Annotated in this window: 43 protein-coding genes; 9 read left to right on the top strand and 34 right to left on the bottom strand. The window is 35.3% G+C overall.

Going from position 1 to position 46,934, the window contains the following annotated elements:
• On the bottom strand, positions 1-317 hold a 317-nt coding region (locus tag ABZC13_RS11365), incomplete at its 3' end, for an iron-containing alcohol dehydrogenase (protein WP_373003758.1).
• A gap of 130 nt (positions 318-447) precedes the next feature.
• On the opposite strand from ABZC13_RS11365, the gene ABZC13_RS11360 reads away from it, so the two are divergent.
• Both ABZC13_RS11360 and ABZC13_RS11355 read left to right on the top strand, forming a co-directional pair.
• Positions 448-822, top strand: coding sequence for a winged helix-turn-helix transcriptional regulator (locus ABZC13_RS11360; protein ID WP_373003755.1), 375 nt, complete (start codon positions 448-450; stop codon positions 820-822).
• Positions 822-1,721 carry an AEC family transporter gene (locus tag ABZC13_RS11355; RefSeq protein ID WP_373003752.1) on the top strand — a complete coding sequence of 300 codons (900 nt, stop codon included), beginning with the start codon at positions 822-824 and terminating at the stop codon, positions 1,719-1,721. The genes ABZC13_RS11360 and ABZC13_RS11355 overlap by 1 nt, the downstream gene beginning before the upstream one ends.
• 10 nt (positions 1,722-1,731) lie before the next feature.
• Here the strand turns inward: ABZC13_RS11355 and uvrA are convergent, their stop codons facing one another.
• The gene (gene uvrA, locus ABZC13_RS11350; protein ID WP_373003749.1) at positions 1,732-4,563 is read right to left on the bottom strand and encodes an excinuclease ABC subunit UvrA; all 2,832 of its coding nucleotides are present in this window, start codon (positions 4,561-4,563) and stop codon (positions 1,732-1,734) included.
• Between the two features lie 9 nt (positions 4,564-4,572).
• A complete protein-coding gene (locus ABZC13_RS11345) occupies positions 4,573-5,304 on the bottom strand; it encodes a sulfite exporter TauE/SafE family protein (RefSeq protein WP_373003746.1) in 732 nt (243 codons plus the stop codon).
• Between the two features lie 124 nt (positions 5,305-5,428).
• On the opposite strand from ABZC13_RS11345, the gene ABZC13_RS11340 reads away from it, so the two are divergent.
• From ABZC13_RS11340 to ABZC13_RS11330, 3 genes are read left to right on the top strand one after another with little or no spacing between them, the layout of a single operon-like run.
• On the top strand, positions 5,429-5,851 hold the full coding sequence (locus ABZC13_RS11340; protein ID WP_373003743.1) for a chemotaxis protein CheX: 423 nt from the start codon (positions 5,429-5,431) through the stop codon (positions 5,849-5,851).
• Positions 5,852-6,193, top strand: a complete 342-nt coding sequence (fliN, locus tag ABZC13_RS11335; RefSeq protein ID WP_373003740.1) for a flagellar motor switch protein FliN — start codon at positions 5,852-5,854, stop codon at positions 6,191-6,193.
• Positions 6,190-7,050: a hypothetical protein gene (locus ABZC13_RS11330; RefSeq protein ID WP_373003737.1), complete on the top strand. Its 861-nt coding sequence runs from the start codon at positions 6,190-6,192 to the stop codon at positions 7,048-7,050. The genes fliN and ABZC13_RS11330 overlap by 4 nt, the downstream gene beginning before the upstream one ends.
• Here ABZC13_RS11330 and ABZC13_RS11325 read toward each other — a convergent pair.
• The 20 genes from ABZC13_RS11325 to gspG are packed head-to-tail and all read right to left on the bottom strand — an operon-like array spanning position 7,047 to position 23,200.
• Positions 7,047-8,192 carry a hypothetical protein gene (locus tag ABZC13_RS11325; RefSeq protein WP_373003734.1) on the bottom strand — a complete coding sequence of 382 codons (1,146 nt, stop codon included), beginning with the start codon at positions 8,190-8,192 and terminating at the stop codon, positions 7,047-7,049. The genes ABZC13_RS11330 and ABZC13_RS11325 overlap by 4 nt on opposite strands.
• A gap of 10 nt (positions 8,193-8,202) precedes the next feature.
• The gene (dusB, locus tag ABZC13_RS11320) at positions 8,203-9,156 is read right to left on the bottom strand and encodes a tRNA dihydrouridine synthase DusB (RefSeq protein WP_373003732.1); all 954 of its coding nucleotides are present in this window, start codon (positions 9,154-9,156) and stop codon (positions 8,203-8,205) included.
• Entirely contained in the window at positions 9,156-10,172 is a 1,017-nt protein-coding gene (locus ABZC13_RS11315; RefSeq protein ID WP_373003729.1) for a hypothetical protein, read from the bottom strand. Before ABZC13_RS11315 ends, dusB begins: the two co-directional genes overlap by 1 nt.
• A gap of 16 nt (positions 10,173-10,188) precedes the next feature.
• A complete protein-coding gene (dksA, locus tag ABZC13_RS11310) occupies positions 10,189-10,539 on the bottom strand; it encodes an RNA polymerase-binding protein DksA (protein WP_373003727.1) in 351 nt (116 codons plus the stop codon).
• Between the two features lie 9 nt (positions 10,540-10,548).
• A complete protein-coding gene (locus ABZC13_RS11305; RefSeq protein ID WP_373003725.1) occupies positions 10,549-11,007 on the bottom strand; it encodes a 23S rRNA (pseudouridine(1915)-N(3))-methyltransferase RlmH in 459 nt (152 codons plus the stop codon).
• Positions 11,004-11,567 (bottom strand): thiamine phosphate synthase, encoded by a 564-nt coding sequence (locus ABZC13_RS11300; RefSeq protein WP_373003723.1) that lies wholly within the window; start codon positions 11,565-11,567, stop codon positions 11,004-11,006. Before ABZC13_RS11300 ends, ABZC13_RS11305 begins: the two co-directional genes overlap by 4 nt.
• Positions 11,567-12,415 (bottom strand): acetyl-CoA carboxylase, carboxyltransferase subunit beta, encoded by an 849-nt coding sequence (gene accD, locus ABZC13_RS11295; protein ID WP_373003720.1) that lies wholly within the window; start codon positions 12,413-12,415, stop codon positions 11,567-11,569. The genes ABZC13_RS11300 and accD overlap by 1 nt, the downstream gene beginning before the upstream one ends.
• A 52-nt stretch (positions 12,416-12,467) precedes the next feature.
• Positions 12,468-13,283: a hypothetical protein gene (locus tag ABZC13_RS11290; protein ID WP_373003717.1), complete on the bottom strand. Its 816-nt coding sequence runs from the start codon at positions 13,281-13,283 to the stop codon at positions 12,468-12,470.
• A 26-nt stretch (positions 13,284-13,309) separates the two neighbouring features.
• Entirely contained in the window at positions 13,310-13,822 is a 513-nt protein-coding gene (locus tag ABZC13_RS11285) for a type II secretion system protein (protein WP_373003714.1), read from the bottom strand.
• Positions 13,819-14,232 carry a prepilin-type N-terminal cleavage/methylation domain-containing protein gene (locus ABZC13_RS11280; RefSeq protein WP_373003711.1) on the bottom strand — a complete coding sequence of 138 codons (414 nt, stop codon included), beginning with the start codon at positions 14,230-14,232 and terminating at the stop codon, positions 13,819-13,821. Before ABZC13_RS11280 ends, ABZC13_RS11285 begins: the two co-directional genes overlap by 4 nt.
• A complete protein-coding gene (locus tag ABZC13_RS11275; protein WP_373003708.1) occupies positions 14,225-15,742 on the bottom strand; it encodes a GspE/PulE family protein in 1,518 nt (505 codons plus the stop codon). The genes ABZC13_RS11280 and ABZC13_RS11275 overlap by 8 nt, the downstream gene beginning before the upstream one ends.
• A 1-nt stretch (position 15,743) precedes the next feature.
• Entirely contained in the window at positions 15,744-17,627 is a 1,884-nt protein-coding gene (gspD, locus tag ABZC13_RS11270; RefSeq protein ID WP_373003705.1) for a type II secretion system secretin GspD, read from the bottom strand.
• Entirely contained in the window at positions 17,614-18,411 is a 798-nt protein-coding gene (locus ABZC13_RS11265) for a PDZ domain-containing protein (RefSeq protein ID WP_373003701.1), read from the bottom strand. Before ABZC13_RS11265 ends, gspD begins: the two co-directional genes overlap by 14 nt.
• The gene (locus ABZC13_RS11260) at positions 18,395-18,928 is read right to left on the bottom strand and encodes a hypothetical protein (protein WP_373003698.1); all 534 of its coding nucleotides are present in this window, start codon (positions 18,926-18,928) and stop codon (positions 18,395-18,397) included. Before ABZC13_RS11260 ends, ABZC13_RS11265 begins: the two co-directional genes overlap by 17 nt.
• A complete protein-coding gene (locus ABZC13_RS11255) occupies positions 18,922-19,299 on the bottom strand; it encodes a hypothetical protein (RefSeq protein WP_373003694.1) in 378 nt (125 codons plus the stop codon). Before ABZC13_RS11255 ends, ABZC13_RS11260 begins: the two co-directional genes overlap by 7 nt.
• Complete coding sequence (locus ABZC13_RS11250; protein WP_373003691.1) at positions 19,296-20,228, bottom strand: hypothetical protein; 933 nt, start codon at positions 20,226-20,228, stop codon at positions 19,296-19,298. The genes ABZC13_RS11255 and ABZC13_RS11250 overlap by 4 nt, the downstream gene beginning before the upstream one ends.
• Entirely contained in the window at positions 20,218-21,108 is an 891-nt protein-coding gene (locus ABZC13_RS11245; protein ID WP_373003688.1) for a hypothetical protein, read from the bottom strand. The genes ABZC13_RS11250 and ABZC13_RS11245 overlap by 11 nt, the downstream gene beginning before the upstream one ends.
• Positions 21,109-21,111: 3 nt before the next feature.
• Positions 21,112-22,326: a type II secretion system F family protein gene (locus tag ABZC13_RS11240; RefSeq protein ID WP_373003685.1), complete on the bottom strand. Its 1,215-nt coding sequence runs from the start codon at positions 22,324-22,326 to the stop codon at positions 21,112-21,114.
• Positions 22,323-22,811, bottom strand: coding sequence for a prepilin-type N-terminal cleavage/methylation domain-containing protein (locus ABZC13_RS11235; protein ID WP_373003682.1), 489 nt, complete (start codon positions 22,809-22,811; stop codon positions 22,323-22,325). The genes ABZC13_RS11240 and ABZC13_RS11235 overlap by 4 nt, the downstream gene beginning before the upstream one ends.
• Before the next feature lie 2 nt (positions 22,812-22,813).
• Complete coding sequence (gene gspG, locus ABZC13_RS11230; RefSeq protein ID WP_373003679.1) at positions 22,814-23,200, bottom strand: type II secretion system major pseudopilin GspG; 387 nt, start codon at positions 23,198-23,200, stop codon at positions 22,814-22,816.
• A gap of 141 nt (positions 23,201-23,341) precedes the next feature.
• Between gspG and ABZC13_RS11225 the strand changes: the two genes are divergently transcribed.
• The 3 genes from ABZC13_RS11225 (at position 23,342) to ABZC13_RS11215 (ending at position 27,530) form a co-directional block, all read left to right on the top strand.
• On the top strand, positions 23,342-26,284 hold the full coding sequence (locus ABZC13_RS11225; protein WP_373003676.1) for a cadherin domain-containing protein: 2,943 nt from the start codon (positions 23,342-23,344) through the stop codon (positions 26,282-26,284).
• A 9-nt stretch (positions 26,285-26,293) separates the two neighbouring features.
• Complete coding sequence (locus ABZC13_RS11220; RefSeq protein WP_373003673.1) at positions 26,294-26,674, top strand: hypothetical protein; 381 nt, start codon at positions 26,294-26,296, stop codon at positions 26,672-26,674.
• Positions 26,675-26,864: 190 nt separating this feature from the next.
• A complete protein-coding gene (locus ABZC13_RS11215) occupies positions 26,865-27,530 on the top strand; it encodes a DUF302 domain-containing protein (protein ID WP_373003670.1) in 666 nt (221 codons plus the stop codon).
• Between the two features lie 208 nt (positions 27,531-27,738).
• On the opposite strand, the gene ABZC13_RS11210 is transcribed toward ABZC13_RS11215, so the two are convergent.
• From ABZC13_RS11210 to gltB, 9 genes are all read right to left on the bottom strand, one after another.
• Positions 27,739-28,077, bottom strand: coding sequence for a transposase (locus ABZC13_RS11210; protein WP_373003667.1), 339 nt, complete (start codon positions 28,075-28,077; stop codon positions 27,739-27,741).
• A gap of 191 nt (positions 28,078-28,268) precedes the next feature.
• A complete protein-coding gene (locus tag ABZC13_RS11205; protein WP_373003664.1) occupies positions 28,269-28,529 on the bottom strand; it encodes a hypothetical protein in 261 nt (86 codons plus the stop codon).
• Between the two features lie 2 nt (positions 28,530-28,531).
• Positions 28,532-28,903 carry a hypothetical protein gene (locus ABZC13_RS11200; protein WP_373003660.1) on the bottom strand — a complete coding sequence of 124 codons (372 nt, stop codon included), beginning with the start codon at positions 28,901-28,903 and terminating at the stop codon, positions 28,532-28,534.
• A gap of 65 nt (positions 28,904-28,968) precedes the next feature.
• Entirely contained in the window at positions 28,969-29,751 is a 783-nt protein-coding gene (locus tag ABZC13_RS11195) for a transposase (RefSeq protein ID WP_373003657.1), read from the bottom strand.
• A 575-nt stretch (positions 29,752-30,326) separates the two neighbouring features.
• Positions 30,327-30,449 (bottom strand): hypothetical protein, encoded by a 123-nt coding sequence (locus tag ABZC13_RS11190; protein WP_373003654.1) that lies wholly within the window; start codon positions 30,447-30,449, stop codon positions 30,327-30,329.
• A gap of 12 nt (positions 30,450-30,461) precedes the next feature.
• Positions 30,462-37,214: an RHS repeat domain-containing protein gene (locus tag ABZC13_RS11185; RefSeq protein WP_373003651.1), complete on the bottom strand. Its 6,753-nt coding sequence runs from the start codon at positions 37,212-37,214 to the stop codon at positions 30,462-30,464.
• Between the two features lie 9 nt (positions 37,215-37,223).
• The gene (locus ABZC13_RS11180) at positions 37,224-37,922 is read right to left on the bottom strand and encodes a hypothetical protein (protein ID WP_373003648.1); all 699 of its coding nucleotides are present in this window, start codon (positions 37,920-37,922) and stop codon (positions 37,224-37,226) included.
• Between the two features lie 243 nt (positions 37,923-38,165).
• The gene (locus ABZC13_RS11175) at positions 38,166-39,551 is read right to left on the bottom strand and encodes a glutamate synthase subunit beta (RefSeq protein ID WP_373003645.1); all 1,386 of its coding nucleotides are present in this window, start codon (positions 39,549-39,551) and stop codon (positions 38,166-38,168) included.
• 2 nt (positions 39,552-39,553) lie between these two features.
• On the bottom strand, positions 39,554-43,993 hold the full coding sequence (gene gltB / locus ABZC13_RS11170; RefSeq protein WP_373003642.1) for a glutamate synthase large subunit: 4,440 nt from the start codon (positions 43,991-43,993) through the stop codon (positions 39,554-39,556).
• A 179-nt stretch (positions 43,994-44,172) separates the two neighbouring features.
• On the opposite strand from gltB, the gene recO reads away from it, so the two are divergent.
• Positions 44,173-44,793, top strand: a complete 621-nt coding sequence (recO, locus tag ABZC13_RS11165) for a recombination protein RecO (RefSeq protein ID WP_373003639.1) — start codon at positions 44,173-44,175, stop codon at positions 44,791-44,793.
• On the opposite strand, the gene ABZC13_RS11160 is transcribed toward recO, so the two are convergent.
• Positions 44,788-45,351: a class I SAM-dependent methyltransferase gene (locus tag ABZC13_RS11160; RefSeq protein ID WP_373003636.1), complete on the bottom strand. Its 564-nt coding sequence runs from the start codon at positions 45,349-45,351 to the stop codon at positions 44,788-44,790. The genes recO and ABZC13_RS11160 overlap by 6 nt on opposite strands.
• The coding region (locus ABZC13_RS11155) for a putative bifunctional diguanylate cyclase/phosphodiesterase (protein WP_373003634.1) at positions 45,351-46,934 on the bottom strand (1,584 nt) is incomplete at its 5' end. The genes ABZC13_RS11155 and ABZC13_RS11160, both read right to left, overlap by 1 nt.

Raw genomic sequence — 46,934 nt, 5'->3', positions numbered from 1 at the left:
TTAGCAGAGTCTGCGACAGAACCGCCGCCAACACCGAGAACAGCTTGAATATTTTTGTCTTTTACTATTTTGATACCATCATTTACTCTGCTTAAAAGTGGATTACTAACAACACCGTCTAGCTCTTCATAAGAGATGCCATTATTTTTTAGAGATGCTATAACCCTCTCATATAGTCCATTTTTTTTGATACTTCCTGTTCCATATACCAGCAATACACTCTCGATATTTGCTTCTTTAATATATTGACCTATATTATTCTCTTTTGCCCTACCAAATTCTATTTTAGTAGGATTGTGATACATAAAATCATTCATCTTGGAGTGTCCTTATTTTATTAACTTTTGAAAATTATATAGCTTATGAACTTAATTGTTGCTTACGATACTTTAGGTAAGTAATGGAGTTAAATTTACTTTATGATATAATTACAGAACAAGGAATATTATGTACTATGTAAATGACAAAGAGTTTAAGTGCTCTGTGGGAGTAACTCTAGATATTTTTAACGATAAATGGAAGATGAGCATTATATGGCATCTACTTGAGAATGATAAAAGATTTAAAGACCTACACGAAGAGATATCTGAGATAACTCAAAAAACTTTAACAGTAAAACTAAAAGAACTAGAAAGTAAAAAGATAATCCATAGAGAAGTTTTTCCGGAAGTTCCACCTAAAGTAGTCTATTCTCTTACTCCTATCGGCAAAAAACTAAGACCTGTTTTAGAGAGTATGTTTAACTGGGGGATAGATTATGTTCAAGAGCATGGTACTATCTCCGGTGACAACACATGTGAAGTGAAACTATTTAAAAGATAATGGAAAATTTTGCTCTCATATTTGTAGCGCTCTTTATCGGCTATATCATCAATAAACGGGATATCTTCCCTAGAGACACTCCTATTATACTAAATCAATTTATTTTGTACATCTCACTACCGGCAATGGCTCTGCTGCAGATACCAAAACTAAGTTTTTCTTTTGAAGTTCTTATACCTATTATCATAGCATGGATAGTCATGGGTGTGAGTGCTGTTGTAATATATTATATATCTAAGGTTTTTAAGTTTTCTAAAGAAGTCACAGGAGCTTTGATGCTTGTTGGGGTTTTAGGAAACACTTCATTTGTAGGTATTCCAGTTATTCAAGCATACTTTGGAGATTCAGCACTGCCTTATGTCTTGATGTACGATCAACTAGGTTCATTTATCATGCTTTCAACATATGGTACTTTTATTTCTGTATATTATTCGAACACAGAAGATGTTAATGTCAAAGCCATAGCTATTAAAATTATTACTTTTCCACCATTCTTATCTCTACTTGTAGCACTATTTTTTATAGGAACTACATTTCATCCTGTCATAACTAGTGTTTTATCTTCACTGGCAAGTACTATAGTTCCTTTGGCTCTTGTTGCGGTAGGCTTACAGTTAAGATTTAAACTGCCAAAAGAGGATATAAAACCTTTTTTTAGTGCACTTAGTGTAAAACTTATTTTAGCTCCAGCAGTAGCTATTTTTATATCTATGATTTTTTCATGGGAAGGTTTAGCTTCAAGTGTTTCTATTATGGAAGCTGGAATGGGACCTATGATTACGGCAGGAGCAGTAGCATCTATGGCAGGTTTAGCTCCGAGGCTAAGCTCTGCAATAGTTGGGTATGGCGTTCTTCTTTCGTTTTTAACAACATGGATATTGTTTAAAATAATAGCGTAAAACAGAGCGTTTAGTCACTATGTAGGGCTAGCTCTTTTTCTAAATATGCACCTGTATAACTGCCATTATCTTTATGAGAAATAGCCAAGTCTTCAGGTGAACCCTCTGCGATAATAAGACCACCGCCTGAGCCACCTTCTGGACCCATATCTATAACCCAGTCAGCATTTTTAATCATGTCTAAGTTATGCTCAATAATGAGTACAGAATTTCCGAGCTCTACAAAGTGATGAAGGACTTTTGTCAGTCTGTCCACATCTGCAAAGTGAAGCCCTGTTGTAGGTTCATCTAGTATATATAGAGTTTTCCCTGTATCTTTACGGCTTAACTCTTTGCTTAGTTTGATTCTTTGTGCCTCACCACCTGATAGTGTTACGGCATTTTGACCAAGAGAGATATAACCCAGACCTACATCAACAAGAGTTTTCATCTTTTGGTGTATCTTTGGAATCGGCTTAAAAAATTCAAAGGCTTCATCTACGCTCATATTAAGAACATCAGAAATCGTTTTACCTTTGTAAAAAACTTCTAAAGTCTGCTGATTATATCTAGTACCAAGACAAGTGTCACAATTAACCATAATATCCGGCAGGAAGTGCATCTCTATCTTTATTTCACCCTCACCCTGACACTTCTCACATCTACCGCCTTTAACATTAAAGCTAAATCTTGAAGTAGTGTATCCGCGAATCTGAGACTCTTTTGTTTGAGAAAAAAGATTTCTTATCTCATCCATTACGCCGGTATAAGTTGCAGGATTAGATCTTGGTGTTCTTCCTATCGGGCTTTGATCGAGATAGATAACTTTATCTACATTTTCTAGTCCAGTAATCTCTACACCTGCAACTTTATTTACTTTTCTTGCATGGTTAAGTAGCTCTCTTGCTGTAGGAAGAAGAGTTTGAAGCATCAAAGAACTCTTTCCACTTCCGCTTACTCCTGTAATACAAACAAAGTTATTCAGAGGTATTTTTGCACTTAAATTTTCTATATTGTTTATAGTTACATTTTTTATCTCTATATATTTATCTTGTGAACGTCTGTAAAAGTACTCTATCTTCTTTCTTCCATATAAGTAATCAGCAGTCAGTGTTTTAGCTTTTTTCAACTTGTCCAATGTTCCGCTAAAAACAACATCGCCACCAAACTTACCTGCACCAGCACCAATGTCCACTATAAAGTCAGCATTTTCTATAGTCTCTTTGTCATGCTCAACAACGATAACACTGTTACCTTTTTCTTGAAGACTTCTAAGAGTACGAATAAGCTTTAGAGTATCTCTTTCGTGAAGACCGATACTTGGCTCATCAAGAACATACAACACACCTGTAAGACCACTGCCGATCTGAGATGCTATACGAATTCTTTGAGCCTCACCGCCACTTATACTTCTTGCATCTCGACCTAGAGTTATATAACCAAGTCCCACGTCAAACAAGAAGTATAGTCTCTCTCTGATCTCATTTAAAATAGGTAGTGCTACCTGCGTATCTTGTGCATCTAGGTATGAAAAATTATCTTCTTGTGCAAACCACTCGTAAGTTTTTCCTATTGGCATCTCTAAAAGTTCGGCTATGCCTTTTTGACCTACTCTAACTGCTAAAGATTCTAGTTTTAGTCTATTTGAATTACAAACATTACATACTTTCTCACTCATGTAATCAGCTAATTCTTTTTCATCTTTGAACATATCGTATGCTATTTTTACTATCCCTGGCCACATTCTTTTTACTTCATGATTTTTCCAAAGAAAACTCACTTCTTCTATACCACCATGTAAAATAGCTTTTTTCTGATGTTCAGGGAGGTCTGAATAAGGAACTGTGATGTCAATATCATTGTGAGCACAGAAACCCTTTAAAAATGTAAAATAATAACCTTTGTTAAAGCCGTAAACAATCTTAACAGCACCCTTCTCCACAGACAAGTCTATATCTATAATTTTATCTTGGTCAAGCGCATATCTTAAACCTAGACCATCACACTCACTACAAGCACCCTTAGGTGAGTTAAATGAGAAAGAAAGAGGTTCAAGCGGATCAAAGCTTATCTTACAGTCAAAACAAGCGTTATGCTCACTATAATGCATCTGGGATACACTCAAACCAAGTTCTTTATGATTTAAGATATCTATCTCTAACTCACCATAACTCTCTTTTAAAGCTTTCTCAACATCCGCTGCTATACGCTCTTTGTTTTCGGGTTTTACTACAACTCTATCTATTACAACTTTGATAGTATGTTTTTTAGTCTTACTCAGTTCGATTTCATCGTCAAGTCGAACCATAACACCGTCTATCATAGCTCTTACATAACCCTTATGAACGAGAGATTCCAGCATATCTGCATATGAGCCTTTCTTTTCACGAACAAGAGGAGCTAAAAGTACTAGTTTAGCGCCCTCAGGAAGCTTTGCAACTTCACCGATGATATCAGATGCTGACATCTGTGAGATTACTTTTTTACATTTATGACAATGCTGAACACCAACACGAGCATATAGTAGTCTAAAGTAGTCATATATCTCTGTAATAGTACCTACAGTAGAACGTGGATTTTTAGAAGTTGTTTTTTGATCAATAGCGATGGCTGGAGTAAGTCCCTCTATTTTGTCTACATCAGGCTTTCCTACACGATCAAGGAACTGTCTGGCATAAGATGATAGAGACTCCATATATCGTCTCTGTCCTTCTGCGTATAGTGTATCAAATGCAAGTGTTGATTTACCGCTTCCACTGATACCAGTCATTACAACTAGCTCATTTTTTGGAATTGTTAAACTTATATTTTTTAAATTATTTTCTCTTGCGCCTGTTATTATTATGCTATCTTTTTTCTTCACTTAAAACCTTTAAATAAATATTCTTTGAACTAAATATACAACTACTAAAAAGTAAAAACTGATCAGCAATCTTCTTTGTAACACTGTATTGACTATATCTTTTAAATGGATACCAAAATAGACTCCAACTAAAGAAGCCAATCCAATAATAACTCCACTCTCAAAATCTATATGCCCTAATCTTGCATGAGATATAAAACCTGCTATTGATGAGAACACCACAAAAAACAGACCTGCTGAAATAGCTTTTTTTAACGGCACATGTAAAAAACCGACTAAAATAGGAACCAGAACAATACTTCCACCAACACCGATAGTCATACTAAGAGAACCCAAGAAAAACCCTATAATGAAAAGTGCTACTTTGTTTACCTCTTTTTGTTCTCTTTCTTCTTTTGTCTTAAAAAAGAGTCTTAACAATGCAAAAACTGCAAAAGCTAAAAAGACCATTTCTAGGGTATTATCACTAAAACTAGAAGCTATGTTACCGCTAAGCAGTGCTCCAATAAAACCACCAATTCCGATACTACTTATCATAGCAACATCTAAGGTGCCTTTTTTGTTGTTTAGATAGCTTCCAAAAACAGAGCTAAAAACCATCTGCACAATGGCTATACCTATTGCTATTTTCGTATCGTATCCTAGCAGTAAAAGAAGAGGAACTAATATTGTCCCTCCTCCAATACCAAAGAAGCCAGAAACTATACCAACAGTTACACCAAGAAATATCAATTCAATCATTAAGTACCATTAAAAACTTTTAGCGAATTATACCCCTACTAGGCTTTATAGTTGATTTATTATTTATACTTTAATTTTGCTTTGAGATTGAATGAAGTATAATCAAGCTAAATAAAGGGTATAAATGTTAAAAACTATAATTCAAGCCTCAGAAAATTTTTGTATACATCAAATCCGAGAACCACATGTTATCCATGATGGTATCAATGAAAAGAGAACACTAATTGCTTATATAGATATAGATGCTCAAGACGGTAAAAAACATAGAGTTTATATAGCTTCAGATGAAAATTTTATGCAGAGAATTTCAAAGCTTTTTCTAGAAGAAGATGAGAGTGATGAGGAGACTTTAATAGATATGACATTAGAGACTACAAACCTCATAGTTGGCAGTGCTAAAGTAATCGCTGAAGAAGCCGATGAAAACCCGTATACCATCAACATACCTCACTTTGAAAAGATAGACAACTTTGACTTTGCATACGATGAGGCAAAAATCGTTAAAATTGAAAATGATGAAATGATAATAGCGATCAAGGAACTATAATTGGCTAAGAGAAGAAAGCATAGCTACGGTGAAAAAGAAATCCCATTTAATGAGGATAAAGAACTGTCATGGATGAACTATAGCGGTCTCTTGGACATGGAAGTGGAATTTGTATCTGACCTTGGTGAAACAGAGTTAACTATAGCTGAGATACTACAACTTGAAAAAGGTTCTATAATAGACCTTAAAAAACCAGCCGGTGAAAGTGTTGAGTCTTATGTAAATGGTCGAATACTCGGTAAAGGCGAAGTTATGGTTTATGAGAAAAACCTTGCTATTCGTATTAATGAGGTACTAGACTCTAGTGCTGTTTTATACCATCTTTCAAAAGAGAGACTATGATTAGACTTTTACTTATTTTTCTTCTTCCTCTAGCCCTAAATGCCTCAAAGATTCTAAGTTATAATATTTATGACAGAACAGATAGAGCGGATGTAATGATCACTTTTGATACTCCTTATGAGGGAGTTATAAAACAAAGTATTTCGCAATCTAAAATAATCATTAAACTTACAGATGCTAAGATAGAGTCTGCAAAACTTAAAAAAGTATCTTCTAAATTTTTACACTCTATTAACATAACTCCAATGTCCGGATATACACAAATAGTTGCATCTGTTGCAAATGATGTAACACTAAAAGCTTCTAAGACCTCTGACGCTTATGGACTAAGATTGAGATTTAGCTCAAAAATTCCTACACAAGTAAAAAAACCTGCTTCTGACAGTAGTAACATACTTGCATCATTACCCACTAAAAAAGATGGTGAGATGACCCAAAGTTACTATATCGTGATTGCTATACTAATCGTTGGAATCATCCTTTTACTTATGATAAAAAGAAGAGCATCTCCAAAAAATAGGAAAGAACAACAAAATTCTTGGTTATTTAAAGAGAATCAGCAAACAACATCTCTAAAAGACAATAATGTATCTATTAGATTTCAAAAGAGCATAGACAATTCCAATAGTGTAGTTATGCTTGATTTTGGTGAGCAAAGTTATCTTGTTCTAATGGGTGCAAGTAATATTTTACTAGATAAGTTTACAGACAACAAGCCTGTAACACAGGAAGATTTTGAGAGTATTTTACAAAATAGACATCAGGAATTAGATGAGTTCTTATCATTAAAAGATGAGACTAAAGAACCTTTACAGGCATATAAAGAGAGAGCAGCTTCTATATCCTACGAAGTCTAAGACTTCTTTGAGTCTCTCTCAAATCTCTCTCTGAGCAATTTTTTAATCATCTTAATATTTGACATATTAAGCTCATAACTATCATCCATCATTTTATTCATATGAAAGACTTCAGTTACAGTGATTCCATATGGATCTTTTTTCTCTTTAGTTATTTTTCCATCATCTTCAAAAGAATATAGATATAAGTTTTTACGCCCTTTTTGTATATAGTAGGTTAGAACTATCTCATCACTATATTTTTTTTCTATAGCAACGACAACTCTTTGACCATCTTGATACTCTTCCTCAAGACTAAGGAGTTCTCTTGCATTTTCTACACTAAGATAGCCAATATAAAATTTATTATACAAGTCATGGTATCTTTGAACAGTATCTTTCATTAAAAATCCCATATCAATGATATGTTTTTTATGAGACCTGATAGTTTTTGTTATCCAAGACATTGTGTTATAGTATCTGAACTGGTAAAGTTTAAATGAATGTGCTTCAACCATTTTTGGAGAATTAACCTTAGATATAGGTGCTAATTCTTTTGCATTTGGATTTTTTATGTAATCTAAGACATTATTTGCAGAAAACTCTTGCGTAAACCATACTTTACAATAATCTGGGAACTGTCTTGTTCCAGTAGCCCCTTCATTAAGTATAATAAGTGCTTTAATATCATAGTCAGGAAAAATAGTTTCAAGAAGTGCTTTTTTCTTTCGAAGTCTCTTTCTTAGTTTTAAAACAGATTTTACAAGAGTCATCTCAACAAAATAAAGTTCTTTATCTTTAGTGACAAGCATTGCATCAAACTCGCTAATTTCTCTGCTCTTTGTTCTATATACAATTTGCTGTTTTTCACTTATGGAAAGCGTATTTGCGTGAGCTTTTTGTCTGCCTTGATGAAAACCTTTGAGAATAAATTTCTCTATGTTGTCATTTTCCTCGGCATATCTTAAAAGTTTTTCATATATAAAGTTCTCATATACTTCGCCTTCAAAAGAGCGATATGAGCTTAAAAAAAGAGTATCTTCTTCATCTACACCTTTTTTTATTAGAGAAAGTAAATGCTTTACATTATACTCATAGTGAAAGATATTATCACCTATATCACTATCATCTAATATTTGTATTGATTTACTTATTTCTAGCATGTATTAGCCATTAATTCACCTGCTCACTATTTTTAAAGAAGTCATCTATTACAGCGCGATATTCACCTATATCAGATATGTTGTTTACGCTGTTTCTAAGTGCTGAAGCACCTTTATAGCCTTTAGAATATGTATGTGTATGTTTTCTAAACATAGCAACGCCATGTGCGCCATAAAATTCTATCATTTTATCAAAGTGCTCCATGATTATATCATGCTTAATATTATTGTCAATGTCTTGGCTACCGGTACGTAGTTGATGAAAGATCCATGGAGCACCGACAGCACCCCTTCCAATCATTACACCATCACTACCTGTATGCTCTAACACCCACTTAGCTTTTTCGTATGAATCTATATCACCATTTGCAATCACAGGGATTGACACAGCTTCTTTGATCTCTTTTATTGCATCGTAATCAACAGCAGCTTTAAACTTTCCGGCACGTGTTCTACCATGAACAGCTAAAAAGTCAGCGCCACTATCTTCAACCATTTTCGCAATCTCAATATGGTTTTTCTTCTCAAATCCAAGTCTGATCTTTACACTTGTAAGGCTTTTATTTGAAGTATCTTTTATTGTTCTGATAATATCACCCATAAGAGGCAAGTTTAAAAGCAGAGAACTTCCACTTCCATGCCCTACAACTTTTGGAACTGGACATCCACAGTTTAAGTCAATAATATCTATACCGTCATATTCGTTAAGAACTTCAACAGCACGTTTTACCATATCACTCTGGGAGCCTGATATCTGTACAGAGTAAGGATCTTCAATTGATGCTTTTTGCAGCATGTGCAGTGTTTTTTCTGAGCCATGAGCTAAAGCATTTGAACTTAGCATCTCACTTACAGTAAGATCGGCTCCAAATTTTTTCACCACACTTCTAAAAGGTAAGTCTGTAAACCCGGCAAGAGGTGCCAGGACATAGATTGGTTTATCAAAAGGGAGTTTATCAATCATTAAATAAACAAGTTGATATTGAAGTTTTTACCACACTCTTTTAGTGCACTGTAAGCCTTAAAGTTTACGTACTCATCATCTTGTGTGTTATGTAGCAGTTCATTAGCAGGAGCAAGCATTTCTAAATCAAACAGTGTGAACATGTAAGCTTCAATTCCATCTTCTCTAGTTTCACTTAGTGTCTCAAAAAGTTTCATTCTCTGTTCTGGAATCATAGTAGTTGAAAGAGCACTGGAGACTTTAATAAGATCTTTTGCATCTAAATCCAAGACATTAAGAAGAGATATTAACGCTTCATTTGAAATCTCTAAAGTATTTTCATCTGCATTGATTCTGGCTAATATATCAAACAAAGACTCTTTAGTTAAAAAAGACTTGTGTTGCTCTATTTTACTCAATGGAGCAGTTTTAACTAGATCTGCATATGCTTCTTTTACTAAACCATCATCGTGATTTTCAGCATTGCTTAGAATATTTTCAGCAGTTAAATCACCTTTTTTATAACGATTTCTATCGTTTTGAATTACTAAAGCATTTTCAGGTTTAAGTGAATATTTCTTAAGTTCTACAACTTCTCCATTCTTAATGTCTTCTATCACTTTTAAAACAGCATCAAGTTTTTCATTTTGAGTACCTGCATTTAAAGAAGCGCTTGGGAATAGAGTCGTATTATCTATTATAGAACCTAGAAGTTGGTATCTAGGAGTTTTGTATATATGATTTCTTTCATCTTTTGCCATATAAGCATCCGCGATTGCATCAATCACTTTTTCATAGTCTTTATCATACTTACGAAGCTTAAAACCAGATAGCATAGAATAAAATGACATATGAAAAACACTTACAATATATAGAATCACAAGAGGAACAATAACCCAGACTGCGACAGGAAATGCAGGTAATGACACACCAAATACTTCAATGGCAGTTGTATCTTGAGAAACGTATGCAAACACATACCATCCCACTAAAGCAATCAGGATTAGTGACGCTATTGTATATCTTTTTATATACATAAATTTGCTCCTTAAATTAACTAGACTTTTCTACTATTTCTCTACAATCAATGCAGTATATTGCATGAGGCTTAACTTTTAAGCGTTGGAACCCTATTGGGTCTTCACACATTTCACATATTCCATAATCACCATTAGCAATTTTCCCTAATGTAACTTGAATCTCTCTAAGCTCTTTTTCTTGTTGAAAGACAATTGCACTCTCTACCATAGAGTTATTATTTACAGAGGCGTGATCGCCCTCATCATTTAACTCTAAAGAATTTAGCTGATCCAGCTCAGCATTAACACCCGAAATGTTCTTAATAATTTGTACTTTTCTACTTTCTAAAATTTCTTTAAAGTAGTTTAACTCACTCTCTTGCACTGACTTTCCTTACTTATGATATGGATGGTTACTTAATATAGAAAAACCTCTATAAATCTGTTCTAGCAAAACTGCTTTTGCTATCTTATGACTCATAGTCAATTTACCTAAACTTATCACGGCATCACTTTGTTTTAAAAAGCTATCCTCAAAACCGTAAGCACCACCTACGAAAAATTTAATGGACATTCTATCATTTAAAAGCTTACTAAATTCAAAACTATCGATTAATTTTCCATCAGGATGCAAAGTTATGCAAAAACTATTCTTTGTATATGGTTCCAAAGCACGTGTATACGCTTGTTTTGAAGCCTCTGGTGAAATAGTGTGTGATTTTGCTACATCTTTAGGAAAAATTTCAATATCTTCCACTTTCGCGAAGCGAGAAATCATTTTTGTTAGCTCTTTGTACAGCGGGTCATAAGTAGATCGCTCTTTTTTTGCTATAGAAACAATATCTATGTTCACTTTATTAATCCACTTCCAATAACGTGATAAGTCACATTTGAAAATTTATCATCAAGTATAACACCACCTATTGCTGCTACAAGATGTTTTGATTTTGAAGCTATTGAATCCAGGTCTGAGCCTAAAACACCTGAAATATCTGTTTTTGTAGTTGTATTCCTATATGCCCCCAAACCTATGTAATTTAAGTCCATTTCATTGGCTTGGAGAACTTCTTCTTCATTATGAGTAGAGATTCCTAAAAGTTTTTCTTTTTTAATCACACTTCTTAGAACTTTCACTGCTTTAAAAACATCTTCATCAATTGCTTTAAGGTCTTCTTGTCCAACATGAACGCCGTCACAATATTCTATAAGCTCATAAGCATCGTTTACTATCAAGAATCCATCGTAGTTTTTTCGTATAAATATAAGTTGTTGTTTTATAAAAGCAATATCAGCATTTTTATTTCTATATTGAATTATTTCTGCATTATTTGCTTTTGCTATCTGTAGGAACTCCTCTAAAGAGACTCCTCTTTTATCGAGAAGCTCTTGATCACACAATGCATAAAGACGCATTAAGCTGCTTTGTTTAGAAGCGTTAGAAGGTCTGAAAGTGTCTTTTTAAGTTCGTTTCTATTTACTATCATATCTACAGAACCCTTTTCAAGTAAGAACTCCGCTCTTTGAAAACCATCTGGAAGAGCTGAACCGATAGTCTGCTCAATAACTCTCTGTCCAGCAAACCCGATAAGAGCACCTGGCTCTGCGATGATGATATCTCCAAGTGTAGCAAATGAGGCGCTAACACCACCCATTGTTGGGTCAGTAAGAACTGAGATATAAGGCAAGTTATGATTTGCAAGTTTTGCAAGTGCAGCTGATGTTTTACTCATTTGTAAAAGAGAGAATGTACTCTCTTGCATTCTAGCTCCACCACTTGCACTTAGGATAATAAGTCCTTCTTTTTTCTCAATAGCACGCTTTACAGCTCTAACAATCTTTTCACCTTCTACTGAACCGAGTGATCCACCCATGAAACCAAAGTCAAAGATTACTACTTGCGCAGATACACCATTCATCACGATTTCACCACTAACTACTGATGATTTTCTTCCAGTCTTTGCAAAACCTTCTTCGATTCTTTTCGTATATGCTTTAGAATCTACAAACTTTAAAGGATCAACAGGGTGAAGGTTACCATCAAATTCAACAAATGTACCTTCATCTTCCAAGAGTTTTATTCTCTCTTTTACACCTATACGAAGGTGAAACCCACACTTAGGACATACGTAATTTTGATTTTCAACTTCTTTGTAGTACATAAGAGAGTGACATGATTTACACTTCACCCAGTGAGAAGAAGATTCGTTTTTAGTTACTTGTTTTTTATCAGAGTTAAAAGAAAAAATGCTTAAGAGGTTCAAAGAATATCCTTTATTATATAAAAATTATCCGCGATTATATCGTATTTAAACTTTAAAACTTAAATGCGACACCAAATTTTATATAATTGTTATATGCTGTGCTGTCTGGTTCGTAATATCCACTGTTTACATTTGACTCAATTATAGTCTGCTTAGAAAATGTGGCTTCAAAAAACAAGTTCATATTCTCGTTGTAATTAAAAGAGATTGGGACAGAAAGCTCCCAGATATTTGCTCCACCAAGAGTAAAGTCAAGTTTAGGATTTGATGATGTCATCACAGTGTCAAAACCATGCTGATACTCTATATTTGCACCTACTTTCACTTTATTTGAAACCATAACACTCACACCAACAATCGGCTTTAAATAGTACCACGTATATACCTCTATTTGTGAAGCTGAAAGCGCCCTCTCCCATTCACGATATCCAATCCCTAAACCATAACTAAATTCAAAAATATTTTTATATATATTTGTGTGTACAAATGAAACATCTGTGTCTAATATGATATTTTGTGTCTTGCTAACTACACTTCCATACGGTTGTCCACTGCCAAGATATGAACCTACATACTTTGTTTCACCACTTAGTAACATTAGGTTTAACTTTATATGCGAATATGCTGACATATCCCTATCAAACACATATCCCAAACTCATTTCAGCACCTGTTATATCCGTGTATGACGATTCTTCACTATCTAGTATAGCTCCAGCTTTGTTATATTCTCTATAGTCCATACTCATACCAACCATAGCAACTGAAGCTGTCATATGAGACTCTTTTGCAGATATGTTACTTATAGTAACGCTAAGAAGCAGACCTATATATAAAATAATTTTTGTGTTTGATTTATTAATTTTCATTTTATTTCTCCTATTATTTCTTGAAGTTACCCAAGTACTTTGACTTTTAATAACACATCTTCCTCTTCTTTAAAGTCAACATGAATCAGATACGATTCTGTAGCATTGTTTTCTGATTTGTAGACTCTGAAACTTTTCGCTTCACCAAAATACTCAACACTAAAATCAGCATCTGCACTTAGCGGATAGTCTTTGAATGGGTTTCTTGACTCTAGTCTATATAGCTTCTGTTCTTTAAATATATATGCTATGAACGGGTTGTATCTGTTATGCATAGAATTTGAGCTTTGTAAAAAAACTATGTCTTCTTTTTTATCTTGAGGTTTGATATCTATTTTGTAGTTTTGCTGTAACGCCAAAGAAAAGTCCAAAAAGAGCACCTTCTTTTTCAACTGCTCACTCTTTATCTTTGAGACCTCTTTTTTGTAAAAGCTATTGGACTCATTTAGAGATGCATAGCTTTTGTATAGAAATATCATGATGATAGAGAGGATACCGATAGATACGACTAACTCTATGAGCGTAAAAGCCTTTCTCATTGGATTCTGAACCTCATAATAGATGCTGAAGAGTCATCTATCTTCAGTACTGTCTTTCCTAGCTCAAAGACTAAACTAGAACTGCCCTCTTCACTCTCACTCATATCAATGCGCTTTAGCTCTTCATAGTCTACTTTTACTTTTATGATTTTGAGTTCTCGCCTTAGCTCATCTTCAACTCTGAACTCACTTAGCAAGTCATCGAGATCAACACTCTTTTTCTCATATCCATAATCCTTGTTTGAGATAAAAAGGGAAGTGTATTGGTTTATTTTAATGGTATTGCCGAGCTTTGAGAATATATGCGAAGTATTTCCTTGCATCTGAAGCAGTGCCATAATGACTACAGATATAATCATTACAGCTACCATAACTTCTATGAGGGTAAAAGCACTTCTAGCTTTATGCATGTTCCATACCGACACGTATCGCTTCATCCAGAGATGTCTCACCGCGAAGTAGCATCTGAGTTAGTTGAGTAGATATAGTCTTAAGTCCAGCACGTTCAAGTTCAATTTTTATAGTATGTTCATCAGTTGTATTTTTTAGCAGGTCTTTTATGCTGTCATTCATCACTAAAAGCTCACCTATAGAGCGACGACCTGTATATCCGCTATAGTTACACTTCTTACAGCCTGAAGCCTTGTATATCTTAGCATCTATAGGCAGGTTATAGTCCTCTGCAAAGTTCTCAGCTATAGTATCTTCCTCTTTACACTCATCACACAAGATACGAGTTAGTCTTTGAGCCAAGATGCCAAGAAGTGAAGATGAGATAAGAAATGGTTCTATCCCCATATCTGCAAGTCTAGATATCGTAGCTGCAGCTGAGTTTGTATGAAGAGTTGAAAAGACCAGGTGACCGGTAAGTGCTGCACGAACAGCTATAGATGCTGTCTCTTCATCACGTATTTCACCTATCATGATGATATCAGGGTCTTGTCTAAGGATAGAGCGAAGAGCAGATGCAAAGGTAAGCCCTACTTTCTCATTTACTTGTATTTGAGCGATATTATCAGACTTATACTCAACCGGATCTTCAACCGTTATGAGGTTTTTTTCAGGCTCTTCAACTTCACGTAAAAATGAGTGAAGCGATGTTGTCTTACCACTTCCAGTAGGTCCCGTAACTAAGATAATACCGTGAGAAGTACGAAGAAGTTTTTTCACATCACCTATCAGCTCATCATCAAATCCAAGCTCATTAATTTGAGGTATCTGTGAGCTTTGCATCAGAAGTCTCATAACAACTCTCTCACCATAAAAAGTTGGTAGTATAGATACACGTACATCAAGAGTCTCACCTGATATTTTTATCTGAGTTCGTCCATCTTGAGGTATGCGTTTTTCTGAAATATCAAGGTTTGAGATTACTTTTATACGCGAGATTATCAGGTTTACCACCTTCTTATCCAAGTCTGCATTTTTACTTAGCATCCCATCTACACGAAAGCGTACTTCACCACGTTTTTCTTGCACTTCTATATGTATATCAGAAGCTCTTTTTTTGATAGCCTGATAAAAAAGTGCATTTACAAACTTGATAATAGGAGCAGACTCTTCACTTGTCAAGATATCTGAAGAAGTTCTTAAAAAGTCCGTTAAAGAGATATCTTCTTCGCCTGTTTCTTGCTCAGAGTCTTCTTGCATCGTAACTATGGCTTTATCTGTACGAAGCTCTAAAAAACGGTTATAGAGTCTGTCATAAGAGTCTTCATCGAGCATATGAAGTGGATATTTCTGCTCTAACTTTGTGTAGAAATTACTAGCCTCGACCAAGTAACGCTCACACATAAAAGCACATACTTCTTCATCAATACTGCTAAAGAGAAGATAGTTTTTTACACTTAACTCTGTAACTATGTCTGATGGTTCATAAGCTTCTAGTTTAAGATTATGAAGAGGCTCTAGCTTTAGCATCTTAGTAGTCTCCCGACTCTTCAGATTTTAAAATATCAACACTATCAGCTTTTTGTCCATGAACTTTATTGCTCTTTTTCTCTATCTTATCAAATACCTTTAGATTATAATCTTTTTGTATTTGAGCAAGCATCCCTAAATCTCTTTGTAACCGGGATAGTTTCTCACTTTTGTCTATAATATATGGAGTCAATATCACGACCAAGTTATCTTGCTCAGCTGACGTAGTAGTAGATGAAAAAAGATACTTTCCTATATATGGAATATCTCCTAAAAGAGGAACTTTGACAGTAGAGTCACTATCGTAACTCTTAACAAGCCCACCAATAATAATATTTTCACCATGACGAAGAATAGCTTGAGTCTTAACCTCTTGCTTGGATGTTACTGGCTGTCCTGTTGCATTATTTTTCCCATCATCTAAGACATTTTCCAGTATTGCTTCAACATCAAGTGTTACTTTATCTGATGAAGATACACGTGGTTTTATCTTTAAAGTAAGACCTACATCTTCTCTTTTGTATGAGCTTGTAACACCTGAACCTAGATTTGCACTAGAAATAGTGCCTGTCGACACAGAAATAGTTTTACCGACGTATATAGATGATTCTTTGTTATTCACACAAAGGATAGATGGATTAGATACTGCCTTTGAAGCACCATTAGTCTGTAGGAAGTCTATGGTAGCTCCTAAAGCAAATGCTGACTTTGTTCCTGAACCGATAGCACCTAAAAAGTCTACTACACTTTTTGCTGCTGCATCTGTAAGTGCTTTGTCACCGAAGTTTGCACTCATAGCGTATAGTCCTCCAGAAGAGACATCTCCACCTGCAAAACCATACTTAACACCCAAGGCTTCAGAATCATTTTTATTTATTTCTACGATTCTAGCTTGTATATATACTTGATATTTTTCTTTATCCAACTCATCTATAATAAGCTTGATTCCCTTAATGATAATAGGCTCACCAATAACAATAATAGCATTTATCTCTTCACTCGCAGATACATTAGGTTTCATATCCGGATCACTGAATGTCTGTTTTGATATGATATCATTCAGACTAGCCAGTACTGCCTTAGCATCTGAATTTTTAAGACTGAATATCTTAACAGTTTTACTTATATTTGACTCTATATCAAGTTGTTTTATTAAATCCTCTACTTTTTCAACATTTGACTCATCTCCGACAACTATGATCCCATTTATATTGTCATCTAAAATAATCTTTACCTGCTGAGAAGATACTTTTTCGTTAAAAAGCGATTTAGAGATATCTACCAAACGAGTCTGTAGTTTCTTAGCTTCTGCATGTCTTATTTGAATTATTCTAACTATAGCTTTATTATTAGTATCTATGTCTGTTATGACTTTTTTTATCGTCTCTATATTATTTGGATAGTCTGTGACCAAGAGAGTATTACTCTCTTTCATAGTCATAAGTTTTGCTGTTTTTGACATAAGGTAACGAATCTTTGCAGCTATGATATCAACATTTTCACCTTTTACTTTTATGGACTGAGTTACCATCAAAGAACCATATAGTTTTTTACCCTGCTTTACAACTCTGGCATTATGGTTTGAAGCCTCAGTAGATCTAACAACTTCATAAAGTGAGCCTTTTTGCATTAGAGTAAAGCCTTTTGACTCTAAAACAGACACCAAGATACCAATAAGCTCATCATCATAAACAGGAGTAGTGCTAACAAAGTTTACTGTACCGTTTACTTTATGGTTTACAAGTATATTTTTATTTGTAACTTTTGATATCAATTTTATGAAGTCATCTATCTCTAGGTTAGAGAAGTTAATATTCACTTGCTCTCTTGCCGATAAAACCAACACTAAACTAAGAACTAAAAAAACTATTTTAATTAATCTCATATACTAACTCCACTTCTTGATTATCTCTTATGACTACAATTTGAACCGTATCCAAATTATCAATATTTTTATAAATTTGTATTGCATCTTTGTATGACTGAAGTCTTACATTATTCGCTTTTATGATTATATCCCCACGCTTTAGACCCAAACTCTCGAACTTTGAGTTAGGATTTATTCTAGTTACTTTGAAACCTTTTAAATCATTACCGCTCTTTACCTCTTGCAAAGATATGTCTTTCCAGATACGATCTGGGTTTTTAGCGTAGTAAGATATATCTTGACGTAAAACTTCTGATGAAGTCTCTTGTTGTTTTGCAACTTTAGTAATAGTAGAAGTATTCTTAACCATTTCTAAACTTAATACAAAGTCTGAGCCATTTTTACTAAACATCGCACTTTTAGAAGATATAGATTTAAGTTCATAGCCTTGGTAGTTCTCTCCTACACTGATGATAGAAGTCTTTTTAGGCGCTGATTTCATAGCGACTATAACAAAGCCTTTATACTTCGTACCATAAAGTCCTTTTAAAACCATATTTGTGATGCTTATACCACTTTCACTCTGCTTTGTAACTGAGTTCTTTTTTGTCTGAACTTTTACTATCATGTTACTAAAATCAACTCTTTGATATTTAGGCTGATAGCTCTCTTTTACGTTAAGTTCAACTCCATCATTTGGCAGGTACCACAAAGCAAAAAGAGAGATAGCTTTGGCAATAACCAAGAGTATAAGCAGTTTTGTAAGAACTAAGATAAATTTTGAATTAGAAAGTTTTATCATACACAAAATCCCCGTTTTTGGTTTTACTTAGCTGTTTCAAACTGTTTTGATAGCTTTTAAGCATTTCTTGCGATGGCTTTAACTTAAGATGCAAGCTATTGTCCGCTATGTTAAACTCGCCTTCTAACTCACCAAACTCACCTACTGCTTCTATGGTTGCATATAGTGGATTAAAGATAGAGTAGACAACATTTACACTCTCAATATTTAGAGGAGCAAACGATTTTGCCGTACTTGATAAAGTGATGCCTTTTAAATTCACAGAGTTGTAAAGGGCAAAAATAGTTACAGAAGTTTTACTTACTTTAGCACTTGAAATAGACTTAAAAGAGATATCTGCATCTGTGATATTCAGAGTAAATCCACTATCTTTTACTTGCTCGTTACTGATGACTACATCTACCTGCTTTATCTTCTCTTCAAAAGAGAAGTAGATGCTATCCTTTGGAGTAAAGTACATAAGTGCAAGCATAAAAAAGAGAGTATATGCAAAAAAGATAGATATTTTTTTTACCATTTTATCTCCAGATGCAAGCTAACTGTTGTATCACTTATTTTTTTGATTCTTAACTCTGTTATGTTATACGCACCGTTTAGGATTCTTCCCATAAGTAAATCCAACTCTTTAGAACCCATACTTTCAGAGCTTAGTACAACTCCTGTTTTAGTTTTCTTTTGCACTACAGATGCAGACTTTAGAGATGCCAAATTGACTTTTTTTGTATATATCTCTTTAAGTCCACTTAGCTGTGTTGAAAGTTTTGAGCTCTCTCTATATGCCGCTTTAGCTTCTGCAAGTTCACTTTTTGCACTACTTAGTTGAAAAGACAAAAAGAGGAGTAGAACAATAAGAAAAAGTCCTAAGTAGAGTGGATTTATACGATTCATAATACCATCTCCAGATGCAGAGTCTTGTTCTTAATCTCAGTTGTAAATTTCACTTTCTTAGACTTTAGAGTGTTTTGGATACGCGAAAGAGTCAATTCTGTAGCACCGCTGAACTCAGCATCCAGTGTTTTTTCTTTAAGAGCAATCTTTTCAAGTTTTTCTGCACCTTGAAGTCTAAGTGACAAGAGATAAGAACTGTATTCTCTAAACTTTGTCTGCTTTTCATGAATAGTCTCATACTTCTTTAACATCGACTTGTTTTGTAGCATAGTAGGCTTTAGTTTGTGTTTAGCGAAAAGCTCACTGTTAAGCTCCAAGACTTCTGATGTTTTTTGCAAAGTTATGAGGTATTCGCCAAATACGAGTATAGATAGAACTACTAAAACAGCACCTATTTTGTAAAGGCTAGAGTTTTCTACTATATGTGCATATTGATGTAAAATAACTTTGTGTTTAGATGGAGTCAACTCAGACATATCCAAGTCTCCACTCTCTTCTATCCAACAGCATGGTACTAAAACTACAATGCCATCTTTTACATAGATGCTTTGAGCTTCATTTATCTTTACAGCACCTCTAATATCTTGCATCTCACTCTGGGCGAAATACACACTTGCAACATTTGAAAGTGAGATGCCGGCTTTATTCATAGCATCTAGTATTACCCTGTCTTCATAGGCAAATATGAAAAAATCTTCTTCTTGTTTGTAAACGCTATAGCTGTAATTTCCCTCTGGAAGAGTATCTTCAAAGAGCGATGGAAGAAGCTTTTTAGCTTCTCTTGCATATTTTAGTGGCAGTGAGATTTTTTTAACCCAGTAAAGAGATGGAGAAAGTATTATGTTTACTCTCTCACCATCAGAGATACTATAGTGATGCGCTGAGTTTGGGTCTAAAAACAGTGTTGTCAATTTAGCATTAAATTTCATAAACAAAGTTAGACCCCTTATTGTTTTCTATATCGTACTCAAATCTTATATTTGCACTCTGCTTGTCTTGTATGATACTCAAACGAACATCTATATAAGGCTCAAAAGGATTTGTATCAAATCTATCTAACATAGACATTTCTTCTTTACTAAGACCTATATCCGCTATAGAATCATAAAAACCTGAACTAAGCTCTATCGCTCTTTGCTTAGAGCATCCGAGGATCATCTCCCATACTTCAGCTGTTGCAAAACTCAAATCTATCTCGTAATCTTTGTCACTACTATAGTAAAAAAGCTTTGCAAAATCTATATTTTTAAGACTATCTTCATGGTAATAATTAGTATAGTACTCATTTAGTTCAAGAAGATGTTTCTCTGACACGATGTACTCTCTAAATAGATTCGGTTTTTTATCAAATAAGTCACTATTATATGATATGTCCTCTTGATTTATACCCATTGAACTTAGCAGTATATCAACATACCTAGTAATAACCATATAATTACTCACGTACTGTTTAAGCGATTCTACTCTCTTTTGGTTTGGAATATTTCCAGAAACTAAACTATTAATATTAAATCTCGATCTTGCACTTGAGAGTTCTATACTTACCTTGATTCCATTTGCTTCAAAAGGGATTATTGAACTCTCAGACAAAAAGACATTTAACTCTGCACTTGAGTTTATATCTTGCAGTTCTTTCGAATTTTTTAAGATGTTTAAAACATCGTCTAAAATCACACTGCTTTGATATAAAAACTTCTCACCTTCAACATAAGCAGAAGCTTGGTTTAACTGCTTAAATCCGATACCTATGCTGATGGTTATAAGCATAATAAAAAGCAGTGTAATGAGTAGCGCGATTCCTCTTCTCATGTTCTAGCCTATACTCATAGAAAATATCGGTAAAAGCATTGCAGCTACAATAAAACCGATACTCCCACCTACAAATAGCATCAGAGCCGGCTCTAAAAGAGTCAGCAACATACTTATCTTGTCTCTGTTTTCTTCAAAGTAAAGCTCAGAGATATTTGTAAGAACATTTTGAACCTGAGAAGTTTCCTCACCCAAAGCTATAGACTGTATGAAAGCATAGTCTATCTTTGTTTTTGAGTCATTCAGAGCATTTGAGAGCAGTTTTCCCTCGACAACTTTTTTTGCAGATTCAGTAAATAACTCTTTTAAAACAAGATTGTTTAATATATTTGCACTCAGGTTTATAGTCTCAACAAATGGTACACCTGAACGAGTAAGCAGAGATGCTATGTATGAAAACCTTGCAAGCTCACTCTTTTGTGCGATATGACCAAAAAGAGGAAGCTTTAGAATAAGTTTATGTACAGCGTATGCAAAACCGTAACTCTTTTTCATCAAAAGTATAAACGAAGATATAAAAGCAAAAATTACGACTAGTATAGTTGTAAAGTTGTTGTTAAAAAAGTCACCCATAGCTATAACAACTTGTGTTGGAAGAGGAAGTTCCTGATCCATAGACTCAAAGATGCCTGTTATCTGAGGAACTACAAAAGAAAGCATAAACGAAATCATAAGAAGTGAGACAACTATCATAAAAGTAGGATATGCAAAAGCACTCTTTATCTCTTTGTTTATAGCATCCTGCTCTTTTAAAAAGCGTGAGAGTTCCATAAGCACTTCATCAAGTATACCGCCGTTTTCACTGACTTTGATGGACTGCTTAAAAAACTCGGGCAGGATTACTACACTTTGAGACTCTAACGCAGAGTAGAAGTTATTTCCCTCATCTAGATGCGTACTTACCGTACTTAAAAAAAGTTTCATCTTCTTGTTTTTTTCATAGTGAGTCTGAATGATTTTAAGTGCTGATACTATCGTGATACCGGAGCGGATGTACATAGAAAGCTCACGAGAAAGTCCCGCTAACTCTCTAGGAGAGATTTTATATCTTCTAGAGAGGCTAATATTTTCATAAAAAGCCGGAGAGTCTTCAGAGATGCTCTCGTAGATGATCTTTTTTACTCTGAGTTTATTTTTTGCTTCATCTAAAGAGATAGCCTCTATGTTCTGGCTTACTTTTTTTCCATCGCTATCGATGCCTTTATACTTAAAAATCATCTAAGCACTTCTTGTGAGAGTTGTACTTTTGCATCTGTAGCTTCTTGCAAAGAGTTGTATACACCAACAGGTGACAAGTAAGTTGAAAAGTCATAAAACAGATCTTTATACTCTACTATCACTTGCTGCCCTATGCCTTTTTTATCCACGCTGTATGAGAAACATACATCATCATCTTTCTCTACTTCTACCATGCCGTATGAAAAGTCATATCTATAACTTCTCACACTCTTATCCAAAAAGTCATCCAACTCTTTAAACTTTTCACCGTCTACCAAAACTTTACACTTAGAACAATCATATAAACACAAAAGTTCTGCACTTTTTTCATGTGGCAGACCTTGTAAATACTCTTTCAAGTTCTCTAATGTAAGTTTTTCAGTCTCATCTTTTACTTTTTCAAAGTTACCTACAGAGATAGTGTAAACTATGCCGATAATTAAGATAACGATGATAAGTTCTATGAGTGAGAAAGCTTTTTTCAAGGCTACTTACATTCACTCATTTTAATATCAGAAGCCGAATCTTCTCCGCCCTCTTTCTTGTCAGCACCAAGAGAGATAAGTTCTATAGAACCACCATCATTTAAGTAGATAAAAGAATTTCCCCAAGAGTCTTTTGGAAGCTTTTTATCTTTAAAGTAGCCTTTCTCTGCTAAGAGCTCAAGTCCCTCTTCTGTTGAAGGATAGATACTGTTATCTACCTTGTACATGTCCAGTGAACCGTTATAGATGCTCTTCATCTGAACACAGACCAAGTTTCTCTTAGCCTCTTCACCCTTACCTGTTAAGCTCGGCATTACCATAGCCGCTAAAAGACCTAAAATAACTATTACTATCATTAATTCTATTAGAGAAAACGCTTTTCTTTGCATTAAAATTACCTTTTAATATTTTGAACTCTTATTATAGTGAAAAATGCTGTTCTTAAATATTAAATTTAGATATTTTAATTTAGATATTTATTATTAAGTCATTATTGGATAAAGTCTACATAGACATATACTGGACAATTTATGAAAAACAAAATACTCTTAGCTTGTTTATCGGCTCTATTACTAATTTTTACTGCCTGTAGTGGCGGTGGAGGCGGTGGAAGCAGTTCTCCTGCAACCTCCTCGTCTCCTGTTGCATTTCTTATAGATGCTGCAGTTGAAGGTGTAACATTTACTACAAATAGTAACGCTGGATTAACAGGTGCAGACGGTGCTTTTACATACGCTAGCAGTGATGTAAATGTATCTTTTACCATCGGTGATATTCTACTTCATGATTTTAATATGTCCAACCTAAACAGTGACAAAAAGATCCTTATAACTGACCTAGTAGGTGTAGACAGAAACGACTCCACAAATACCAAAGTTGTAAAAATCCTTCAACTACTTCAGTCTTTAGACAGCGACAATAATGCTTCAAACGGTATCACTATCAGTTCTGCTACGAGAACTGCGCTTATCGGTTCTACATTAGACTTCTCAGATGCTAACCTAACCGTAAACGATATCAACACTACTCTTACAGGAATCGGCGAGACTTTAGTAAGTCAAGATGAAGCAATCGCGCACTTTGAGCAGACTTTAAATGATGACTTTAGCTATGCACTAGATAGTATAGCCCCTATATTTAACTCTTCAAGCACTATAACTATAAATGAAAATCAAACTTTTGTAATCAACTTAGACATTTTAGACTCTACTGCTGTGACACTCTCTTTAGGCGGTACAGATGCTGCCAGTTTTAGCATAAGTGGTACTACACTCTCCTTTAACACTGCACCTGACTTTGAGGTAAAAACTAGTTACGCGCTAAGTGTAACTGCAACTGACACTGTAGGAAACACAACCACTCAAAATATCAGCGTAAATATCTCAAACCTAAATGACAACTCACCTGTTATCTCATCTCCTGCATCTGTGAGTGTAAATGAAAATCAGACATCAGCTATAGACATAAATGCAAGTGATGCTGATAATAACTCTATAACTTACAGTTTAAGCGGTACAGATGCAGCAAGCTTTGATGTTAACAGTTCAAGCGGAGTTGTAACATTTAAAGTAGCACCTGATTATGAAACAAAATCAAGCTATTCATTTAATGCTATAGCTAGTGATGGAGTAAACAGTGACACTCAGAGCGTGACTATAAACATTAACAATATTAGCGACGTTATACCTACTATAGAGAACTTCACTGCATCTATAGATGAGAACGCTTCCATAGGAGAAGTTTTAGGAAGTGTGACTATTACAAGTAGCGGAGATGCAAATGTCACATCATTTACACTTAGTGACACTACAAACTTTCTCATAAGCTCCAGTGGAGTAATAACTACAAAGACAACGCTAGATTACGAAACTACCCAAGTTTACAATCTAACTGCTTATGCAACAAATGCTGCAGGAAACAGTCTTAGTAAAAATATCACTATTAATATAAATAACATTGCAGATGTAGTTCCGACACTAAACGCATTTGCAGGTTCAGTAGATGAAAATGCCACTATAGGAACCTCTATAGGAACTGTTAGTGTAAATAGTTCAGGAGACAGTTCTATAACATCATATACTCTTAGCAGTACTACAAACTTTCTCATAAGTTCAAGCGGTGTTATAACGACTAAAACGACTCTTGACTATGAGACGACTCCGCTCTACAACCTGACTGTTTATGCAACAAATGCAGCAGGAAACAGTTCAAGCGTAAATGTAACCATAAACGTAAGTGACATATATGAACTTGTTCCGCTAAACATACCGACAGTAGTAGTGGTTATGAACTGGAACAACTATTCTGAGACAGATGCTTCAGTATGGTATGACAAGATATTCAACGCATCTTTAGGATCTGTAAACAACTACTTCAATGAGACAACAGGCGGAAAACTCCAGATAGTGCCAATAACTGAGAGTTCAGGAACTGCTAACGATGGTATTATCATGGTAAGCATGGGTAAAAACCATCCTGGTGGCTATGATAACACTACATTTAGAGATACTGAAATTACCAATGCTATAACAAATGCTGAAGTAGTCAACAGTGCAGACTTTGCAGCTCTTGACACAAATGGTGATGGAGCTTTAGACAGAAGAGAGTTACAGATTATCTTCATAGTTGCAGGTGGTGAGGAATCTTACGGAGATCCTGTAGATCATTCCATATGGGCACATGCTTGGGCATTTGACAGTGGTTCTACACTTCAAGTTGACGGTAAGTATGTTATGAGATACACTGGAGTGAAAGAGACTTCAGGTGGATATGGAAGATTTGGAGCAAATCACGATACACATAAAGCCACCATAGGCATCATCGCACATGAGCTTGGTCACTCACTTCTTGCTCTAGGAGACTACTATGACAACGGTGGTGGTTCCGGTCTTGGCTGGTATGATATCATGAGTGGCGGTTCTTGGGCTTATAAAAGTGGAGATACATATCCTGGAGAGACTCCGACGCAGTTTACTGCTTACAACAGAGTAGATGCCGACTTAGATGCAGGTGTAACAGATGTAAACTCATCTCAGAGTGTTACTATAACTTGTAGTTCAAGAGAGCTTATAAAACTAGTCACCACTAAATCAACTGAGTACTTTATGATAGAGTGCAGAGACACAGCAAAAACAAACTCTGACATTGCACTGCAAAGAGCTGACAGCACATTTACTACCAACAGACTATTTATGGCTATGTACCATATAGACACAGCAAAAGCCGGAAATACAGAAGATGGAACTCAGACAAACACAAACCACTACAAAGTAGCACTGGTAGAAAAAGATACTGGGACACTTCTAACAAGTACTATAAATTTAAAAGCAGATTTTGACGATGTATACACACTAGGAGATACCATAGACTCAACTAGAACAAAACTATATGACACTACGGATACCGGCTATAGTGTTACGGTAACAGCAGAAGACTATACCAATAGAACAATGACTATTAGCATCACAAAGTAAGGATGGACTATGAAAATTTTAAAAACACTACTCTCACTGACACTACTTAGCAGTATCTTATTAGCAGGACCTGCCATAACAGGTACGAGGATTTTCACTCAGCCGGACGGTACAAAGTTTGAAGGTGTCCTAAAAGGAGATTCATCATTTCACTGGATAGAGAGTGACGGAAATGCAGTAGTATATGATCCAAAAGACAAGTTCTACTACAAAGCTACCATAGACAAAGACAAAGGTCTCATCCCTACAAAAGAAAAACCTAATATTAAAGTAGACAACAAGTCATCAGCTATAAATGAAAATACAAAAAAGCATGACATTTCAAAAGAAGATAAGAAGAGTCTAAAAGAACTTTACAAGAAATCAAAAACTGGAAACTACCCTAGATAGTTTTCTTATCCACATATACATTACTACAAAGAATAATTTAAATAAGTGATATAAATATAATTTATACAAAGCGTGTAGTTTTGTAAACTTTTTTTACTTTATTACATTTTTATCACTTATTTATCTCTTTTTTTTGATATATCATAATTTTTTATATTATAATAATGGAAATATGAATCATGGAGAGAAAATGAAAAGAAATATAATAATGATGGTGGCAACAGTAATTGCTGCATTTACAATGACTGGTTGTACTATGACAAAAATGGGTGTAGCATATATGGGCTTCCCATCAGAGGCACAAGATGCTTATGCTGAAATGATGGGAAATCTATCTGAAACAGGTGATCCAGCTCAGGCTATGATGAAAGAATGGTTAATTACTGATGAAGATTTAACTGAAGATGATATCTTCGATGAGATGAAATCATTAGCTGGTGATTTCAACATGAGATTTGTTGGTGAAAAACCAATGTTTAGAATCAAAGACCCTAAGCCAAACCAAGTATCACGTGCTAGAATTGGTGAATTTTGTTCTTTAGGTGTTGCTAAGAAGATGTTAGACCACTCTCGTTTTTACGGTGGTTTCATGCCATGTCGTGTAATCTATGTTGAGTATGGTGATGGTAGAAGATACTTAGTTTCTATGGATATGACTCTTGCACTTTATGGTGGAACTGATAAAAAGCCAATTGATCCAGCTCTTATGGAAGACATGAAAAATATTATGAATGCAATGGAAAAAATTCCTTTAAAAGCAGCTGGTTATGATCAGCAAATAGATGCTGATAAAGCAATGATTAAATATTATACTGAGAAAGGTATCAACGAAAGACTACCTACTATCAAAAAATAGTTTACTCTCTCACTCATCCCCACTTTCTGAGACTATGAAAGAACTTCTTCTTTCCAGTCTTATTTTCAATCCCTATATTACCCTAGGGGTTGAATATCCTTAGATTGTTTAATCTCTAGACTATTATCTTCTTTATCTATTTTCTGTTTTGCTTTTTTCTTTAAATATTCCTGTTCCTTATCACTCAAGGGTTCTCCAAGAAACTCATTTAGAGTTTTAATATCAAATTCTCGAAGGAGAATTGAATCTGAACAGCATGGATAGTATGGTTTATTTTTAAAGATAATATGCGATATTGTGCATAGTTTGCATTTACGATTCTCATGAATGTAGAAAGATTTTCTTTTTGGGTTTCTATGAGTAGATGGTAGTGATTGTCCATCAAACAGTAGTCATGTAAAACCACTTTATGAATAGTAGCAGTTTTGTTTATTATCTGTAGAAACATATCTTTGTCATTACTATGATTAAAAACATTACAGCGATTTACTCCACGGTTTATGACATGATGATAACCAGCGAAATCAACTCTAGGTCTTGTCGGCATCTGCTTATCCTTAGTTTTAATGATAAACAGTATCTTATTTTACTCAGGACAATTAATTATATGACAATTTGAAAGATTATTTGTAAAAAAATATGTCCCCACTCAAAAGAGCAGGAGCAGAGAAAAGTGGATATTCAACCCCTGGGGTGTAATTTTCATACCACTTCGCTTTTATCTTCTTTTTATTTACTCTATTTTTTCCTTAACTTAGTGCCATTCCCCTTGGGGTGTAATTTTAATTTTTCTTTTATTACTTTCAAAAGTTCTTTAAACTCCATTGGCTTATATTTATGATATATGTACGCAAATGGCAAAGCAACTAATGCTAATGTACTAACATTATTAATATCAAGTTCTATTAAATATGCTATATCTAAAATCATAATAGTAAAAATAAACCAAACTATTAAAATACTTAAATAAGCAATAAAATATTTAACTGTCTTTTTCATACTTAATGTAACTCCGTTGATTGATATTGAGGTGGTAAATAATCATTAACTATTTCTTGTGAAGTATGACTATCTGGACTTATCATAAACTTCATTGTTGTAGCAGCGGTTGAAACAACCCCTGACCAAAAAGTTAATACTAAATTCTTTGTAGCCATTCCATACACAGATATAGCCCCCGAAACATCTGCAATTTTCTCAAATCCATTTGCGACAATTCTGTGAGATTTAATTCTGTCAGCATCCGTGCCCATAGCCCTATTTAATCTTGGATCCATCTCATCATTAAACATATGAACAAAAGCACCAGTAACAGCACCGTTAGCGAACTTTCCACCAGCAATAGCAGATGTTGTTCCTCCAACAACAGCCATTATAGCCGTTCTTACTTTAAAGCCTCCGAAACCTTTGGTTCCAACAGAAAACCCACTACTTAAAATTACACCCCAGGGGTTGAATATCCACTTTTTATTATCTTGCTGACTAGTGATGTTGATACGTTTAGATAGTTCGCAATATCTACTTGCGGATAGCCGTCATCATAAGCATTTAGTATAGCTAAGTTTCTATCTTGTTTTGTCGTATTATCATAAAAGTGTTCTTCAAACTGTTTTATTTGTTTAATATTCACACCATTATTTTCTTTTTCGATTTTCTGCTTTTCTTTTGTTTTTAAATACTCTAACTCTTTATTGCTTATAGGTTCTCCAAGAAACTCATTTAGAGTTTTAATGTCAAATTCTCGAAGAAGAATTGAATCTGAACAGCATGGATAGTATGGTTTATTTTTTAAAATGAGATGCGACAAAGTATATGGATATATTCCAACCCTATCATGCATAGATGCTTCTAGTGGATTGTATTCTATATATCTTATGAGTGTATAGAGATAATTCTCTGAAATAATAAACTTTGATTTATATCTATCTTGCCATAGATGCCCACTACGTTTATACTTTTTATTGAAGTATTGTGCATAGTTTGCATTTACGATTCTCATGAATGTAGAGAGATTTTCTTTTTGGGTTTCTATGAGTAGATGGTAGTGATTGTCCATCAAACAGTAGTCATGTAAAACCACTTTGTGAATGGTAGCAGTTTTGTTTATGATCTGTAGAAACATATCTTTGTCATTACTATGGTTAAAAACATTACAACGATTTACTCCACGGTTTATGACATGATGATAACCTGCGAAATCAACCCTAGGTCTTGTCGGCATCTGCTTATCCTTAGTTTTAATGATAAACAGTATCTTATTTTACTCAGGATAATTAATTATATGACATATTGAAAGATTATTTCTGAAAAGTTATGTCCCCACTCAAAAGAGCAGGAACAGAGAAAAGTGGATATTCAACCCTTGGGGTGTAATTTTTAATGATAAACAGTATCTTATTTTACTCAGGATAATTAATTATATGACAATTTGAAAGATTATTTCTAAAAAGTTATGTCCCCACTCAAAAGAGCAGGAACAGGGAAAAGTGGATATTCAACCCCTGGGGTGTATTTTTTTTTTATTTTACTAAGGATAATTAATTATATGACAATTTGAAAGATTATTTATGAAAAGATATGTCCCCACTCAAAAGAGCAGGAACAGGGAAAAGTGGATATTCAACCCCTGGGGTGTAATTGTAATTGGGATATGATTCATTTTAACTAGCTTTGAAAGAAAATTTCATTTGGTCATGATTTTAATTTCTAAGCTAGTTGCATACCACTTCACTTTTATCTTCTTTAATTTACTCTATTTTTTCCTTAACTTAGTGCCATTCACTCCTGGGGTGTAATTTATTTACTCTTTTTGTCATGTTCCTTATTATAAGTACCCTCACCAAATTGATTTTTTGCTGAGATATACAGAGCAACTGGAATTAGTACAAATATAGCAATAAAAATTAAAAATCCTGTCATATTTTCCTCCTATTATTTCTTAATTTCATTTTCAATAATTCCAGCTCCTGTATCAATATCAAGAACATTAGAACTATTTGCTTGTGTTTTTAAATATAGCATTTGTCCCAAAGCCTTAGAAGTCGGGTTCTTTGTATTACTTATATTTACTTCTAAACCTGATAATGATTTATGGAATCCATATATAGCCTTTATTCCATCCCTTACATAACTACCAAAAGTTTTATCAAGAAAATCATCAACTTTACTGTCTGCTCTTAGACCTAAAGCAACTTTCATAGGGTCCTTATAGTCAATAAAGTCATGTTTAGCATCATTAAACATATAAATAAAAGCTCCAGCAACTGCACCATTTGCGAATGAACCACCTGACATCTCACTAATTGTTCCGCCCAGAGCGGCACTAAATGCAACATTTGCAGAATAATTATTTTGCGTTATAGATGACCTAAAAGGCAAAATTGCTGAAGTCGCAAACCCACTCCAAAACCCTGCATTAAATCTTCCTCCTTGTGCTTTTGCGATAGCAGCTCTTGATACACCATGTAATATAGCCTTTGTTGCACCAACACTAAATGATGAACTACCAGAATTAGCCATTGCCTGACCTACATTACCTATTCCATAAGCTACACCAGCACTGACTGCACCGATGACTGCACCCGTCAATGCACCTTTGATTGTTCCTGTCATTATAGCACCATTGGCGGCTCCCGCTATAGCTCCCGTCACTACTGCTCCCCAAAACTTACCCATAGCAGGTAATAAATATGGTGCCCAAATAGCGACAACTACTGTTACTACTACAGCCACAACCATCTTAATATTCTTCTTAACCCAATTAAAAGCTTTCTTGAACATCTTAACAATCGATCCAAAGAAAAATCCACTAGGATCAGTATACTTAAGCGGATTGTTCTTAACATATGAGTACCTGTTATAACTCTGTGTGTCATACGGTGCTTGTATATATGGGTCAGCACTTAAGAACCTTCCCATAGTAGGATCATAAACTCTTCCGTTCATGTGTATAAGGTTGAACTCGCTTATGTGTTCGTGTCCTGTAAAACCTCTTTTTGTGATGGCTTGAGAGTCTTCTACCTGGTTTATCCAGTCACCTACTATTCTCTCACCAAAAGGTTTGTAAGCTAGTCTTTGTATGACTTCACCAGAATCATTTGTAACCGTATCTGTAGAGTCTAGAGCACCTTTATGTAAGTACCTTACACTTGGTACAAGTAGGTCTCCATCATCCTCTTCTACATTTATCGCTACAAGATTACCACCTGCGTAGATGAAGTTTTTGTATCTTACTGTTGCAGCTATTACCTCTTTTTCAAAAAGTTTTCCTGCGTAGTATGTTGTGTCACCATCTAGAGTCTTCTTGTATCTTGCTCTGTTTGGAGCGTAGAAGAAGTTTGTCTTGTGGTTTGAGTCTTCTATTTGTGTCGGTTTGTTGTATGAGCTGTACGTTATGGTAGTGTCGTTTTTCTTAACTACATTACCGTTTGCATCATACTCATACGTGTTAGAACCTGCTGATACAACCTGATGGGCTTTTTGGTAAGCATACGAACCTAAGTCCGACTTACTTAGTATGTTACCTACTGAGTCATAAGCGTAAAGTATCTCAGTAGAGAAACTCTCTCCTGTTATGTTTGCTGTACTTATTCTGTTTATAGCATCGTACGTAAAGTTCGATGTGATGTTTTGTTTCGCATCTGTACGAGATACTACGTTGTTCATATCATCAAAGCTATATGAGATATCTCTTACATCATTGTCACCGTTGTAACCTGTAGTGATGTAGTTTAGATGCCCGTTTGCTTTGTTGTACTCTTTTTTCGTGATAAGCCCATTACCAGCTATATCACTTACAACTCTACCAAACTCATCAGCCTTTAGAACTTTGTAGTAGTAGTTGAAGTTTGCATCGTCTAGCATATCGAAGTATGTAGTACTTGTCGTTGTCTCAGCTTTGTTTACTGCATCTATGTGTTTAGTCTTGTAGTTCACAACCTTTTGTGAAAGACCCTGAGCAGCAACTAAAAGAGACTGTGTTTGAGATATGTGAGAGTTAATCATATCTTTTTCTTGTTGCAGGTAAGCAGCATCTAGTGAGCCGTTTGCCAGTAAGCCGTCTACTGAAGTGATGGCGTTGTTAAGATTTACAAGTGCCATATCTATGTAAAAACGAGTCTGATCTCTAAACTTAGATGCTACATACTCATAAAAGTCTGCATCATTAAATCTGCCAGCCATTTTTAGGAAGTAGTTTACTCTGCTTAGTGCTTTTAGCGACTCATCTTGTGCATCGCTTGAAGCGTCTTTTAAAAGTAGTGCTGTTTGTATAGAGAGAGATGCTGTGTCGTTTAACTGCGCTTTTAAACTCTCGTCTGCTGTGTTTATGGCTAGAGATAAGAAGAGGTTTCCTTTTGCTCTTTGTTCCTCTGCTTGGTTAGAGTAGTTTACTGCCTCGTTCGCAAAGCCCATTGAAGTGTTTAAGCTCTCTTCTATAGCATTTTTAATCTCATCGTAAGTGTATAAATCACTCATAAGTTTAGGAGATTTAACAGCTTGCAAATAACCCTGCTCGTTATACTCGTTGATAGATGTAAAACCATCAGGGCTGATGGTCTTCTCTAACTTTCCTTCGCTGTTGTAAACATATGAAGTGTTAAATGTGTTACCGTCTATAAACTCTTTTATATTTTCAAGTCTTCCAAAATCATCGTAGTAAAGCTCTTTTCTGTAGTCCGCATTTTGGACAAAAGAGAGTTTTCCGATGCCTTTTACACTTCTGTCATAAGTCCAAGTAGTCTCACCCTCAGCTTCTACCCTGCTTATCATACGACCTAGAAGATCATAAGTCATAGTAGAGACTTGACCTTTAGCATCTGTCTGTGTTAGTAACTGACCAAGAGCATTGTATTCATAAGCCCAGATGCCCATATCAGGATCGTTCATTCCTACCTTGTTTCCAAATAGGTCATATGTAAGTGTGATGACATTACCTTTAGAGTCTGTAGTTTGAACTAGGTTTCCAAATGCATCGTACTTGTAGTCTATAAAAGAGTCTGCTTCTATGACTTTTGTCTTTTTACCTAAGATGTTGTTTTTAGTAGTCTTTGTCTGACCATTAGCCTCCGTAGTCATAACATCTAAACCGCTATAAGTAACTGTGTTTTGGATTCTGTTTCCTGTAGCTCCCGGTCTATCTGTAGATGTAACTCTTCCAAGTGCATCGTATGTGTTGTTAATGTACTCAGGTGAATCTATCTCATAGTGTGGAGTCGTGTACTTTACAACTCTTCCAAGTGCATCATAAAAAGTATCTTCGTAGATTTTTGAACCGTCAAATCCTACTTTTATAGTTCTTATCTTTTTACCCGCTTTGTTAAAGTAGACAACAGACTCAGGAGAACCTGTACTCTTTTGAGTAACTCTAAACATAGCGTTTGGTATTGAGCTGTCCCAAGCGTGTGTCCAAGAGGTAGATGAGCCGTCAGCTCTTAACTCTAGTACTTTTTTACCCATAGCGTCATATGCAAAAGTCGTACTTAGTCCGTTTGGACCTGTCACTTTTGTAAGCTGGTTGTTTATGTCGTACTCTCTTAGTTCAGTGTGATCTAAAGAGTTGATGACCTTTACTATGTTTTTACCCTCTGCATCGTAGAGGTACTTTGTACTTCTGGCTTCTATGTCCGTACCGCTTACACTCTCAAGTATCTTGTTACCTGAAGCATCGTACTGGTAAGACTTAGCAAGCTGTTTAGCACTTGCAGGTTCTATGACTTCTGCTGTCAAAGTTCCCTTGTCTACATCGTAGACAAATGCGGATGTCTTCTCTATAGTAGATGCGTCAGCATGAATGTGTGTCACTTTTGCATTTGTAAGACGTGAGAGTATCCACTTCGACTCATCGTTTGTGTAGACGTTTTGAGTGATTTTTGAGTATGTCTCAGTGTTGTTCTTTGTATTTGTCTGGATATTTAAGATATTTCCGTACTTATCGAAGTTTGAGTTTATAGTTTCATGTGTAAGTAGGTAAGCTCCATTGATATCATTCTTTATTTGTGTACTTCCCGTCATCTCAAGGTTTAAGATAGCTGGATTGCTAGTAAAGTAGCTTTGTTGTTGGATGCTACTACTCTCTGTAGAGATAAGTGTAGTACCTAAGTATGACTCACTACTTTTTGAGACTCCTACAAATGGAAACTCCTGATGATATTCAGTTATAGTTTTTGTGTTTGAGATATCATTGAAAGTTTCTATTCTTTTAAACCCAAGAGAACCTCTCTCTCTATGAACCTTAAAACCTTCGTACTTAAATGTAGTAGTATTAAACCCACCAACTGCATCTGCAACTTTGAAAGATTTTACTACGTTCATGCTTGATGCTTTTACATATATCTTTGGAAAACCAGTATAGTCATCTCCATCAGGATGTGGAACTCCATGTATACGTTCATATTCTTGGGCTGCACTCATATACGTGTATATCTCTGTATCACGCAAATCAGAATACTCTATTTGTAAGTCTTGGTCTTTTGAGTTAGTTACTGAGATGATTTTTGGTTTTTTAGTTTGGTTTATTTGTACCCAGTAGCCAGTTTGTCCAACGTCATAGTTATAATAGTGTACTCTATCTGGTAGTCCATCTCCATTTACATCTAAAAAGCTATCCATTGTACCACTGGCATCTGTCCAAGATACTCGATACTGAGCGTCATCTGTAGCGGTTTGTCCCCAATTCTCCATTTCTCCAAAACGTCCACCGTTATTTATCTGTACCCAATATCCACTTTGACTTGTTGCATAATTATGATGATGTACCCTATCAGGTAATCCATCTCCATTTACATCTATGAAACCACTTAATGTACCACTGGCATCTGTTGAATTTATTCTATATTGTGCACTGTTTGTAGCATTTTGTCCCCAGTTTTGCATTTCACCAAAACTTGTACCTGTATTTATCTGCACCCAGTACCCATCTTGAGAGGTTGCATAATTACGATGGTGTACTCTATCTGGTAATCCATCTCCATTTACATCTAGGAATACACTAAATATACTACCTGATGAATCAGAATAAGTTGTTTGATATTGATAAATACTGGTAGCATTCTGTCCCCAATTTTGCATTTCACCAAAACTGTGTCCTGTATTTATCTGTACCCAATAGCCATATTCACCTGTTGTATAATTTTTATGATGTACTCTATCTGGAAGCCCATCTCCATTTACGTCAATAAAACTACTAACAGCACCATCTACACTTGCCCAGCTAACTCTATATTGTGCACCATCTGACGCATTCTGTCCCCAATCTTGCATTGGACCAAAACCTGTACCCGTATTTATCTGTACCCAATATCCATTCTGACCTGTTACGTAATTATGGTGATGAACTCTATCTGGTAAGCCATCTCCATTTACATCTACAAAGCTACTAAGAATACCTGCTGTATCTGACCAAGTAGGTCTGTCCTGAGCATCAGCTTCTATATGTTGTCCCCAGATTTTCATTTCACCAAAATTTTCACCATTATTTATTTGTACCCAGAGCCCATACTGACTGGTATCATAATTACGATGATGAACTCTATCTGGTAGTCCATCTCCATTTATATCTAAAAACATACTTAATGTACCACTGGCATCTGACCAAGTTGGTCTATATTGGTGTTCTTCAGTAGCATTTTGTCCCCAATCAGTTATAGCATCAAAACCACTTCCATTATTTATCTGTACCCAGTATCCAAATTGACCAGTTGTAAAATTATGATAGTGTAATTTATCAGGTAACCCATCACCATTTAAGTCTATAAAAGTACTGTATACACCATGCGTATCTGAAGCTGATGTTCTATAATAAGGGTCATGGTTCGCATTTTGCCCCCAGTTTTGATACTCACCAAACTGAAGTATAGACTCCTCCCATGCAAATACAACAGGCTCTAAACACTCACCATTAGCACACTCTGTTATGTCTGTTATTCTTGAAAAGTTATTGCTGTACTCATAGTTCAACTCATAAGAAGAGACTTCTTGATTTGCTGTTTTTATGGAGATAGTTTTTACACGTTTGTCTATGTTTGCACTAACACCTCTAGATGCAAGCTTCTTTTTGTCGTCTCTATCTTCATAGATAAAGTCTATAGTGTTGTTTGAGTACTTTATCTGCTGGATATATCTACGCTCACTCTCAGATGCATAGATGAAGTCTATGGCATTATCATATCTGTCAGAGATTTTACTTATCTTGTAAAATACTTCTCCATCATTTGAGTCTGCCGTATTTCCATACTCGTGGATAAGTCCATCTTTAGACCAGACTTTCCAGCCTGAAGTAGTCTTAACTATCTTACTGTGGTTGTTTATCTCAGTTTTATACTCACTGTTATCACTACCATACTCCACTGCCGTATCTACCAAGAGAAGCTTTTGCCCATCAAGACAGTAGTTGTAGTTACGAGAACTATCTTCTTTTTCAGAAAAAAGAGATTCATTACACTTAGTAATGCTACTAAGTCCCGAGATTGAAAAACCAACACCAAAAATGGAGTTGACACTGTTTGAAGAGTTGTAGTTTAGTTTTAGTGATGGTTGAAGACCTGAGACTCCTTTTGGAGTTATGATCTCTACATCATAAGTAAAACTACCCTGTGCAACATCTGCACTACCTTTTGTCGCTCCAACAATCGCATAAGCATTGATAGATAAAAAGAGTAAAGTTAAAAGTATATGTTTAAGTATCATCATCTGCTCCTAGTTTAGATTGCTGTTTATTTGCTCTATTACTTTCGTAATATTAACAATAGACGCTTGGTAAGACAGCAACTCTTTATCTAACTCTTTTTGCTCAGATGCAGGTGCTTGTGTATCTGTTTCAACAGGAGCTATATTTTGAGTTGCAGGCTGTGATGAACTTAAAGCTACGCTTGCAGAAGTTGAGCCACCTCCATAACTGCCACCGTAAGAGTTAGATGCAACGTTTGAAGAGTCACTACTTTTCGTAGAAGAGCTACTTTGTGCTACTTCAATTTTTCTGTTTGTTGACTCTACTTGCTGTTGTATCTGCTCATAACTAGGCTGTACCTGAGCAGTGTTAAAGTCATATACACTATCTTGCATAGCATTTATTTCAAAGTCTTGTGATATAGGATTGTTAGGATATTTTTTGTTGTACTCCTTTATCATAGCCATGCTCTTTTGTCTACTGTTACGAAGCTCAACAAGAGAAGTATCTAGTTTTACTTTTTCTAACTTATTTCTTCTTTGTTGTTGCATCAGTAGCTCTTTTGAACTGATATGCTCATACTTTGGTTTAGCACTGGCAATATCTATGCCTTGTGCCACTTTTGCTACACTATTTGTCTGTCCGTCTTGATTATATAATTGATAAGAAGTGACTGAGACAGCCACGACTAAAACACCAACTAAACTTTGGTAAACACGTTCTTTCATCTGTTCTTCCTTAGTATTAAAATAAAAACTAATTTATTAAATAATATTAGTTTTAGGTTCTAAGATATGATTTTATGATAATGAATATTTATAGAAGATGCAATAAGTATATATATAATGAATGTTTAAAAGTATGGCACCAAAGGAAACAGATTATATATTGTTTATGTTGAAAAAAGTGAAGTGTGAGAAAGAGTTATCATCCTCAGTCTATAGCTGAGGATGATGTTAAAAAAGTTTAATTTATTTAAGTAAAGATTTCGCGATGCTTCTAGCAGCTTCACGACCATCGTATGCAGCTGTTACAACAAGGTCAGCACCTCTGAAACAATCACCACCGGCGTAGATGCCAGAAGTGCTTGTCTCGTGAGTCTCTTCGTTTATAACGATTCCGCCCCAGCTGTTTGTCTCGATGCCATTTTCAGCTAAGAAAGAAGGAACTTCAGGATCAAAACCAAGAGACATGATAACTACATCAGCGTTAACTCTTGTCTCGCTTCCTTTAACCTCTTCCATTCTTTGACGACCGCTCTCATCTTTTGCACCAAGGTTAGTTCTGATAATCTCAACAGCTACAGCTTTTGAGCCTTCGTTTAAGATGATCTCTTTTGGAGAAGCGTTAAACGTAAAGTCTACACCCTCTTCCATAGCATTTTTATACTCTTTTTTACTACCAGGCATGTTGTTAGCATCTCTTCTGTAAAGACAGTTTACTCTTCTTGCTTCTTCTCTTTTTGCAGTTCTAAGACAATCCATAGCAGTATCACCACCACCGATTACTACAACATTAAGATCCTTGAAGTCAAACTTTTTATCATACGGAAGTTTGAAGTTCTTTCTCTGCATAGCAGTAAGGTAATCCATTGCATCGTAAACATTAGAAGCTTGCTCACCTGCTAATGATGCTCTCTTTGCCTTAGTAGCACCAACACCTATAAATATAGCGTCATGAGTGTTAGCTATTTCTTCAAAAGTGATATCTTTACCGACTTCACAGTTAAGAGAGAGTTTAAGACCAGCTTCTTCAAGTAGTTTAACACGGCGTTCAACTATTTTCTTGTCTAGTTTAAAGTTAGGGATACCATAAGTCAGAAGTCCACCTGCACGGTCACTTCTTTCATACATAGTTACGGCAATCCCAGAACGAAGAAGGTATGTAGCAGCGGAAAGACCGGCAGGACCACTGCCTATAACTGCGACACTTTTATCAGTAGTGATTCCAGGAAATTCCGGTTTATAACCAGCTTTGAAACCTTCTTCTGTAATGTGAGTCTCAATAGAACCGATAGTAATAGCACCATGTCCGTCATTTAGAGTACAGTCACCTTCACATAATCTGTCGTGAGGGCAAACTCTACCCATAACTTCCGGGAAAGGTGAAGGCTCATTTGATAGTTTAAATGCAAACTCCAAGTCCTTTTCAGCAACAGATTTAAGCCACTGAGGAATGTAGTTGTGAAGTGGACATTTGTTTAGACAAAACGGGTCACCACATTGGATACATCTCTCACTCTGAGTAGCTGCATCATCACGGTCAAATACTTCATAAATCTCACCAAAATCTTTTGTTCTCTCAACGACTAATCTTTTAGCAGGGTCAAGTCTTTCAGTTTTTAAATATTCTTTCATAATTAGTCTCCATTCTCTAGGTTAAGAGGTAGTTTTGTTAAGTTTTTAGGTTTTACTAACCAGAAGTTTCTTACTTCTACTCTGAAGTTTTCAAGTAATTCTTTCGCTTTTGCACTCTCTGTCTCAACGACATAATCTTTTAGTAATTTTTTAAGTAAGTGTCTAGCATCTGCACCCTCATCAGTATCGATACGGATAGCTTCTACCAGCTCACGGTTGACATTTTCAACAAAACTGTGATCTTCATCATAAACAAAACTAACACCACCTGTCATACCTGCACCGAAGTTGATACCTGTACGTCCAAGAATCACAACAACACCACCTGTCATATACTCACAGGCGTTATCTCCTGAACCTTCAACAATAGCTAAAGCACCAGAGTTACGAACAGCAAATCTCTCACCAACTGAACCAGTGATATAAAGCTTACCGCCGGTAGCACCGTAAAGACAAGTGTTACCACCTGCGCTGTACTCTTCACCCTCATTATCAGAAGTGATGATGATTTTACCACCGTGCATACCTTTACCGATGTAGTCATTTGCAACACCGTCTAGGTATATAGATACACCTGGAATCAAAAATGCACCAAATGCTTGACCTGCGATACCGCTTAGGTTGATTTTAATAGTATCAGCCTTAAGACCTGCATCTCCGTAGTATTGTGCGATCTCACCAGAAACTAGAGCACCAAAACTTCTATGAACATTTTTTATCTCTCTAGTGATTCTGATAGGATGTTCAGGATGCTTGATAGCACTCATAGCTTCTTTAAGAACATCATGCTCAAATGCATTATCATCAAAAGGATGATTGAACTCTTGCTGGTGAGTATTTACACCATCTTCTTGATGAAGAATAGAACTGAAGTCAAACTTTTTAGCGAAAGGTTCTTCTACAACTTTAAGTAAGTCAACACGTCCTACCATCTCTTCCATAGTTTCAAACCCAAGTTCGGCCATGATAGAACGAATATCTTCAGCTAAAAGAGTAAAGTAGTTGATAACTTGATCAACGTGTCCTTTAAAGAACTCTTCACGAAGTTTTTCGTTTTGAGTCGCAATACCGACAGAACATTTATTTACGTGACAGATACGAAGCATCTTACAACCAACGATTGTAAGAACACCTGTACCAAATGCGTAAGATTCAGCACCTAATAGTGCAGCTTTTACAACATCCAGTCCAGACTTAAGACCACCATCTGCCTGAACTTCAACAAGACCACGAAGGTTATTGGCTTTAAGAGCATTATGAGCTTCACTAAGACCGATTTCCCATGGATTACCTGCAAACTTAATAGAAGTAAGCGGAGCGGCACCAGTACCGCCGTCACCACCTGAGATGATAATTTTATCAGCGTATGCTTTAGCAACACCCGCAGCAATAGTACCAACACCTATAGTAGAAACAAGTTTAACCGCTACTCTTGACTTAGGGTTTACCTGTTTGATGTCAAAGATAAGCTGTGATAAATCTTCAATAGAGTAAATATCGTGGTGTGGAGGAGGTGAAATAAGAGTAACACCGGGAACAGTGTGACGTAACTTACCGATTAACGCAGTTACTTTATGTCCTGGAAGTTGACCACCCTCACCAGGTTTAGCACCCTGAGCAACTTTAATCTGAATTTCTTCTGCACTTCTAAGATATGCAGGTGTAACACCAAATCTACCAGATGCAACTTGTTTGATTTTAGAATTACGTTCAGTTCCAAAACGTTCTACATCTTCTCCACCCTCACCTGAGTTTGATTGAGCACCGATTCTATTCATAGCGATAGCAATAGTCTCATGAGCTTCCGGAGAGATGGAACCAAGACTCATAGCAGCAGATGCAAATCTTTTGAAGATTTTCTCTTTTGACTCAACTTTTGAGATATCAATAGCTTTTCTGTCTGATTTAATTTCAAAGAAATCACGGATAAACTTAAGACCACGTTTATTTACTAAGTCTTTTAGTTTGTTATAGTCTTCAGTTTTACCACTATCTGCCATTGCATGAATAGCATGAATAACCGCAGGACCGAAATCGTGGTGTTCTTGTTCGCTGTAGAATTTATAGAAACCACCAATGTTTAATGGAAATATTTTCTTGAAACCATCTTCTACAAATGCTTCTTTATGGTACTTAGTGATTCTCTCGTCAATGTCTTCGTAATTTAGTCCGCCAAGCTCCGAGTTTGAACTCTCAAAACAGTCTTTAACTATTTCATCATTAAGACCAAGAACATCAAATAACCCAGCATTACGGTAAGAAGCAATAGTAGCAATACCCATTTTAGACATGATTTTAAGAAGACCTGCATTTAGTGAACTGTGTACTGATTTTATACCTTCACTACAATCCATAGTCATCATTTTTGATGATTCTATTTTATCTATAACCGTTGCAAAAAGAAGGTTAGGATGTACAGCACTTGCACCATAACCGATAAGCACAGCTGCACTGTGAGAATCTACAACTTCACCAGTCACACATACGATAGAAGCTAGATGACGATTACCAGCTTTTAGTAATGCAAAGTTAAGACGACCGACAACCATAGCCATTGGCATGATTTTATTGTTCAGGTTGAATTCATAATCATCTAAAATAATGATTCTTGTACCATCATTGTTAACAGAATCAACAACTTTAACAGTTAAAGCATCTAGAGCTTCTTTTAAAGAACCGCTATATGCAGTTGAAAATGTAGTATTGTGATAAAAAGCTTGATAACGAGGTGAGCTCTTATCTCCAAATGATTTTAGTACATCAAGTTTTTCACGAGTAATAATCGGTGAAATAGACTTTAGACGATGTGCGTGACTTGGGATCTCATCAAGAATATTGTGAACTTCACCAAAACCAGTGTTAAGACTCATAACAACTTTTTCACGGATTGGATCGATCGGTGGATTTGTTACTTGAGCAAATTTTTGCTTGAAGTAGTCTGTAAAGTTTCTCTGCTTGTTAGAAAATGCTGCTAAAGGTGTATCATCACCCATAGAACCAACTGCTTCTTTACCTTCCATAATCATAGGTTCGATTACCTGCTCAACAACCTCTTGAGTAATGTTAAAGAATCTTTGTCTTTTGATAAAGTTTTCTGTCTCAAAATCACACTTATCAGTATACTGAACTTCTACATGCTCTTGTAGGTAGATCATGTGCTCATTCAACCACTTCATATAAGGGTTTGAACTCTTTAGATAGTCATTTATCTGCTCGTTTTTAAGAAGTTTTCCAAACTTAAGGTCAAGACCTATCATCTCACCAGACTGAAGACGACCTCTCTCTTTGATGTCCTCTTCTGCAATATCTACAACACCATACTCACTAGCGATAAGAAGATTATCATCTTTAGTAACGATGTATTTTGAAGGACGAAGACCATTTCTGTCTAGTACACAACCAATATAGCGACCGTCTGTTACAGAGAATGCTGCCGGACCATCCCACGCTTCAAATACAGTTGAGTGATACTCATAGAATGCACGAAGTTCAGGATCCATGTGTGGAGCATTTTGCCAAGCTGATGGGATAACACCACGAACAGCTTTGAAGAAATCCATACCGTTAACGATAAGAAACTCAAAAAAGTTATCTGCAGATGCACTATCAGAAGAGTTAAGTTGTAAGATAGGAAGGATTCTTTGAATCTCTTCATCTGTAAAGACTTCACTCTTGATAGACTCAGATTTGATCTCTACATTTATACGGTTACCTTCAACAGAGTTTATCTCACCATTGTGTGCTACTGCACGGAACGGTTGAGCTAGTCTCCACTCAGGAAGAGTATTTGTTGAGAATCTTTGGTGGAAAAGTGAAAATGATATTTTGAAATCTTCACTTTGAAGATCTCTATAAAACTCTTTAATATGCGTAGGCATAACAAGACCTTTATATGAAAGAACCTTTGAACTCATAGAAGAGATATAGAAATCTCTATCTTCTATGAGTTTATGCTCTACTTCTTTACGAGAAAGATACAAAAGTGCATCAAATCTGTTTGTTGCCATAATAGAGTTTGGAGTAATAAATAACTGAACTATGTTAGGTAATGAAGCTATAGCTTGGTCGCCAAGTGCATTTATATCAATAGGTACATCACGAGTAAGAACTATTTTTAAGTCATTGTTATTACAAATCTCTTCAATAGTCTCTAGATGATCTATATTTTTTGTAAATACAGATGCTACTGCGAACTGCTTAGGTAGTTCTACATTTTGCTTAGAAGCTTCACTACGAAGAAATTCTTCTGGCATAGATAGTAGTAGACCACTACCATCACCTGTTTTACCATCTGCTGCAACAGCACCACGGTGCATCATTCTCTCTAACGCAGTAACTGCGTCGTTTAGAACCTTATGAGATGCTTTGTTCTTGATGTTGGCAACAAGACCAAAACCACAGTTATCCTTAAATGATCTTAATAAATCATGATGTTCTGTCATAATCACTCCAAAATTTGTAAATTCGTCACTAAATTTATATAAATTTAATCTCTTTTTAAACATACTTAGTCTATTTAGAGACAAAGTCATGTATTGTACTATTTAAAGGTTTAAAGAAGTATAATATCAGTAGAATTTCTATAGTAAATTTTAAATATGTGTATAAAAGAAGCGAAAAAATGCAGGGTTACATCATTAATCTTAACAAAGTTAAAGATGAAGATTTAATAGTCACAATAGTATCAAAGGGCAGCTTAGATAATCTTTATAGGTTCTATGGAGCGAGACATGGTGTCATAAATCTTGGGTTTAAGATAGACTATGAGATAGAAGATAGTGCTAAATCTACAATTGGAAGACTCAAGGATGTTATACATATAGGTTTTAAGTGGATAAATGATTATAAACTTCTTAAACTTTGGCAGGATTTTCTCGCACTCTTTCATAAACATCTAAGAGACGCAGAAGAATTAGATGACTTTTACTTCGATCTTTTAGACTATGCATCCCAAAATTGGGACAAACAAAACCCAAAAAGAGTAGCTATAGAGGCATATGTTAAGCTTCTTGAAAATGAGGGAAGACTTCACACAGAACTAAACTGTTTTCTATGTTCTCTTCCTGTAGAAGAAAAAGAAATATCTATAGTGCGTGCATTTCTACCAACACACAAAGCCTGTTCTAAGACTCTTGGTATAAACAAGGAATCTCTCATAGAGCTCTTTGAAAACAAATCATCTATATTTTTAAATGATAAAGAGGTAGACAGACTTTGGTATGTTTTACTTGAGGGCTTATAAAGCCAACTCTTTCTTAGCAACTATAGATGCAACTTTTACTCTTTCACCTTTAAGGTTAGTCTCTATACGTTCTTCGTAATAAATAACATCTAGACCTATGAAGTAGTGCAGAAGCTCATTTTTACGTAAAAGGTAGTCCAAGTTCATTGTTGGCAGTTTAAAGTCACCATGAGCAACTAAGAAAGTCTCAAATATGATTACTCCACCAGGTTTTAGTGCATCTTTCATCTGAGATATCAAACGACGGTTTAAATAATTAACATTTACAATAAGATCATACTTTTTTGGAGTTATATTATACTTGTCCAGGTCTGTATCTATTTTATTAATAGTAGGTGATTTTTTTACAAGTTCAAGTGCATAGTCAGAAATATCTACAGCATCTACATCAAAACCTTTCTCAGCTAAAAAGTGAGTGTTTCTCCCTGTACCACATGCCAAATCAATTGCTTGACCAATATTTGCATGTTCTATGTATTTTTCAACTATACTTGTTACATGATCTGGCATCGGACTCTCCTGATATCTCTCGTTCCATCTTTGTTTATCTTCTATCATTATTTTTCCTTTTTTAAATATTTAATCAAGTGCTCTTTAGAGAGTGGTTTTGAGAAGTAATATCCTTGAAAGATATCACAGTTAGCTAATTTTAACTCTTCTACCTGATCTAAACTCTCAACTCCCTCAGCAAGAGTCTTCATCTTAAAGTTTTTACCTATGTTTATAATACTCTGAACAAGTGCTTTTTCTCTTTTATCATATAGTATCTTATCTATAAAACTCTTGTCTATTTTAAGCTCGTTTATCGGTAATTCTCTTAAAACGCTAAGAGATGAATAACCTGTACCAAAATCATCTAAAGAGATTTCTATTCCTTCTTCTCTTACAGCATGAAGAAGTGGAAGCACTTCATCCAAATCTTCTATAGATAGACTTTCAGTAATCTCAAGAGTTAAAAATGACTTGTCAAATCTTTCTTTCTCCATAACCTTTAAGAGGTTTTCTAAAAAGTCTGACTCTAAGAGTTGAACTACTGATATATTTATAGACAAAGAGAATGTGGTATTTAGTTCTTTATATGTTGATTTTATATCTCTGAGTGAACTCTTTATAATAAAGTCACCAAGATCTCTCATAAGTCCTGTCTCTTCAGCAACTGCAATAAACTTGTCCGGTCCCACAAACCCAAGTTTTGCATTATCCCATCTAACAAGTGCTTCAACACCATAAAGAGTTCCATCTACATTTATTTGTGGCTGATAAGCCATCCATAATTCATTTTTCTCTATTGCTCCACGAAGTTCATGTTCTATATCTGATCTAACCACATTGTTATGGCGCATTTTCTCTGAGAATAGACAGTATGAGTTTTTTCGTTTTTTTGCTTCATACATTGCCGTATCCGAAAGACTAAGTAACTCTTCTATTGTTGTAGCATCTTTTGGATATTGAGAAATACCCACACTCATACCGATTCTAAACTCTTTGTTGTCAACATGATAGACTTTAGATATTTGATCTATTAACCTTTGAATATGTGACTCTATATGCCCCTCGTCAGTACACTCTCTAAGAACAATAAACTCATCGCCGCCCTGCCTTACAAGCATATCCTCTTCATCAAAGAACTCAACTAGTCTATGAGCTACTTCTACTAATATTTTATCCCCTACAGTATGACCGAACTTATCATTAATATTTTTAAAATTATCCAAATCTATATAAAGAACATGATATTTTTCTCTATGATTAGACTTCCAATTACGTATATTATCATACATGTACGTTCTGTTAGGCAGGCTTGTAAGAGTGTCATGCTGTGCTTGAAATACAAGCTCTTCATTTTTTCTTTTTTCAGATGTTGAGATATTGTCAAAGAGCACATAAAATGCTAAAAATATTAAAATAAAAAGAGTCACATAAAGTAATGCTACATTATAGAATTCATATAAAACATCTGATTTGCTGCCTTGTACCGTTACCCACAAATGATATTTTGCATCATAGGTAATACCAAATATCATCTCCTTTCCAAACGGGTTTATAGCATCTATACTTAGAGTCTTTGCATTTTTTCTTAACTTATCAAAAGAGTAGTTATACTTTTTCTGTAATCCTTCCTCTACGCTGCTAACAGCCTG

Source organism: Sulfurimonas sp. (genome assembly GCF_041563035.1).
In the GTDB taxonomy this organism is placed as follows: domain Bacteria; phylum Campylobacterota; class Campylobacteria; order Campylobacterales; family Sulfurimonadaceae; genus Sulfurimonas.
The sequence above is the reverse complement of the archived record's forward strand: the minus strand, read 5'-3'. Positions and strand labels throughout refer to the sequence as shown.

Excerpts from the sequence above, each read along its gene's own strand:
- ABZC13_RS11360 (WP_373003755.1), top strand. The coding sequence starts at position 448 with ATGTACTATGTAAATGACAAAGAGTTTAAGTGCTCTGTGGGAGTAACT.
- ABZC13_RS11355 (WP_373003752.1), top strand. The coding sequence starts at position 822 with ATGGAAAATTTTGCTCTCATATTTGTAGCGCTCTTTATCGGCTATATC.
- ABZC13_RS11345 (WP_373003746.1), bottom strand. The coding sequence starts at position 5,304 with ATGATTGAATTGATATTTCTTGGTGTAACTGTTGGTATAGTTTCTGGC.
- ABZC13_RS11340 (WP_373003743.1), top strand. The coding sequence starts at position 5,429 with ATGTTAAAAACTATAATTCAAGCCTCAGAAAATTTTTGTATACATCAA.
- ABZC13_RS11330 (WP_373003737.1), top strand. The coding sequence starts at position 6,190 with ATGATTAGACTTTTACTTATTTTTCTTCTTCCTCTAGCCCTAAATGCC.
- ABZC13_RS11325 (WP_373003734.1), bottom strand. The coding sequence starts at position 8,192 with ATGCTAGAAATAAGTAAATCAATACAAATATTAGATGATAGTGATATA.
- dusB (WP_373003732.1), bottom strand. The coding sequence starts at position 9,156 with ATGATTGATAAACTCCCTTTTGATAAACCAATCTATGTCCTGGCACCT.
- ABZC13_RS11315 (WP_373003729.1), bottom strand. The coding sequence starts at position 10,172 with ATGTATATAAAAAGATATACAATAGCGTCACTAATCCTGATTGCTTTA.
- ABZC13_RS11300 (WP_373003723.1), bottom strand. The coding sequence starts at position 11,567 with ATGCGTCTTTATGCATTGTGTGATCAAGAGCTTCTCGATAAAAGAGGA.
- ABZC13_RS11290 (WP_373003717.1), bottom strand. The coding sequence starts at position 13,283 with ATGAAAATTAATAAATCAAACACAAAAATTATTTTATATATAGGTCTG.
- ABZC13_RS11285 (WP_373003714.1), bottom strand. The coding sequence starts at position 13,822 with ATGAGAAAGGCTTTTACGCTCATAGAGTTAGTCGTATCTATCGGTATC.
- ABZC13_RS11280 (WP_373003711.1), bottom strand. The coding sequence starts at position 14,232 with ATGCATAAAGCTAGAAGTGCTTTTACCCTCATAGAAGTTATGGTAGCT.
- ABZC13_RS11275 (WP_373003708.1), bottom strand. The coding sequence starts at position 15,742 with ATGCTAAAGCTAGAGCCTCTTCATAATCTTAAACTAGAAGCTTATGAA.
- gspD (WP_373003705.1), bottom strand. The coding sequence starts at position 17,627 with ATGAGATTAATTAAAATAGTTTTTTTAGTTCTTAGTTTAGTGTTGGTT.
- ABZC13_RS11265 (WP_373003701.1), bottom strand. The coding sequence starts at position 18,411 with ATGATAAAACTTTCTAATTCAAAATTTATCTTAGTTCTTACAAAACTG.
- ABZC13_RS11260 (WP_373003698.1), bottom strand. The coding sequence starts at position 18,928 with ATGGTAAAAAAAATATCTATCTTTTTTGCATATACTCTCTTTTTTATG.
- ABZC13_RS11255 (WP_373003694.1), bottom strand. The coding sequence starts at position 19,299 with ATGAATCGTATAAATCCACTCTACTTAGGACTTTTTCTTATTGTTCTA.
- ABZC13_RS11250 (WP_373003691.1), bottom strand. The coding sequence starts at position 20,228 with ATGAAATTTAATGCTAAATTGACAACACTGTTTTTAGACCCAAACTCA.
- ABZC13_RS11245 (WP_373003688.1), bottom strand. The coding sequence starts at position 21,108 with ATGAGAAGAGGAATCGCGCTACTCATTACACTGCTTTTTATTATGCTT.
- ABZC13_RS11240 (WP_373003685.1), bottom strand. The coding sequence starts at position 22,326 with ATGATTTTTAAGTATAAAGGCATCGATAGCGATGGAAAAAAAGTAAGC.
- gspG (WP_373003679.1), bottom strand. The coding sequence starts at position 23,200 with ATGCAAAGAAAAGCGTTTTCTCTAATAGAATTAATGATAGTAATAGTT.
- ABZC13_RS11225 (WP_373003676.1), top strand. The coding sequence starts at position 23,342 with ATGAAAAACAAAATACTCTTAGCTTGTTTATCGGCTCTATTACTAATT.
- ABZC13_RS11220 (WP_373003673.1), top strand. The coding sequence starts at position 26,294 with ATGAAAATTTTAAAAACACTACTCTCACTGACACTACTTAGCAGTATC.
- ABZC13_RS11215 (WP_373003670.1), top strand. The coding sequence starts at position 26,865 with ATGAAAAGAAATATAATAATGATGGTGGCAACAGTAATTGCTGCATTT.
- ABZC13_RS11210 (WP_373003667.1), bottom strand. The coding sequence starts at position 28,077 with ATGCCGACAAGACCTAGAGTTGATTTCGCTGGTTATCATCATGTCATA.
- ABZC13_RS11205 (WP_373003664.1), bottom strand. The coding sequence starts at position 28,529 with ATGAAAAAGACAGTTAAATATTTTATTGCTTATTTAAGTATTTTAATA.
- ABZC13_RS11200 (WP_373003660.1), bottom strand. The coding sequence starts at position 28,903 with ATGGCTGTTGTTGGAGGAACAACATCTGCTATTGCTGGTGGAAAGTTC.
- ABZC13_RS11195 (WP_373003657.1), bottom strand. The coding sequence starts at position 29,751 with ATGCCGACAAGACCTAGGGTTGATTTCGCAGGTTATCATCATGTCATA.
- ABZC13_RS11190 (WP_373003654.1), bottom strand. The coding sequence starts at position 30,449 with ATGACAGGATTTTTAATTTTTATTGCTATATTTGTACTAATTCCAGTT.
- ABZC13_RS11185 (WP_373003651.1), bottom strand. The coding sequence starts at position 37,214 with ATGATACTTAAACATATACTTTTAACTTTACTCTTTTTATCTATCAAT.
- ABZC13_RS11180 (WP_373003648.1), bottom strand. The coding sequence starts at position 37,922 with ATGAAAGAACGTGTTTACCAAAGTTTAGTTGGTGTTTTAGTCGTGGCT.
- ABZC13_RS11175 (WP_373003645.1), bottom strand. The coding sequence starts at position 39,551 with ATGAAAGAATATTTAAAAACTGAAAGACTTGACCCTGCTAAAAGATTA.
- gltB (WP_373003642.1), bottom strand. The coding sequence starts at position 43,993 with ATGACAGAACATCATGATTTATTAAGATCATTTAAGGATAACTGTGGT.
- recO (WP_373003639.1), top strand. The coding sequence starts at position 44,173 with ATGCAGGGTTACATCATTAATCTTAACAAAGTTAAAGATGAAGATTTA.
- ABZC13_RS11160 (WP_373003636.1), bottom strand. The coding sequence starts at position 45,351 with ATGATAGAAGATAAACAAAGATGGAACGAGAGATATCAGGAGAGTCCG.